Origin of the sequence: Winslowiella iniecta, from assembly GCF_001267535.1 — a bacterium.
In the GTDB taxonomy this organism is placed as follows: Bacteria; Pseudomonadota; Gammaproteobacteria; order Enterobacterales; family Enterobacteriaceae; genus Erwinia; species Erwinia iniecta.
The window spans coordinates 1-42,763 of the sequence record NZ_JRXE01000008.1 but is presented as its reverse complement, the minus strand read 5'-3'; the positions used below and the strand labels follow the sequence as shown (position 1 = coordinate 42,763).

The following is a 42,763-nucleotide window of genomic DNA, read 5'->3' as shown; positions in this document are numbered from 1 at the left end:
GTTGCGGCGGTATGACCACCATTCTGTTTGAACCGCTGATGCAGCAACAGCCGCAAATCGCGGTGTTTGGTGCCGGGCACGTCGGTCAGGCGCTGGTCAGGCTGCTGTCGACGTTACCCTGTCACGTAAGCTGGATAGATGAGCGCGAAGGGCAGTTTACCGACGTGCCGCCCGGCGTCACAGTTTGTCAGGCGGACGATCCGCTCGATCAGGTGCAGGCGATGCCAGCGGGAAGCTATTTTATTGTGATGACTCACCACCACCCACGCGATCTTCAATTATGCGCCGCGATTTTACGTCGTGGTGACTATCGCTATTTTGGCGTTATCGGCTCGGCCACCAAGCGTCAGCGCTTTGAGTACCGGCTGGAAGGTCAGGGCTTCAGCCGCCAGCAGCTGACCACGATGCGCTGCCCGATTGGTTTACCTGATGTAAAAGGAAAACTGCCTGCGGAGATTGCCGTAGCGGTGGCTGCTGAGATTATTGCGGTATATCAACGCTCGTCAGCGCCAGAGAGTGTGTGAGCTGCGCCAAAAACTGGGGAGGGCATCGCGCTTCACGGGTAATAAGAGGATGTGGGGGACAATTAATCTGACTGGATTGCGCGATACGCTATAGTAAAAGTGAGATTCAAATGTCCTTCCATGTTTTTTAAACAGGTGACCTGATGTCCGACACGAAACTTCCTGCTCAGGATGACAGTCTGATCCGCCAGCTATGGCTTTCTAATTTTTTGACGCCAGTGCTCTCGGTGGCCCTTGAACTGGGATTATTTGAAGCACTGGAGCAGGACCCATTGCCAATGGAAGAACTTTGTCAGCGTTTGAAGTTAGATCACGACGCGACAGAAGCCCTGACAGCAACCCTTGGCGGTGCGGGTCTGCTGGAAATCCACGATCGCTGTTTTACATTAACCCCGGTGAGCCGCAGTTATCTGCTGCGGGACAGCCCTTTTTATTGGGGTAATATGATCCGGCTGTTTCAGGAGGTGCGACCTTGCCATGACAGCCTGATGCAAACGCTCAAGCAGCGCGGTCCTGCCGCGATGGGCGACGGCGTGACCCTGACGACAGGCTGGGAGGAAAGTTCGTTAAGCGTGGAACGCGCCACGACCATCACATCCGCGATGCATAGCCACTCTTATGCCAGCGCACTGGCGATGGCGCAGCGGCTAAATCTGCCGCAGAATTGTCAGGTACTGGATGTGGGCGGCGGATCCGGCTGCTTTTCCATTGCGCTAGCCCAGAAAAACCCCTCCGTTTGTTTCACCATCGCCGACTTGCCCAGCGTCTGCCATGTCGCACAGCGCTATATCGAAGCCTTTAAAATGGATGAGCGCATCAGCACGCATCCGCTGGATATGTTTCACTCTCCGTGGCCATCAAACTACGACATCATTTTTACCGCCAATATTTTCCACGACTGGGATGCGTCCCAGCGTCAGTTCCTGCTACAGCGCGCGCGCCAGGCGCTAAAACCCGGCGGAGAAATAATGATTTATGAAATGTTGATCGATGAGGATCAGGCCGGACCGCTGATAGCGGGGCTTTTCTCGGTCAACATGCTTTACGTCACGAAAGGCAAGCAATTTCGCGCTTCGGAGCTGGCCACCATGCTGACCGATGCGGGCTTTTCGCATCCCCGGACAGAGACTGTCTACGCGGGTTATTCCCTGACGCGCGCGAAAGCGTGAAGTTCGCCGGTCTCAGCGGCGGACGTGTAATCGAGACTGACGTACACTATTTTCCGTTTTTCAGGTGGAGTCCTGCTTCACTGGCAATAAGAGGAAGGTAAGGATATGCGTTTATCTGGAGTTTTTCTGGCCACCAGTCTGGCATTGGGCAGTAGCCTGGTGACAGTGCAGGCGGCCGAAGAGAGTAACAAGGAGCAAACAGCCATGCCCGGCGAACAAAATCCATTTAGTCAGCCCAGCCGTTTAGCCTTTCAGGCCCCCGATTTTAGCCACATTAACGATCAGGATTATCTGCCGGCGATAGAAGCCGGCATCGCGCAAAAGCGCGAGGAGGTGCAACGCATCGCCGATAACCCGGCAGCGCCGACCTTTGAAAATACTTATGAAGCGCTGGAGAAAAGTGGCCTGATGTTAAGCCGCGCGATCAATGTGTTCAGCGCCATGACCGCCGCCAATACTAACGACCGGCTACAAAAAGTTGATGAAGAGACTGCGCCAAAACTGGCGGCACTTGATGATGAGATCAAGCTTAACAGCAAACTTTTTGCCCGCCTCGATCAGATTTATCAACAGCGCGACACACTCTCGCTGTCAGCCGAGGCGCGGCGACTGGTTGAGGTCCGCTGGCAAGCCTTTAAGCTGGCCGGTGCCACGCTTACTGACCCGCAAAAAACTCAGCTGAAAGCGCTGAATCAGGAAGCCGCGACACTCAGCACCCGCTTTACCCATCGTCTGCTGGCGGCGACAAAATCCGGCGCGTTAATTGTCTCCGACAAGGACCAGCTGGCAGGTCTCAGCGCTGGCGAACTGGCAGCGGCGTCAGAAGCAGCCAGCCAGCGCGGCCTGAAGGATCGCTGGCTGCTGGCGCTGCAAAATACCACGCAGCAGCCGGCTTTGCAGACCCTCAGCCAGCGCGCAACGCGTGAAGCGTTGTTTAACGCCTCATGGCAGCGGGCAGAAAAGGGCGATGATAACGATACCCGTCAGCTGATCGCCCGTCTGGCAAAAGTGCGCGCAGAGCAGGCACAACTGCTGGGCTTTAAAACCTATGCCGACTGGAAATTGCAGGATCAGATGGCGAAGACCCCTGACGCAGCTCTGCATTTTATGCGTGAAATTGTGCCCGCAGCCACTGAGCGCGCAAAGCGTGAAGCGGCGGATATCCAGACAGTAATCGATCAACAGCAGGGGGATTTTGAACTGGCGGCCTGGGACTGGACTTTCTACGCCGAACAGGTGCGGCGTGCAAAATACGACCTCGATGAGTCGCAGATCAAACCCTATTTCGAGCTGAATAATGTGCTGCAAAACGGGGTGTTCTATGCTGCCACCCAGCTGTATGGCATCACCTTTAAACAGCGCACCGATTTGCCGGTTTATCACCCGGATGTCAAAGTGTATGAAGTTTTCGACCACGATGGCAGCTCGATTGCGCTGTTCTACGCCGATTTCTTTAAGCGCGATAATAAAGGCGGCGGTGCCTGGATGGGCAATTTTGTCGAGCAGTCAAAACTGCTGGGCAGCAAGCCGGTAATTTATAACGTCTCCAATATCAACAAGCCGGTCGCGGGTCAGCCGGCGCTGTTATCGTGGGATGAAGTCATCACCCTGTTCCATGAGTTCGGCCACGCGCTGCACGGTATCTTTGCCGATCAGCAGTATCCGAGCATTTCCGGGACGGAAACCCCGCGTGATTTCGTTGAGTTTCCTTCTCAGTTTAATGAGCACTGGGCCAGCGATGAACAGGTATTTAAACACTTCGCCCGTCATTATCAGAGCAACGAGCCGATGCCGCAGGCGCTGCACGACAAAATCATTAAGGCCAATACGTTTAATAAAGGCTACGATATGACCGAGCTGCTCTCCGCCGCGTTGCTGGATATGCACTGGCACAGTCTGACGGCGAATGAGCCGCTACAGGATGTTGATAAGTTTGAGCAAAACGCGTTGAAGCAGGATAATATTGACCTGTCAGCAGTGCCGCCGCGCTATCGATCCAGTTACTTCCAGCATATCTGGGGTAACGGCTACGCGGCCGGTTATTACGCCTATTTATGGACCGAGATGCTGGCTGATGACGGCTTTGAAGGGTTCCGTGAGCACGGTGGACTGACGCGCGAAAATGGTCAGCGCTTCCGCGAGATGATTTTGTCACGCGGTAACAGCAGCGATTTGCGCCAACTGTATCACGACTGGCGTGGTCAGGAACCGCAAATCGAGCCGATGCTGATTAATCGCGGACTGAAACAACCGTAGTGATATAACAACCGGGCGGCTGACGTCGCCCTGACCAAAGGATGGTTGATTGACATGAATAGCATCTTTTCCCTGTCCCGCCGTAAATACTTACTGGCCGCCGCCGGACTGACCATCGCCGCGCTATTTCCGCCATCCGTGGTGCTGGCCGAACAACCAGCAACGCTGGCGGCTCAGCTCAGCGCACTGGAGGCATCGGCCAATGGCCGTCTCGGTGTGGCGCTGATTGACAGCGGATCTTCACGCCAGCTGAGTTATCGCGGGGAAGAGCGTTTCGCCATGGCCAGTACGTTTAAAGCGCTTGCCGCCGCCGCCGTGCTGCAACGCAGTGTTGAACAGCCCGCACTGCTGAATAAACGCATTGTTTATCAACAGAGCGAACTGATCACTTACTCGCCGGTAACCGAAAAGCATCTGCAACAGGGCATGACCGTCGCGGAACTCTGTGCTGCGGCAGTTGAACTCAGTGATAACACGGCGGGGAATATTCTGCTGCGGGAAATAGGGGGGCCGCAAGGGATTACCCAACTGGCACGCCGTTTAGGTGATAATCAGACGCGTCTTGACCGCCGGGAACCCGCGTTAAACAGCGCGATTCCGGGTGATGTACGTGATACTTCAACACCTCTGGCGATGGCCGGGAATTTAAATCAGCTGGCGCTGGGCAAGGCGTTACCCTCCGCTCAGCAACAGCTGCTGATTCAGTGGCTAAAGCAGAGCAAAACCGGGGCGCAGAGCATTCGTGCCGGGGTGCCGCAAGGCTGGCAAGTGGGTGATAAAACCGGGGCGGGAGGCTACGGCACGACTAACGATCTGGCAATCCTCTGGCCACCACAGGGTAAACCGCTGGTGCTGGCCGTCTATTTCACCCAGCATAATCCGCAGGCTGAGGCACGCCGCGATGTGCTGGCCAGCGCCACCAGGCTGGTACTGGCGGCGTGGGAAAAACAGTAAACTAACCGATGCTTTTCCTGTCGGTACGGCGTGCTCGCCGCCCGTGCCGAAGGTTAGCCCCGCACATGCCATCAGGACGGGAGCCGAAAACGACTCCGCTACGAAATTCCAGAAATCCCGGTCATTTTCCTTAAACCCCATGTATTCAGCTTACTCCAGTGGCCCACCCAAAATGGTTTCGCACATGCCGGAAAGAATGCGTTCGCCGGTCTCCTGTTTCAGCTCCTGATACCACTGTTCGGTAATCGCCATCTCTTTACCGTGGGTGACGTCACAGCGCTTGCGCGCTTTCAGCACCAGGTCTTTCACCCGCCATGCGCGTTTTTCCTGATAACGCAGCAGTGCATCTTCAATTCCCAGCGAGTTAGTCTGCAACGCCGTCGCCAGTACTATCGCATCTTCCATCGCTGCGCAGCCACCCTGACCAATATCCGGGGTGGTGCTGTGGCCCGCATCGCCAAGCAGCGCGACGCGGCCTTTCACTAACTGCATAAAAGGTTCGATATCATGAATCTCAATCCGGTTAGTGGTTTCCGGGTTAATGCTGGCAATCAGCTTTTGTACCGGTGCCGCCCAGCCCGCGAAGTAACGCTGCAAGTCGGCACGCAGCGTAGTGCGATCTTCCGGCAGCCCTTTTGGCAACGGCACATCAAAGAAAAAGTAGAAGCGATTGCCGCTGACCGGCATCAACGAGACCCGCTTGCCTTCACCGACAAAAGTGGTCCATTGATCGGCGGGTGCGATGGACGGGTCAATCTCAACCAGCCCGTTCCAGTTAACGTAACCGGCATAGCGGCGCTCGGTTTGATAACCCAGCACATGCTGACGAATCACTGAGTGGGTACCGTCGGCCGCAATCAGCAAATCGCCGCGAGCTTCAGTGCCATCATCAAACCAGGCGGTGACACCAGAGTCTGACTCTTCAATATGAGTGACTCGCTTACCAAACTGCACCGCATCGCGGCCATAGGTATCGAGCAGCATCGCCTGCAATTCAGCGCGCGCCACCGGGTAAGGGCGTTCGCCGACGCTTTCGACCAAGGGGCTGATACTGAAGCGCGTCATGATCTGGCCGTGCAGATAGTCGTGATAGGCCATGTAATGCATTGGCCCACCCAGCGCGCGCAAAGGCGCTTTCATTCCCAGCCAGTTAAGGCATTTTACGCCATTTGGCCAGATTGAAATCGCCGCGCCGACCGGTTTGATCTGTTTTACCGCTTCGTATACAGCAGTTTCAATTCCAAAGCGTTTCAGCGCTATTGCTGCACATATCCCGCCAATTCCGCCACCAATCACGATTGCTTTCATTACATCCTCCTTAAAGTCTGTAATTTGAAAAGCAATTTCTGTACCAGTTTTCCGCTGCCGCCCCCACGGCTTGTATACAATCTTAACCGCAGTGAGCTGCGCGATACTGGGGCGCAACGCTGGCGCAATGAACTAAATTAGTGCGGGCCATAATTTGAAGATGCGACTTTGGCCGACAGCGCCTTTGCTGCCAGCATTGACTGTCTGGCACTGGCACAGTCGTCAATGAGTGGTGCTGCCGAATTCATTCCTGCTGGCACTGAGTAACCAGCAGACTGGGGAAGATTTTTTGCGCCGTTGGATTATCAATGACAACTCGTAAATTCCCGGTGCTTAATTCATCGCGGATAGGTGAAGTAGTGATCTTTACCCCATTTATATACAGGGTCATGTTTTGATTGATGTATTCCTTTGTATGCTGCGCCAGTCGGGCGCTGGCTTCTGACTGCAATTTGATATCAAATTTGATATAGCCCGGATTATCTTCATGTTCGTCTCTGACATTTATCGTCAGCTGTTTAAAGTCACAGGATGAGTTGAAGTGAAACTCAGTGCCTGGCTGGATGGCTAAACTCTTAAAAGACAGCAACATACCGGCCAGAAGCATTAAACTACGCAATAGTAGCGACATGACAAACTCCCTTTATGCAAAAAAGATGTTTTACTTCCAATAGTAAGCAACGGCTATGCGCTCGATATTGCAAAGGTATGAAACTTATACCATCGGATGTGTTCATTATGCCAGAGCATCAGGTGCTATTGCCGTTATAACAATGACTTTATCTAATCATTAATAAAAGCTAAACCTGACAGTAAACGACATTGTCGATTGCTGTTTTTTTGTCATGTTGGAAGGGTGTTACATTTATTTTCACTTAACAGTATTGATCCTGGAGTCGACTCCAGAGTCTATACTATTGGCAGATTAAATCAGCGCGGGGGAAATACTAAAGTCTTATCTGACATCTATTTTTATTTATGGATTATCTACATCACCAAAAAGGAGTTGGTATGAATATCACTATTATTGGTTGTGGTCATGGTGGTCAGGCGCTTGCAGCTCATTTGTCATTTTCTCAGCATCAGGTAACATTGTATGCAGATGAAGCCCATCCTGGGTTTATCGATAAAATCAGTAATAACTTTATTTCCCTGGAGGGGAAAATAGTCGGTGAGACAACCGTTGCCTGTCTGACAAAAGATATTTCGGTCGCTTTAAAAGATGCCGAGGTTATTTACATCTCGTTACCAACCGATGCGCATCTTCCTCAGTTCAGGAAAATGCTCCCGTGGCTCCAGAAAGGTCAGATGGTTATCACCCTGGCCGGAAACTTCAGTTCGTTATATTTTTATCGGGAACTGGCGCTGGCGGGAAGGGAAAAGGATATTTACCTGGCTGATATCGCCTCCTTACCCTACGCATGTCGTGCTCACCAGGCTGGAAAGATCAGCATCATCGATATTAAACGCGTTATCGATATTGCCGCGATGCCTTCACAGCATACTGAGAAGGTGATTAACAAGATTCGCGGACATTTTCCCACTGAACTAACGGCAAGTGAAAATATCCTGGAGTTAGGTTTGAACATTACCAGCGCCATTAGCCATCCGGCGATTATGCTGATGAATGCCGGCAGGATAGGTAAGGGCGAAGAAGAGTTTTACTTCTACAAACAAGGAGTTAGCCGGGAAATAGCCAATATTATCGAACGATTAGATAATGAGCGGCAAAAAATCGGCAGGCTATTCGGTTTTTCGCTGCCGGGCTATCTGGATATTATGGAAAAATTTTACGCGGTTAAATACCCTTCGTATTATGATTTCTTTACCCGTTCTCTGGTGCATAACCAACAAAAGCTTTGCCCAACCTCAGTCAGCAACCGCTATCTTTCACAGGATGTGCCCTACGTGATGGTGCCATGGTACAATCTCGGCTTGTCTCTGGGCTGCGAATCGGCAGTGATGCGCTCAATTATCGATTTATCCTCTGTATTAAATAATACCTGTTACCACCGTAATGGCAGAACGCTGGCGGATGATTTTTTCTGCAAGATGAGCATCCCTGATATCAGTCAATATATGCTGACAGGCAGTGCTAACTGAATGAAACACCATCAAATCCAAATGCAGAGGGGCAAGATGGAAGACAGCTATCCAAAGGGTATTTTTCAGGAGTGTCATACAGCCATTTTATTTATGATAATCTCCTGTCTGAGCATCGCTGTTATGGGCGTATTTGTTAAAGTCGCCTCCGTCACCATCCCGCCGAGTGAAATTCTTTTTTTTCGGTTTTTTATTGGGCTGCTGTTTACCTTGCCACTGATATTCAGGGACAAGAGTTTCAGTTTTAGAGTGACGCAGCCAGCTTATTTCGCCTTAAGGAATATTGCCGGCCTGTTGAGTATGCTACTGATGTTTTATAGCCTGAAGTATCTGTCTGTCTCAACGTCAGTGATTTTAATGAACACGTCATCTTTTTTTGTGCCACTGTTTATTTTCCTGATCTTTCGAGAGAAAACAGATCCTGGCGTCATTTTCTTTACCCTTAGCGGATTTATAGGGGTATATATTGTCTCTTTATCGCCACAAAAAGAGATATCCGTATTCTATATGTTAGTGGGGCTGTCTGCCGCAGCTTTGGCTGCCCTGGCCTATATAGGAATAAATCAACTTAGCAAACATCACTCGCCATTGCAGATAGTATTCTGGTTCTATCTGATGTGCAGCATTATCCTGCCAGTCGTGAGTGGCTACCAATGGGTTGTACCTTCGTGGCAAGAATTAGGGCTGCTGGTTATGGTGGGTTTATCCGGACTTATCTTCCAGTTATTTATTGCCCGCGCATTGAAAAACAAAAATATCACCGTTGTGACCCCTTTTATCTTCACCGGTGTTATTTTTGCGACCGTACTCGACTGGTTAATTTGGTCTGATACCCCTGCGCCGCAATTCTGGCTTGGGGCGACAGTGATTATCGCGTCAGTCAGTATGCTGGCGCTGCGGAAAAGCAAACAGACCGCAGGAGGAAACTGACAGTACCGGGCGCAGGCTTTGCCGCCTGCGCCTGTTTTACAGATCGAACTACGTGAAATCTGCAAGGTCAGGGTAGGGGAAAGCCATCAGATTTCACGTAGCGCGATCAAAATAAACGCCGATTTTAACAGATTCTGCATTGCATAACCGGTCTGCGGCCAGTATGGTGAGCGCAATTTCTCAGATTCACCGGGCAGACCTTATGCATACCAACTCTTCAAAAGATCCCTTACATGGCATTACGCTGGAAGCGCTGCTGAACGCATTAGTGGCACGTTACGGTTGGGCAGAACTGGCACAGCGCATTAATATCAATTGTTTTAAAAGCGATCCCAGCATTAAATCCAGCCTGAAATTTCTTCGCCGTACGCCATGGGCACGTAAAGAAGTCGAAGAGTTATATATCGATTCACTGAGTGAACCTGAGGAAAAAGCTGACATTCCGGCTGATAACCCGTGGGCAAACTGGAAAGGTAAGTAAGCTGGTTGAAATTCGCCCACTCTGTTCAGTTGATATAAGATAAAGTTCAAATAAACAGAGAGGGCAGCTTATGACAGTCACCGTTTACAAACCTCATAAACGTAATGTCGAAAGGTCTTTGCTGTTTTCACTGAATCTACCTGAAACACTCCCGGAGGCGCATTAGCGCATCAGTGATGGCTTAAGCTCCGATTATCGCTGTTACATCTGAGTATCACCGATCTGAAACAGCATTATTCAATGCTTTCGCTGGCTACAGCATTATCACTGGCGAGTGGAACGCGCTTTTTACCCCTCAACATCCTGCCGCACTGGTTGCCATCAAAACGGTTCAGATTGAGCCATTTTCTTTGAGCCACGGTTTAAAAGGTAAAGTGGCGAAGGTTTAGCTGTATAGACCCAGGCCATGCATCGCAGATGCTTAAAACCCAGAATCCACGGATAGTTACCTCGGTGCGTATAATGTATATTATGTTAAATTTGATTTGGTGGATACTTAGTTCATAAATACTCCCTGGCTACCTGGAATCATGAAGTTACAGTTACCCTCACCTTTCTCTTACTTGATGTTATCTGTTACCACACGAAGTTGCGGCTTTGCACGCCATACATTGCGAGCCATAGCATACAATGTGGATCGTAGAAATTAGTCATGGCTAATTAATCGTCCTGCGTCAACATAGTACTTTATTCTTTGATTTGTAGGGACAGGGGAACTGCTAAAAAATGTCTGGGAGTTTCAGACTGAGTGGTGACAAGCGCCCGTTAGTAATTTCTGACCTCCCTCTCGTTTTCTGCGATAGGTGCAGAGTACATTACTTCGCCCCCTTACAAATTCAAAGGAAAGATACTTCATTCATTATATAAAGCCAGCAAATAAACCGCGCAAGAAATAATTAACCCACGTATGTAAGGTTTCCCAATGGTATTTTTTCCTGAAAAAGCATACCAATTATGTTGGTTATTTTCTTGTCTGGGTATTTCTGGTCGCATAAAATCAATGCTAATGTGTGCTAAAGTAGCATTGTTATTCATGGAGTTAACGGAAAGATAGGCCTTAAACGTCGGCTGACGGTGGGTAAATCAATCACCTGGCGCATTAATAAAGGCCTGACATATCATCAAATGCAAAGTATTGCTCTTGCCATGATGATGACAGTAGCCCGAAAATTCGAGGAGCTTCAGGACTCTTTCCCTTTCAGTTGGGCTACAGATAGCGGATTCAGCGGTGAAGACTTGGTCTCGGACTTGCTCGGCTTTTACCGGGTTATGTCGTGCATGAATAACGTGTTCAGCTACCTGAAACCGGTAAGCAAGGAAGAAGCTTTAAAACGCTGGGACCATTACGGAAAAATAGGCTCGTGGAAAAATGAAACTTTCAAACCGTTGCTATTCCCTGACCCGACCCAATTCCCCAACGGCAGACCACACTTTGGGCAATTACCAAACTTCATGATGACCGTCACGCCTTATAACAGATGGATATCTGAAGATGTCGCTATTGTTGACCCAAATCGGGACTTTATCCATTTTGGCAGAGGAGAACCACGGGCATGACAAAGTCATTAAAAATTATGCTGGCCGCTCTGGTGATATGCGTAATGGGTATTTTTTATGGCTTGCAATATCTCAGCATGGAATTCGCTGACGGTGCTGATTACACGGAACAAGATAAGTGGGAGTATGATTATTATACTCCGGCATTGCTAAAAAATTTGCCTCGCGTCAGTAACGTCTATAGCTTCCACTACCGCAATGTGTCCGGACCCAATCCCGCCCTGATTTATCAGGCGAGTTTTTCCGGCACAACGGATATTAGCAAAATTGACACCTACCTGGAAAAAAACGGGTATAAAAAAACCGGAATGTGCAACACAAACGGAGATTGCTGGATCGGCAAAGATCAAAATACCACAGTATCTGTGGTTATTGAGGAACACCCGAGCATCATTCGTATCGAGATGGTAGATAAGGCGGGATACAATTGATCAGATTTGGCAAGGTATAGCCCCAACTAAGTCACCTTCGCAAGCCCGTTTGTTGCCGGGTTTTTCAAAGCTGGCGTGGATGCACTGAATGTTTGCTGTCAATTATTGCCTCCGGAAAGTCATCTAAGCCAATGAAATTTAACACTATTTTACTACAGATCGCGCTACGTGAATTCTGTGGCACATGCAGTATCCCAGTGCGAAAGAATTCACGTACACGCAGCAAAAACACGATTACCCTGCCCTTAAATTAAACTTTTTTAACTTTTGTTTAGCCAAAACTGGCAGCATTTTCATCAACGTTCACTAAATCAACAACATATTGATTCTTATAAAAAAACGTAAACAGATCTAAACAAAATTAATGATTGAGTCGCGAAGTAAAAAGCCCTATATTGGCCGCGCTTTTCATACAGTAGATACTTTTAACTTAATTTTTCAACTACGGCGCAACAGAAAGCCCTGGTTGTAGGAGAGATATGATGACGGATAAAGTCCGTATTGATACTTTAGGTGCAGATTCATTTAACAGAAATAATGAAGCCTATTTAGCGCGCCAGGCTGAATTTGAATCAAATGTCAGAAGCTATCCTCGTAAGTTGCCGTTAGCGATTGCTAAGGCTCAGGGCGTCTGGATTACCGACGTTGAAAACAATCAATATCTTGATTGCCTGGCGGGTGCCGGAACGCTGGCGCTTGGACACAACCATCCTGACATGCTGCAAAGCATCCAAAACGTCATTACCAGCGGCTTGCCGTTACATACTCTCGATCTGACAACGCCATTAAAAGATGAGTTCTCAGCTTATCTGCTCTCTTTGCTGCCGGGACAAGGCCAGGAATACTGCCTGCAGTTCTGCGGCCCATCAGGTGCCGATGCGGTTGAAGCAGCACTGAAGCTGGCAAAAAAACATACCGGCCGTAGCGGTGTGATCAGTTTCTCCGGCGGCTATCATGGCATGACCCATGGTGCGCTGGCGGTGACCGGTAACCTGTCGCCGAAAGAACAGATCAATGGCATGATGCCAGAAGTCCAGTTTATGCCTTATCCACATCTGTACCGCTGCCCGCTGGGCATTGGCGGTGAGGCCGGCGTTAAAGCACTGACTTACTACTTCGAAAACCTGATCAATGACGTTGAAAGTGGCGTGCGCAAACCAGCGGCCGTCATTCTGGAAGCGGTTCAGGGTGAAGGTGGTGTTAATCCGGCTCCGGTCGAGTGGTTGCAGCGTATTCGTAAAGTGACGCAGGAACATGGCATTCTGCTGATTATCGACGAAGTTCAGGCCGGTTTTGCCCGTACCGGTAAATTCTTTGCCTTTGAGCATGCCGGAATTGAGCCAGATATTATCGTGATGTCAAAAGCCGTTGGTGGTGGTTTACCACTGGCCGTGCTGGGTATCAAAAAGCAGTTTGACGCCTGGGAACCGGGTCATCATACCGGTACTTTCCGTGGCAACCAGCTGGCGATGGCGACCGGTCTGACGACCCTGAAACATCTTAAAGATAACCAGATTGCTGATAAAGTGGCTGCGCAGGGTGAATGGCTGAAAGATCAGCTGGCCGAACTGCAAAAGCGTTATCCGGTGATGGGCAATATTCGCGGTCTGGGCCTGATGATTGGTATTGAGATCGTCAAACCCGATCAGGCTCCGGATCATATGGGTAGTTACCCGGCTGATGGTGAGTTATCTGCCCTGCTGCAGAAAAAATGCTTTGAAAACGGCCTGATTCTGGAGCGTGGTGGACGTCATGGTTGTGTGCTGCGTCTGCTGCCTTCACTGCTGATCACCAATGATGAACTGGCTATTTTCCTGGATAAATTTGAAAACGCCCTGCTTTCCGCTGGCGTCAAACCGGTCTGATTGGAGTAAATTCGATGTCCAGGCAAAACCCGATTCTGGCAGCCTCAGCGCAAAGCACTGAGGCTTACCAGCAAGCCATCGCCCAGAGTAGCCAGGCCGTGGTTGAGTGGCTGCAACAACCTGAGATGTATCAGGGGAAAACCGTTGCCGAACTGCGTGAGCGTATTACGCTGGATTTCAATCCTCAGGGTCTGGGCAACCAGGCGGCGATTGAACGTGCGATTGAATATTTTTTGAAAGACAGCCTGTCGGTGCATCACCCTCAGTGCGTCGCGCACTTACATTGCCCAAGCCTGGTGGTCAGCCAGGCTGCTGAAGTATTGATTAACGCCACGAACCAGAGTATGGATTCATGGGATCAAAGCCCATCTGCCACCATCATCGAAATGAAGTTGATCGAGTGGTTGCGTACTCAGGTGGGTTATCAGCCTGGCGATGCTGGCGTGTTCACCAGTGGTGGCACTCAGAGCAATCTGATGGGTCTGATGCTGGCTCGCGATGCATTCTTCGCACGCCAGGGGCACTCAATTCAGCAAGATGGCCTGATCGGTAACCTGCGTAAAATTAAAGTGTTATGTTCTGAAAACGCCCATTTCTCGGTGCAGAAGAATATGGCTTTATTGGGACTGGGTTATCAGTCTGTCACGCTGGTGAAAACCGATCGGTTTGCGCGTATGGATTTGAATGATTTAGCCGAGAAAGTGGCGCAGGCCAGGGCTAATGATGAGCAGATTCTGGCGATTGTCGCAACCGCAGGTACTACTGATGCCGGCGCTATCGATCCACTGCGTGCTATCGCGACGCTGGCAGCAGAATATAATATCTGGCTGCACGTGGATGCGGCATGGGGCGGCGCGCTGTTGCTGTCTGAGAAGTACCGCGACTATCTGGATGGTATTGAATTAGTGGATTCCATTACTCTGGACTTCCACAAGCAGTTCTTCCAGACCATCAGTTGCGGCGCTTTCCTGTTAAAAGAAGCCCGTCACTATGAGCTGATGCGCTATCAGGCAGCCTACCTGAACTCTGAGTTTGACGAAGCGCAGGGTGTGCCAAACCTGGTGTCTAAATCGTTGCAGACAACCCGCCGTTTTGATGCGTTAAAACTGTGGATGGGTCTGGAAGCGTTGGGGCAAAAGCAGTACGCCGGGATCATCGATCATGGTGTTACCCTCGCGCAGCAGGTTGCGCAGTATGTGACTGAGCAAGATGCGCTGGAACTGGTTATGCAGCCGCAGCTGGCCAGCGTACTGTTCCGTTATCGTCCGCCGCAGCTGGCGAATCAGGGCGATGCCGCCGTGGCGTTGCTGAACCAAAAAATTGGTGATGCACTGCTGGATTCCGGGCGCGCTAATGTCGGTGTGACTGAGTTTAATGGCATTACCTGCCTGAAACTGACGTTGTTAAACCCGACGGTCAGCCTGGATGATATTAAGTTGTTGCTGGATCTGGTTGAGCGCACCGCACAGCAGTTGCTGGCCGCTTAATTTGCCGGCACTGCTCCGCAACTGAATAATAAGCCGATAATATTATCGTTATCGGCTTTTTTTATGCAGTAGGCAGGCGGTGATTATTTAGTGGCCTGCTCGTAACCCATTCACTTCCCTGCCCTTTATCAGAGCAACTCCACAAACCTGCGCCTGAGACATGCAGACAACCCACTCAACGTGTAGTATGTCAGCCACAGGTAGAGTGCCGTTACGACGGTAGCTGAATATATTCAAAAGACATAATGAGAGATTTCGCGATGGATTTATCGACTGGACGTTCCATTAAGATCCTGTCAGTTTTTGACTTTGATGGAACACTGACTCATCACGACAGCTTTATTCCATTTCTGCGTTTCGCCTTTGGCCGGCGTTTTTTTGCCCGCCGCGTGGTGCGTCTTGCTCTGCCGACCTTGCGTTGTATGCGCAGAAAACTGACTCGTGATGAGCTGAAAGAAGTGCTGATCAAAACCTTCCTCACTGGCGTTGATGAGCAATGGGTTCGTCAGAAGGCCGAGGCATTTTGTTCAGCGTACTGGAATAAACTGATGCGTCCGGCGGGTTTGCTGGCGGTCTCTGCGGAAGTCAGTTCGGCTGCCGAAGTGACGATTTGCTCCGCTTCACCGGCGATGGTGTTACAACCTTTCGCCGATCGTCTGGGCATTAAACTGATTGGCACCGAGCTGGAAGTGAAAGACGGTGTGCTGACCGGTCGTATTACCGGCCATAATTGCCGCTGTGGGCAGAAGGTGAAACGGCTGGAAAGTGTTTACGGTGAGCTTAGTGATTATCATCTCCGCGCCTGGGGCGACACCCGGGGTGATTACGAATTGCTGGCCGCTGCACAAGATGCTCACTGGCGTCACTTTCATCCGGCCTGGTCGAAGCGACGTTCACCACTGGAAAAACTGCGGATGAGCGCTATTTCCTGATGGCACGGGCGGCGAGAACGACGCCCCTACGTCAATATATCGCCTTATCTGACAATCCGCTGCTGTCTGGCAATATCCAGCCAGTCGCGAAACTCGGTCAACAACATATCGTAGAGATGCTCATCGGAGACACTGTCGTAATTGTCGATGGGAAAAAAGTGGGTATTGTCGACCAGCCGATCGGTAAAGGCGTCCAGTTTTTCCAGGATGCCATAATTACTGCCGCCCAGCCCGACATATTTCCAGAAGATTGGCAGCCGCGCGGACTCGCGGATGGCTTCTTTAATCTGGCCGGTTTTGCTGATACCACCGTCGGTGATAAACACCACAAATACCGGTTCCTGCGAATTGCGAAATGTGTTGATGATATCCTGCATGACCGGTGGCTCATTATTGATGCCGCCCAGCCCCGGCAGAATTTCCCACTTGCCCTTTCTTCCACTGTCCTGCAGACGCTGAACATAGCCATTCAGATTATCCAGCGTGACGTCCGGGTACTTTTTAAATTCAGCGCCGAAACCCCATATATCCATCGAACCGTCGTCGTCAAACTGCACCGCTAATGCCGCGATGCGCTCGAGGACTTTCTGTACGTTGCCCTTTCTGAACTGACCGGTCATCGAACCTGATGCATCCAGCACAAAGGCCACTTTGGCTTTTACCTCGCTTAGTCGGTGTTTTTCCAGGCTGACGCGAATCGGTTTGGCAAGGCTGACCAGATGGGGAGCTTTTTCCAGTTTCTTTTCCAGGCTAACCGTCGGAGCCACAACCGGTGGCGCGGCTACCGCCGGAGCGACATCAACACCATAATTCACCGCCAGCGGCTCCAGTCCGCCGTTAAATCCCTGCCCCTGCGCCCGCAGTTTCCATTTCCCGGCATGACGATAAATTTCGGCCAGAATCAGCGCTTTCTCGCTGCGACCATCGGTTTCAACGGTGAACTCAGCAATATCCTGTGCGGTAAATTTCAGCTGTTTCAGCCCGGCAAGTGAACCCGCACCGTCGATAACCAGCGTAATGGCAATTTTGCTAATCGCGGCATCGATTTTGTTCAGGTCCAGCGTGATACTGCTGCTGTGCGCCGAGGTATTCAGTGCCACACTGCCGTTAGCGGTGGCTGGCTGATTAAAGAAAATAAAATCCGCATCGCCACGTACTTTACCTGATTCATTGAGCAGAAAAACTGAGGTGTCGGCTTCGCTGTTAAAGCCTGGCTTCGCGGGATACTGTAAAGTCAGAGTGAGCTGTGTTTTCTCAACGACCAGGTTCTGGCCCGATTGCAAAATCATTGTTAGTGCCTCCTGTTGCTCAATTATCTGTCCGGGATTTTTTATTTTGAGGATAGATTTTGACGGGAAACAGTATGTTATAAATTACGGCAATAAAAAACCCCGGTCAGGCCGGGGTTTGATATTTGCAGCGAGTATCAGACATTAACGCCATGCTGAGAAGCCAGCGCCGACAGACCACCGGCAAAGCCCTGACCAACGGCTTTGAATTTCCACTCAGAACCGTGGCGATACAGTTCACCGAATACCATCGCGGTTTCAGTGGAGGCATCTTCAGACAGGTCGAAGCGAGCGATTTCCGCACCGTTGTCATTGTTATAGATACGCATATAGCTGTTGCTGACCATGCCGAAGTTCTGCTTACGCGCTTCTGCATCATAAATGGTGACGGAGAAAACCAGTTTCTTCACTTCCGCCGGCACTTTGGTCAGGTCAATTTTAACCTGCTCATCATCGCCATCACCTTCACCGGTGCGGTTGTCGCCCTGGTGCTCAACAGAACCACAGCTGCTCAGTTTGTTATTGAAGAAGATAAAGCTGCTGTCGTTCAGCACTTTACCATCTTCACCCACCATAAAAACGGACGCGTCGAGATCGAACGCCTGACCGTCGGTGACACGTGCATCCCAGCCCAGACCCGCCATGGCGATATTCATGGTTGGTGCTTCTTTAGTGAGGGATACGTTACCGCCTTTAACCAGAGAAACTGCCATTTTAAAGCTCCTGCTTATATTGATGGGATTCGGGCAGTGCGACACTGCCCGTATTGCGATCTTGTGCTGCTGCTATCAGGATGCGTTGATGCCGTACTGCGCACAAACGGAACCCAGACCACCGGCATAACCCTGGCCTACCGCACGGAATTTCCATTCGGTGTTATGGCGATACAGTTCACCAAACAACATAGCGGTTTCGGTTGAAGCATCTTCGGTCAGGTCATAACGGGCAACTTCAGTTTTGTTGTCGTCATTAACCAGGCGGATAAACGCACCCGATACCTGGCCAAAGCTCTGACGGCGTGACTGTGCATCATGGATAGTGACCACGAAAACGATTTTGTCGACGTCAGCCGGAATCAGATCCAGTTTGATTTTCAGTGATTCGTCATCGCCATCGCCTTCACCGGTACGGTTATCGCCAGTGTGGGTAACAGAACCTTCAGCAGAGGTCAGGTTATTATAGAAAATGAAGTCTGCATCACCGCGAACTTTACCGCTTGCCGACAGCAGGAAAGCAGACGCGTCCAGGTCAAAATCCTGACCATCGGTAGAACGTGCATCCCAGCCGAGGCCAACCAGAACATTTTTCATGGTTGGAGCCGCTTTGCTCAGGGAAACATTACCGCCTTTGGATAGAGAAACGCTCATTGTGATTACCTCTTATTTAAAGATTGTTCAAATGCATTGTCAGAAAAGAGATTAGTTCTCTTTCTTCTCTTCGGCATCGGCTTTACCGGGGAACATCACACTTACGATAATCCCCACGGCCAGCACGCCGAGAACGACAAACAGACTCGCTGTTGCTGAAATGCTGTAGCCATGATGCCAGATATGATCGGTGGCATTAAGTCCCAGTTTCACCGCGATAAAGAACAGCAGCACGATAACCGCTTTCTCCAGGTGAACCAGGTACTGTTTCAGCGCTTCCAGCACGAAGTAAAGGGTTCGCAGACCGAGGATAGCGAACATCATCGCACTGTATACAATCAGGGGTTCACGGCTGACGGCGATAATTGCCGGAACCGAGTCAAAGGCGAACATCACATCGGATAATTCGACCACCGCCACACACAGCATCAGTGGCGTTGCATACAGCGCTGCTTTGGTACCACGACCTACGGCCACGTCTTTGTTTTCCGGTTTTGCCAGCTCTTCGTCCACTTCTTTCTGGTTTAACAGGAAGGCATTGCCTTTCAGTTTTGGCCAGATAGGGAAGAAACGTTTCACCATACGGTAAGCCAGATGCTGGGAGTAATCCTCGATTTCATCACTGTCGTCGCCGCTTTTCAGCATCATTACCGCAGTCCAGGCCACGATCAGCGCAAAGACGATCTCAACGTAAGGACCAAGGCTCAGCAGCCCGGTACCAATCGCGACAAAGATGCCCCTGAAGACGATGGCCCCGATAATTCCCCAGTAGAGCACGCGGTGACGATAGCGATCCGGCACGGCAAACCACGAGAAGATGGCCATCATAACGAACAGGTTATCGACCGACAGGACTTTTTCCAGCGCGTAACCGGTAACAAACAGGCTTGCCACCTCGGCACCGTGGTGAATATAGAGGAATCCGGCGAAAGCCATCGCCACGACCACCCAGAACAGTGACCACAATGCCGCACTTTTCAGTGAAATCGGCTTATCACCGCGGTGCATAAACAGATCGATAAAGATGGCTCCGACAGCCAAAGCAACGAAGACGATGACGGTTTCAGTCGGAAAGCCGATATGCGTGGATACCATAGTTAACCCTTAGGATATTACATCAAAGGCCGAATTCAGCCGGTTCAAAACCCAGAGCAATAGCGATTTCGCGCGCGGCTTTTTGTTCATCCGGGTCGAAGTTACCATCACTTTTCGCTACTGCGATACCTACCCTGACAGCAAGCTGTGCCGCTTCAGGTTGATCTTTAAGGGCAAGAATGTACTTCATGGTCTCGCCCTTACCGATTTCAATGTCAAAATCAAAGCTGGTGACAAGTTTGTTGAAGAATTCAATCACCTCGTTGGTTTCAAACACTTTTAACTCTTCAGATGAACGCAGAAAGCCGATCATTTTTTGCTTTTCTTCCGCGCTGACGCCATCACTGGAGACCGCAATACGCGCGCAAACCGCCACCGTACCCTGCATAAACTTTTTGTTTTTATAGCGGCTAACCTGGCGGGTCAGCTCTTCGCGGCTGGAGGTAAATGCCCCTTTAACCTTATTAAAAAAACTCATGGTGAAATCCTCTGTCAGTCATTACTTGGAACCCGCTTTCCAGCGGAATCCCCAGCCGAAGGCTTGATCCATCTCGGCATGGCCATTAAAGAACTGGTTGATACGTTCGACTTTAATATTGCCGTTTTCGTTAACCAGTCGGGCGATAGCACACAGATTGCGGCGGTCCTGTCCTTCGGTCATTCGCGTTTCAATCGGTGGCTGATCCGGCATATGGATAGTGACCACACCATCGGTCTTATCCCAGCTGGCGACACCTTCATAAATAAAGGCATAAACCAGCACTTCGCGAATGTGTTTCCACTCGCGACCATTAATATGTAACCACTCGCCACTGGTGACTTCACCGGTGCGGTCATCACCCTGCAATTCAACAAAAGGTTCACTGTTCAGGCGGCCAAAGTTATTGCCTAATGCCTGAATAACGCCTTTGGAACCGTCGTTCAGCTCAACAAAAGCACCAAGATCGAGATCAATCCCTTTATTGCTACCGAACAGCGAGCGCAGTCCGCCCTGCTGGGTATTACCCCGCTGCCAGTTAAGGTTGATGCGAATTTCGCCAAAGTTGTCGCGTTTGGTCAGGCTGATCGCCGGCTTTTCTTTGGTCAGTGAGACTTTACTCAGGTTGATTTTTTGCGCAGCGGGGGCTGGTGTCGGTGACGGCGCGGCGGATGGCGCGGGTGAGTCAGCGATATCAACACCAAAATGTTCGGCCAGCGGCTTAAGGCCACCGTTGAAACCCTGCGCCACAAAGCGGAACTTCCAGTCGTTATTGCGACGATAGAACTCACCGAGGATCAGCGCAGCTTCCTGGCGACCCGGTAGCTCAACGATGCCATTCAGCAGAACATCATTACCGGATTCAATCTGTATCGCCAGCCGTTGCAGACCTGCAACGGTCTGATTGCCGTCGCAGGTCACGGTGAACGCCACTTTTTGCACGTCCGGGCGCAGGCGGCTGAGATCCACGGCAAAGGCCGAGTTGTGGCCTTCCGTGGTGAGGCTGATGGTACGGTCATCGTTTGCCGGTTGACCATAAAACACCATATCCGCATCCCCGTTAACCTTACCGCTGGCAAACAGGCGGAAAGCGGAGGCATCAACCTGCGCACCCGACAGCACGCGTACGGTCAGCGGACCGGATGAAACGGGGGCATTGCCCCCCGGCGTCATATTCATTAGCGCACCACTGCGGCAACGATGTCGCTGTGCATATCGTCGATAGTACGACCGCTACAGGCTTTGCCAAGGGCAGTGAAATCCCACTGGCCGTTATTACGTTGTAAAGCTGCGATCACGATACCGGTATGGGCACCCTGCTCCGCCAGCTGATAACGCGCCAGCTCTTTACCGGATTGATCAACAACGCGGCAAAAGGCATTTTCAACGTCATTAAACGTCTGACCACGGAAACTGTTAACCGTGAAAGCCAGATACTCGACCTGCGGGGCCAGACGTGTCAGCTCGACGTTAATCACTTCGTCATCACCGTCGCCTTCACCGGTCAGGTTGTCGCCACTATGAATGACAGCACCGCAGGAGGACTTCAGCTTACGGAACCAGATGGTATCAATTTGATTGCCTGACTTGTCCAGCAATACGCAGCCAGCATCAAGATCAATTGAATCACTGCCGCCGCCGAACAGCTTACCCATAAACCCTTTCTTTTTGATCGGATCCCAGCCTAAGCCAAAGTGCAGTTTGTTGAGCGCAGAAGATTGTTTGCTGAGTGATACTGTCTGGTTCTTGGTTAATGAAACCATTGTCATATATCCTTCAAAGTGGTATTGAAAAAAGTATCGTTCTTTACACCATAATCCATGAGATGAAAATCATATCATGATGAAGTACATGAACAAGTCTATTTTTGATGAGGTTTGTATGCTTTGTGTATAGATGATTGAATTAATTGATTTTTATACCGGTTTATTTATGCTAAAAATAAAGAAAAATCGTGATATTTAATTATTATTATCATTAAATTTATTCAGGTAATCATAAATCATATTATGATTGACATGGTTATTTGCTCTACATACACTCGTCACTATTCGCTGCTTCACCAGGCCCACGACGGAAATAATCAGAAATGACAACCAGAATCTGGCTGATGGAAGGCTTGTCCTCCCAGCGTGATATTATTCAGGGCATTACCGCATTCAGTAAAAGTCATCAGGTCGATGTTGAGGTTTTTGCTTCGCATCGCCATCAACGTAATGAAATTCTCTCGCAGGCTGATTTTGCGCTGCTGGAGCCGGCAGATGAGCAGCAGCGCCTCAATTTTATTCTTACCACCGTTAACAAGTACGCGATTCAGGCGATCCATACCGGCCGCAATGCCCTGTGGTTTGAAACCCACCGCGCAGCAATCGAAGCCTGTGGTGTCCGGCTGGCAACGGGGGCAACCCGCCCTGACCTGCTGGAACTGGCCGATGACAAGGTGGCGTTTGCTCAGCTGATGGAAAAACATGGCTTGCCGGTGGTACCGTCGATTCGGGTCAACTCCGCCGCCGAACTGCGTCAGCTTATTGCCGCATCCCCTTTTTCCGAGCCACTGTGTATCAAACCGGTTACCGGTATTTATGGCATGGGATTCTGGCGTTTTGATGACAGCGTCTCGCCAATGGCGACGTTCACGCATCCGGAAAACCGTAAGGTTAATGCCGGTCTGTATCTGAATGCGCTGGAAGAGTCCGACAGCTTTGAACCGCTGGTGCTGATGCCGTACTTACCCGGCCCCGAATACTCAGTTGATATTCTGGCGGAACGCGGTACGGTGCTGGCGGCGGTGGCGCGCCGCAAAGAAGGTGCGTTGCAGTATCTGGAAAACAGCGGTGAAGCGTTTGAACTGGCGAAAGCCTGTGCGCAGGTTATGGGGGCCGACGGGCTGGTCAATGTCCAGACGCGTAACGACAGCAGCGGCAAACCGGTATTGCTGGAAATTAACATGCGGCCTTCCGGCGGTATTGGCTATACCCGTTTCAGCGGTGTCAACCTGCCCGGCCTGTTCGCGCTGCGTCAACTCGGGCTGATGGAGCCGCAGGCGATCATTGATGAGGCCAGCCGGGTGTTTTCACCGGCTACGGTGCGCTCCGTCACCGACGTTATCAACTACAGCACGGCGCTGCCTAATTTCATTCAGTAAGGATCACCATTTTGAATCCACTCCACGACCCGGTGCCTTATTGCCGGACGCTCTCCTGCGGCACGCTGAGCGTAATGCCGCGCGGCGGCATGGTTGCACTTGATAAGCTGTTCGATATTGCGGAAAGACGCAATCCCAAGCGCGCCTTTCTGTTTGTCAGTAAAGTGCTTGGCCGGCATATTCCGGTCAGCCCTGGCGTAATGCGCGCAGTGTATCGTCAGCTGGCCGAACAGTTCCCCGCAGTGCCGCAAGGGCCGGTGCTGTTTATCGGTATGGCGGAAACCGCCGTCGGCCTCGGTGCCGGGGTATTTGATGAAATGCGCCAGCAGGTTGCTGAGTCCGTCTATCTCACCTCGACCCGTCACCCGGTAGACGGTGAGTTGCTGTGCGAGTTTAAAGAAAATCACAGTCACGCCACCGATCACCTGCTTTATCTGCCTGCTGATGCCGAGTTGCGTCGCCGGGTACTGGAGGCGCGTACTCTGGTGCTGATTGATGATGAAGCCACCACCGGCAATACCTTCATCAATCTGCTCGATGCGCTGAGGAATGAGGGTGGATTGCAGCATATCACTCAGGTGATCACCGTCACCCTGACTGACTGGAGCGGTGATGCCGTTGCACAGCGCAGTCCGTTGCCCGTGCATAACGTATCGCTGGTGCAAGGGGACTGGCACTGGCAGCAAAATCCGCATGCTCCGGTACCTGTCATGCCCGATGTCAATGTGAGTTCCAGCGGCAGCGTGGCGATCACCGGTAAGCAGAGCTGGGGTCGACTGGGAATGGCCCAGCCAGCGGCGGATCTTGGCACAGATATTCAACCACAGGCGGGAGAAAAGATTCTGGTGCTCGGCAGCGGCGAGTTCGTCTTTGAACCGTTTATGCTGGCGGAACGGCTGGAGAAACTCGGTGCAGAAGTCAGATACAGTTCCACTACCCGCTCACCGATTGCGACGGGTTTCGCCATTCAGTCGGCGATTGCCTTTACCGATAACTATGGGCTGGGAATTGCGAATTTTGTCTATAACGTGGCTCATCAGCAGTTTGATCGCATTTTACTGTGTACCGAAACGCCGGCTGCCAGTGTCGATCCCCTTCTAATCAAAGCCCTGAGAAAAGTGGCTCCCCGCGTTGAGGTTATTTGCTATGAGTAAGCCGGTTATTTTTTCAGATCTGGACGATACTCTGTTTCAGACCCGCCGCAAGATGGTTGACGAACTTGACCTTGAACCTTTCCGTACCGGTGCCCTCGATCGCAGTCTGCAACCGCGCAGTTTTATGACTGAAGAGCAGGCAATGCTGGTCGACTGGATGCTGGAACATGGCGAGTTGATTCCGGTTACCGCCAGAGGCACGGAAGAGATCAGTCGGGTGCAGATTCCGTTTCACTCCTGGGCGGTGACCACTCACGGCGCGGTGATCATTGATTCGCAGGGGCAGCCTGACCCAGAGTGGCAAGCCATGATGCTGGCGGCGTTGAAACCCTATGCCGACAGGCTGCTGGCGATGCAACAGGCCATTACCGAGTTAATGGCGGCGCGTAACATTGATGGCTGGGCGCGGATTAATTACGAATATGGCGACACTCCGGTTTATCTGGTGATGAAGCATTGCGACAGCACCCGTCTCGATGAGCTGTATGCCATCGCTGATGAGATTGAAAAGCTGTTTCCCACCGCGGGCTTTTACAATCATCGCAACAGCAATAATGTTGCCTGGTTGCCGGTGGTGGTAGAGAAAGGGCTGGCGGTCAGTTTCCTGCTGGAAAAACTGCGAAATGAGCGCGGCGTATTCCCGGTTATTGGCCTCGGTGACAGCCTGAGCGATCACCGTTTTATGAAGCTCTGTACCTGGTATGGCCTACCGCGTCAGAGCCAGTTTGCTGAGAAGATAAGTCGTACCCTTTTCGGAGAACCTTGATATGCAGGACTTTATCCCTTTTTCTGGCTCTTATCAGCCGCAGGATGTGCACTTTCTGCTGCAACCGGTCGAGATTGAAATGACACCGGTTGAACAAAAAGAGCAGCTTATTCAGTCCGGTGCCCGTCATTATTCAGATATGCTCAGTCAGGAGCCGGAGCCGACTGCCTGGCATCTGGATCTGTTTTCTCAGGCACTGGACCAGGGCGCGGGTCGTCTGGCCAGAGAAGTCACCATGCTGGCGAAAGCGCTAATTGAACGCTTCCCGCACACGCCAGTGGTGCTGACCAGCCTGGTGCGCGCCGGTGTACCGCTGGGCGTCATGCTGCAACAAACGCTGCGTGCGATGGGGAAAGAGTCTTATCACTATGGCATCAGTGTTATCCGCGACCGCGGTATCGACAGCGTGGCACTGGCGTGGATTGAGGCGCGGCATGGCACGGAAGGGATTGTTTTTGTTGATGGCTGGACCGGCAAAGGCGCGATCACCGGTGAGCTGATGCGTTCGCTGAAGCATCGTGCTGGCTATCCTGCTCAGCCCCGACTGGTCGTGCTCGCCGATCCTTGTGGCCGTTCATGGCTGGCCGCCAGTGATGATGACTGGCTGATCCCCTTTGGTATTATGGGTGCCCCGGTTTCAGGCATGATCTCCCGGTCTATCTGGTCAGAAACCGGGCTGCATGGCTGTGTTAAATGCGATCACCTTGCGCAATTTGAGTGTAGCCGTCAACTGGTCGACACCGTTGCCGCATACCGCAATACCCTGACTATAAACACCATCCCGGCATGTGACTGGGATCCGGCGCAAAAAGCGCATCTGAAGCGCAAAAGTGAACAGGTGATCGGTGAACTGGCTGAGAAATTCACTATCTCCAGTATCAACCGAATTAAACCGGGAATTGCCGAAGCGACACGCGCGGTACTTCGGCGGGTGCCGGATCATGTCTTCGTCCGCTCGGTTGACGATCCTGACGTGGCATTACTGGTGTATCTGGCGCGGGAAAAAGGCTTAACCATCACCGAAGCCGGTGATGCACTGGGGCAATACCGCGCGGTCACTATTATCAAAAAGGTACTCTGATGGACCATCGGCTTTCTCCCTGGCGTCTGGGCGCAACGCTGTATATGCCAGCGGTGCGCAGTGATATTGCGGACGCGATTCTGAACAATAAGATTGCCGGACTGCGCTCATTGGTAATCTGTCTGGAAGATGCGGTGAGTGATGCAGATGTGCCGCTCGCGCTGAGTAATTTACAGCAGCTGCTGTCACAGCTTGCCGAGGCCAAAAACGCCACGGGTCACGACCATTGGCCACTGGTATTTATCCGTCCGCGTCATGCTGAAATGGGAGAGCAGTTGATTAGCGGAATGGATTTAAGCGCGGTTGATGGTCTGGTGCTGCCTAAGTTTACGCTACAGTCGTTGCCGGTATGGTGGCGCATTATACAGGAGACTCACCTGTGCATGATGCCGACGCTGGAAACCGAAGAGGTGTTTGACGTGCTGCAAATGCGCGAACTGGCGGTGACGTTGCAGAGTCACGCCTGCTATGAGCGCATTATCGCATTACGTATCGGTGGCAACGATCTGATGAATGTGGTGTCGCTGCGACGTTCGCGCAACTTTACCCTGTACGATAGCCCAATGGGTTACGTCATTAAAATGCTGGTCGCCGTATTTTCCTCACGTGACTTCTCGCTGACCGCACCGGTTTGTGAGCATATTGACGATCATCAGATTATGGATCAGGAGCTTGCGCTGGATATGGCGCATGGTCTGGTGGGAAAAACCGCCATCCATCCAAATCAGATCGGTAAAATTGAACAGGCATTAATGGTTACAGCCACCGATCACGCCGACGCTCTGCGGATTCTCAACTCCACGCAGGCGGTATTTAAGTCGCAGGGAGCAATGTGTGAACCGGCAACGCATCGCCGTTGGGCATCCGGCATTCTCGCCAGAGCTCAGGTCTACGGCATCGCAGCGGAGAAGTCTCAGGAAGGGATACGCCTGATGAAGGCAAACCCGAATAACTGAGGATACAAGACAGTTCGCTATATGTTTGCAGACTTATTATTATTTATTGATTTAGCTTAGGTTTATGATATTGCTGATAAGGTCGCTGCACTCACTGCCAAAAAGGCATTTTGTTGTGCAACCGTTTACCCATGATGGCGATCAATAATGTGGATCCGGACGATATCTGTCCCATTGAACCTTTGACTATGAATGCAGGCGCTAACGAATATGCAGCTCAATACGCGACAAGCCCGAATATATACCCTGGCGAATATTCTTAGTTCAGGCAAACCGATTTCTGCTGCACGAATTATCTCGTCACTGGATTGTTCCGAACCCACGCTAACACGTGCGCTGAAAGAGCTGCGTGAGTCGTGGGGAGCTGAAATTAAGTACAGCAAGGCCACCCACTCTTATCAGCTGACGAATCCGGGACAACTGGATAAAAAGACCTTGCGCTGGATGACCGAAGCGCTGGCGGTTAATGCCGAGCTGAAAACCACCGAAGCGGTCAGCCGGGTTTTCCTCGATAAGGAAAAGAAAAAGGCGGTTTCGCTGTCATTGAGAATGTCGATACTGCGCAAAATCGACAAATTGTCGCGGATAAGCGAAACCTCGCGCAGTGAAGCGGTCGAAATGCTGGTCGGAAGCTGTCTGGATGATCTTATCGTTAAAATTCAGGCGCAAAACAAAGCGCCCTGACCTTTCCTTACCTGCAATCAGGCTAACAGCGCGCAATATCAGGTTTTTTGTTGCTGCAACCGGTTGTGCTGCTCGAGTTCATAATCGATAAACGCGCCGATCATGGTTCGCCAGACTTTCTCGATGACCTCTTCAGGCAGCCCAGCTTCAGTGGCCTTATTGCGTACTTTATCAATCACCTGCTGAACGCGGTCTGGCGCGCGAACGGCCGCATGATCGGTTTTGAAAGCCGCTGCGGCTTTAACGCATTCGCCGCGCTGGGCGATCATTTTAACCAACTCACTATCGATTTGGTCGATACGATTTCTGATATCTTCGATTGAGGAAAATTCCATCCTCTTGACCCCTACAACTAGTACACAAGATCACCAGGTTACAGGAAGTCGGCGATAAATTCACTCTGGAATCGTTTCTTTCTCCCTTCTCACTCGCTGCCAACAAAATGATATATCGGTGTCTGTGGTAGTATCATCAACAGATTGCATGCTTAGAATACTTCTCACGGAACTGGAGTGATTGATGTCCACACTGCGTTTGCTGTTATCCGAATCGAACGATCCCTGGTTTAATCTGGCGGTTGAAGACTGTATTTTTCGGCAGATGCCAGCTACTGAGCGGGTACTGTTTTTATGGCGTAATGCAGACACGGTAGTTATTGGTCGCGCGCAGAATCCGTGGAAAGAGTGCAATACCCGGCGGATGGCTGAGGATGGCATCAAGCTGGCGCGCCGGAGTAGCGGTGGCGGTGCGGTATTTCACGATCTGGGAAACTGCTGCTTTACCTTTATGGCAGGCAAACCGGAGTACGATAAAAGTGTCTCCACCGGGATTATTTTGCGCGCACTTCAGACGCTCGGCATCCCGGCGGAAGCGTCCGGCCGCAACGATCTGGTGGTCAATACCCGCGACGGTAGCCGCAAGATTTCCGGTTCGGCTTACCGTGAAACTCCGGATCGCGGCTTCCATCACGGCACCATTCTGCTGAATGCCGATCTTTCTCGCCTCGCGGATTATCTTAATCCCGACGTCAAAAAATTGCAGGCCAAAGGCATTACCTCAGTACGATCGCGGGTAGCTAATCTTGAGGAACTGGTGGCAGGCGTCAGTTTTGACAAGCTGTGCGAAGCCGTCACTGAGTCGTTTTTCAGCCACTTCAATTCACGCTGTGAGCCGGAGCGCATCTCACCGACCGCCTTACCGGACTTACCCGGATTCGAACAGCAGTTTGCTAAACAGAGCAGCTGGGAGTGGAACTTCGGCCAGGCTCCTGACTTCTCGCATCTGCTGGATCAGCGCTTTAGCTGGGGCGGCGTCGAAATTCACTTTGATGTCGAACGCGGCATTATCACCCGCTGCCAGATTTTCACCGACAGTCTCAACCCGACCCCGCTGGAAGCGCTGGCGCAAAAACTGCAAGGCGCTGCATACCGACCAGAGGTTCTGGCGGCGCAGGTACAGTCCCTGCTGGCTGACTATCCTCAGCAGAGTGAAGAGCTGACCCAGTTACAGGCATGGCTGACGGCTGGCGTGAGTTAACCGGACGCTGAAACTGCGGCACCTTTATGGGGCCGCAGCACTTATTGGTAATACTGTGCCACCTTTCTGATTATCTTTGATCAGTAATTTCTTGCCCGGGAAGTCGATAACGACAGCAATAAGTCCAGCCCGAGCATCATCGACTCAGGAAGTCGGCGGTCAGAGGTAAAAGTCATTCCTCAAGGCGTAAAGCAAACCCCTTATTGCTGTTGAGGTCAAACACCCTGTCCGCCACTGCAATCATTGTTGGGCGGTGGGCGACAATGATTTAGCTTATTATAGATATAATTATTTTTCGCGCTATCTATCAATTGAATATATTTATTTTCTCATAATTCTTAATGCTAATCATTATTCTAAATAATTACCCTGCTCTTTCTGCAATCAGTATTATCACAGAATGAATTCGCATACCCATTTATATTTCTTCGTTGCAGGTCGCAGAATAATCACCCGTAATATTGAGAAATTAATTTTTCGTTTAAATCTCAATTTATTATTTTCTCAATACAAAAAATGGCGACCACTGGCCTGCATAACATATTAAAAATATGTTACCATTCTGTAAAACAAGTCATATCATGGAAACGATTAAATGGTAAACGATTACCCCCAGCCCCACACGGCTTACACCTCCAGTACCGGTAAACAGCGCTTTTTCAAAGCTTGTGCGGTAGCCGTAGCATTAGCCTTCACCTGCCCGACACTCTCTCTGGCCGAACCCGTTAGCCAGCAAACAGCGGCTGATAAACGCATCTCTGTCACTATTGAGGGTCAGGGACCGGATATTATCCTGATTCCTGGAGTGGCTTCATCGCGTGATGTCTGGTCCGGGCTGGCGAAACAGCTTAGCGAAACTCACCGGCTGCACCTGGTGCAGATTGCCGGTTTTGCCGGTCAACCGGCGATAACCGACCAGAACAATCTGGTGGCGGCTCCGGCCGCAGAGGCGATTAATGATTATATTCAGCGCCAGCAGTTAACCGCGCCGGTGATTATTGGCCATTCACTGGGTGGCGAAGTCGCGCTGATGATTGCCGCGCGTCATCCCGAACATGTCGGACGCGTTATGGTGGTCGACGCGCTGCCTTTTTACAGCCTGCTGTTTTCTCCTGATGCCACGGTTGAGGCGGTGAAACCGCGCGCCGATGCTTTTCACGCTGCGATGATGGCAGCACCGGACAATCAGGCTGAAGCCATGCAGAGTGCGGCCATTGCCCGGTTGGTCAAAGATGAAACCGCACGCCCGGCGCTTATCAGGGCGGGTTTACAGTCAGATAAACAGACCGTTGCCGATGCCACCAGAGAACTGATGACGACCGATTTACGTCCTGAACTTCATCAAATCACCGCGCCGGTTGCAGTCGTCTACGCCTGGGATAGCCTGTACGGCATACCGGCGGTTAATACCGATGCGACTTACCGTAATGCCTATGCCTTATTGCCCGGGGTAAAACTGCGTCGCATCGATAACAGTTTCCATTTTGTTATGCTCGATCAACCTGAACAGTTTGCACATGCCGTTAACGAATTTATCGGCCAGTAATGGCGCAGCTTCTGCATTTTTTTTGCTAAGTTAAGCGCTTTATCTTACTCGTCAGCCCGCTAAACCGATGGTAGCGTTGAAATAACAATAACTAACGGAGTCGGGCATGAGCACATCATCAGCATTACCTGTTGCGATAGTGACGGGGGGAACCAGCGGTATTGGTCTGGCAATCGTGCGCGAACTGGCGCGCGATCACCAGGTGTATGCTTTAGGCCGTGATAAAGAGCGTCTGATCGCGCTGCGATTGCTGGAAAACGTGGAAGCGGTGGAAATCGACCTGCTTGATTTTGCTGCACAACAACGCTTTATTGATTCTGTGCCGCGAATTAATGCGCTGGTGCATTCTGCTGCGATTTCCGAACGTGCGCGGGTGGACAGTGCCAGCGCGGCGCTTTGGCAACAACAGTTCTCAATCAATCTGTTTGCCCCTGCCGAGCTGACCCGCCTGGCGCTGCCGGCATTGCGTGAACAGCGGGGTCAGGTGGTGTTTATTAACTCCGGCTCAGGCACGCTGGCGTTAGCCGGTCATACCGTCTATTCCGCCACGAAGTTTGCGCTTAACGCGCTGGCACATGGCCTGCGTGGTGAAGAGAGTGACAATGGCGTGCGTGTCGCTACCGTTTCACCGGGGCCGACCGATACGCCGATGAACCGTTTAAGTCGTGAACGTGCCGGTGACTTTGCGGAGATTAATCCGCTCGAATACAGCGCGCCTGAATCTGTCGCCGCCGCGGTGCGGCTGGTGATCGATGCCAGTGAGGAGTCACAGATAACTGATATTAATGTCAGGCCGCGCCATGATAAGGCCAGGCGTTAATTGCTCTTCTGAGGGGCAGAATACCGGCAACATCCTGTTAAGCATCACACTTTTGGCTGTTGCCGGATAGCGCAGCGGCTAAAAGCTCAATATAATTCACTCACCTTTTCACCCATTTCTTATTAAGGAGGATTGCTATGCTGACCCGTGAATTGTTTCTCTATTCACTCGTTTTTAGCGATCGTTTCTGCTCAGGCGTTACCAGCTACGTGCTGCGATAACCTGTCTGAGCGAAGCTAACTGACTGACATTCTGAGAACTTCCCTCCGGCTTACCGGTTATCGTCAGCAATTTTGACGAGAGGCATCTTCATGCCTGTAAAACTGGATAAAGCAATGAGTACACTACTTTCTGCACAATCTGTCGGCTACGACAACACCTTCGGTCCACTGCTGACCGGGATTTCTTTCAGCCTGAAAAAAGGCGACCGTATCGGCCTGATTGGCGATAACGGTTGTGGCAAAAGTACCCTGCTGAAAATCCTCAGCGGCGATCTGTCAGCGACGCGCGGCACCGTCACCGTTGCCAACCAGTGCCTGATGGCGCGGGTTGAGCAATCTCTGCCCACTACTCTGCATCAGCGTACCCTGCTGGATGCGGTGCTGAACGATCTGCCAGCCAGCGTGCAGCCTGTCGAACGCTGGCTGGCGGAGGTGCTGTTGACCTCACTTGGCTTCGATGAAACGGTCTGGTCGTTAACTGCCGGTACGCTCAGCGGCGGTCAGCATACCCGCCTGCTGCTGGCGCGTGCGCTGATTCGTCAGCCCGACTTGTTGCTGCTGGATGAACCGAGTAACCATCTCGATTTGCCGACGCTGTTGTGGCTGGAGCAGTTTCTGCAAAACTGGAACGGCAGCTTTGTCCTGGTCTCTCATGACCGCAGCCTGCTGGATAATGTGACTAACTGCAGCTGGATCCTGCGCGATAAAACCCTGCAATTTTTTCGTCTGCCCTGTAGTGCGGCAAGAGCCACTCTGGTCGAAAAAGATCAGGCGGATGCACATCGTCGTCAGGCCGAGCAGACGGAAATCAACCGGGTGACGAAAAGTGCCAAACGACTGGCAATGTGGGGCAGCCAGTACGATAACGAAAAACTGGCGCGCAAAGCGAAACAGATGGAAAAGCAGGTCGAACGGCTAAAGGATGATCAGACTCAGCTGACGGCCGGTAATCAGTGGCAGCTGCGGCTTAGCGGTGAAGCGCTGGCGGCAGATCGGCTGCTGGCACTCTCCTCTGTGCAGGTACGGCCAGCTTCAGATGCGCCGGTGCTGTTCAGCCTCGATCCGCTACAGGTTAAAAGCGGTGATCGTATTGCGCTGGTTGGTCGTAACGGCTGCGGTAAATCGTCACTGTTGCACTGTTTATGGCAGGCATTCCACCAGCCAGCGGACGCGGAAAACGGCGTGGTGTTTCATCCGCGCGTGCGCGTAGGATATTACGATCAGAGCCAGCAGCAGCTGCGTGACAGCGACAGCCTGACGGATGCCCTGTCCCGCTTTGCCCCGCTGACGGAGGGTCAGCGTAAGATGGCGTTAATTGGTGCCGGATTCCCTTACCTGCGCCACCAGCAACAGGTCAGCGCCCTGAGCGGTGGTGAGCGTTCAAGGCTGCTGTTTATCGGCCTGACGCTGGCGCACTACTCGCTCTTACTGCTGGATGAACCGACCAACCATCTGGATATGGCAGGCAAGGAACAGCTGGCGGAAACACTGAAAAACTTTAGCGGCGCGGTGGTGCTGGTTTCCCATGACCGTACGCTGATTGAACAAAGCTGTAATCGGTTCTGGCTAATTGATAATCAGCGGCTACAGCAGTGGCACGATCCGCAACCCGTTTATGCCATTCTGGCGGGTCATCCACAGGCTGTCGCGGCAAAGATACCGCAACAGGCTGAACACGTTCACAGCGCGGAAGAGTGCGAGGAGGAGCGTTTGCTGAGCAACCTGCTGGCGCTGGAAAGTAAACTGGCAGAGGATCTGGCGCGTAAGCCTAAGCATCAGAAACCGGAACGGCAACATCAGTGGCAGCAACAGATTGCCCGGTTACACGCCCTGCTCAAGTTAGCCTGAAGACGTAAGCCGCAAGGATGCGGCCTGTTCGCCACACCTCTCAATAGCGCTAAGCCTGTTAAAGCCTGGCGCTATCTTTATGTCTCACATTAAAACCCATACCTTACCCATGCAAAAAGCACGTTACCGTTATTGTACGTTCCTGGAATATAGGTGAACTGCAAATTCACATTCTTATAACCCGCAGATAAAATCGGGAATACAAAAGGCAGCGGCACGTAATTCGCAAAGTCATCACGAGCCGTAATCCCCCCCGCGAGGCCCAGACCAACCCGCGCGTCCTTGTTTTGGGTTAAATACCAGCCCTTTTCCCAACCGTAGCCGACAGCCGGTTGCCATTCCCGGTGAGAATCCTGAAATACCATGGCAAAGAGACCGTGCCAGTTACCTTCTTCGGTATAGCGTGAATAGCCTATCCCTCCGCCCCATGGCATTTCATTGTAATGATCTGTTTTGTCCGAATCATACATAAAGCGGTTGTGCCAGCTGAGAAACGGGATATAGACATCGGTATATTGTGGGTTATGCCAGGTTTCAGAGACATTGTCTTTCACGTTTTGCCACCAACCCGATGCGTTGTTGCCATTGTGAGCCGTTACGTCAGTTTGCTCAGCGGACACCGTAAACGAGAGACAGAACAGAGCCATTAACAAACCAGAAGTCTTTTTTATCATCTTACTTTCGCCAGCGTTATTCAGTGGGGGTGATTCTTTACATAATGTAGTTCAGAATTATTCGGCAGGTACATCATTTTCCAGGCGCTGTCGACGACGCAAATGCGGGAATAGCTTCATCCAGACTGCCACCACCACCAGCGTACCCACACCGCCCAATACTGCGGCAGGTACGGCACCCATCAGCGCCGCCAGCAATCCGGATTCAAACTCACCCAGTTGGTTTGAGGTATTAATAAAGATCCCGTTCACTGCATTTACTCGCCCGCGCATATCATCAGGCGTATCGAGCTGCACCAGTGCACCACGAATCACCATACTGACCATATCAAACCCGCCCAGCGCCGCCAGTGCCAGCATCGATAGCCACAGCTGAGTGGAGAAGGCAAAGACCAGCGTAGCCACACCAAACCCGGCGACGGAACCAAACATAATCATACCGACATGCTTTTCCAGCTTATTACGACTCAGCCAGATCCCCACCAGCAAGGCACCCACTGAAGGTGCACCGCGCAGCAGGCCAAGTCCCCACGGCCCGGTATGCAGAATATCCTTAGCAAAAATCGGCAACAGTGCGGTGGCACCGCCCAGCAGTACCGCGAACAGATCCAGTGAGATCACGCCCAGTACATCTTTACGCGCACGGATAAAACCAATACCGGCAAACAGCGTTTTCAGACTGGCGGGTAAACGCGGCTGGGGCGGTCTGACATAGCGAAGACGGCTGACCAGAATAATCGACAGCAGATAAAACGCCGCCGCGACGCTATACACCACATCCGGCCCGGCAACATAGAGAAATCCGCCCAGCGTCGGGCCGACAATCACCGCCGCCTGCCCCCCCACCGCATTCGCCGCCGTCGCACGCGCCAGAATAGCGGGTGGCACCAGCGAAGGCAGCATCGATTGCATCGCCGGGCCTTCAATGGCTTTCGCCACCGCAATCAGAAATACCAGTCCCCAGAGCGCATTTTTATCCGACCACTGATACATCGTTAGCAGGATCAGCGCCAGCAGCGCGCCCCACTCCAGTATTTGCCCCAACAACACAATACGCCGACGATCGTACTGATCCGCCAGATGCCCGGCCGGTAGCGCCAGCAACACCGACGGCAGAAACTGCATCAGGCCAATCATACCCAGCGCCATGGCACTGTGAGTAATGGCGTATATCTGCCAGCTGACCGCGACGGAAAACATCTGAAAACCAAACGAAGAGCAGGTGCGTGCCAGCCAGAAGGCGACAAACGCACGATGTCGCAGCAACGAACTGTCCGTTGCTGTTGAGAGCAAACCCATATTTCATCCCTATATCTGACGGTCTGTCGACACTGTGGTCGATCAATTATTGATGGCCTGTGGCCATTATTTTTACCTTGCCGCCTACAGGTTGCGTGATTTTACCGGCTGAGACAACGGCAATGCGTGCGCTAGCACGGGCTCAGATATAAAAAAACCGGGAGAACACTCTCCCGGTTGCACAGATTAGTTATCAGTCATGCGGCCTGTCAGCCCTGACGATTTTTCCATACCGTCTGGATATTACAGAACTCATACAGACCAAACTGCGACAGCTCGCGACCATAGCCGCTCTTCTTAACTCCGCCAAATGCCACGCGTGGATCGCTGGCGCTGTAACCATTAATAAATACGCCACCGCATTCAAGACGCGCTGCCAGCTGTTGCGCCAGCTCTTCATCACCGCTGTAAATCGTCGCAGCAAGACCGAAGTCACTGTCATTCGCCAGTTCAATAGCGTGATCGACATCGTTCGCCACGGTAATTGCCGCGACCGGGCCAAACAGCTCCTGACGGAAGGCGGTCATCTGCGGCTGGACATCGGCCAGTACCGTTGGCGCATAGTAGTTACCCTCACCGGCAAGCTTATGACCTCCCGCCAGCAGCGTGGCACCTTCCGCCAGCGTGGCCTCAACCTGACCATGTAACTCATCGCGCAGATCGAAACGCGCCATCGGCCCGATATAGTTACCCTCTTCATCAGGTGCACCGGTTTTCAGCTGGTTAACCGCAGCGACAAATTTGGCGGTAAATTCTGCCGCGATCGGTTGTTCGACAATAAAACGTTTCGATGCGGCACAAACCTGCCCGGTGTTTTGATAACGGCCAGCAACAGCGGCTTTCACCGCCTGATCGAGATCAGCCCCTGCCAGCACGATAAAGGGATCGGACCCTCCCAGCTCCAGCACCGATTTTTTCAGTGCCGCACCGGCTTGCTCGCCAATCGCCTTACCGGCTCTGACACTACCGGTAAAGGTGACGGCAGCAATCAGCGGATGCTTAATTGCCTGGCTGACGCCCTCTGGCGTGGCATTGATAATCGAAAACTCACCCTGTGACACACCGGCGGCGATAAAGATGCGTTCGATCAGCTGCGCGCTGCCCATCACGTTTGGCGCATGTTTCAGTAAATAGCTGTTACCGGCCAGCATAATCGGTACCGCGCCGCGCAGCACCTGCCATAACGGGAAGTTCCACGGCATCACTGCCAGCACGGTGCCCAGCGGACGAAACTCCATCACCGCCTGGTTATTTTCCACCTGAGTAGGCAGCGTCGTCAGCATCGCCGGGCCATGTTCCGCATACCATTCACAAAGATTGGCGCTTTTGTTCACTTCGCCACGGGCCTGCAAAATCGGTTTGCCCATTTCAGCGCGGATCATTTGCGCCAGCTCTTCAGCGTGCTCACGCAGCGCCACCGCCAGGTCGCGCAGTTTAGCGCTACGTTGCGTTACGCTAAGTTGGCTCCACTGCTTACCGGCCTGATGGGTGCGCTCAATCACCCGATCGATTTGCTGTTCGCTGTCATACGGATAAGCATTCAGGGTTTCACCGTTAGCCGGATTTACGGAGATCGCATGTGTCTGGTAAGAAATAGTCATTTAATCCTCTGCTTGATAGTGGCAATGGAGATAGCCTAACCTTGCAGCAGTGATAAAAAAACTGAATAATTCAGCAGTTGGCTTTCACTAAATGAGAATGACATGAACCTCTCCCAGTTAGAAATGTTCACCGCCGTCGCCGAAACCGGCAGTATTTCCGCCGCGGCAAAGCAGGTACATCGTGTGCCCTCAAACGTCACCACCCGGATTCGCCAGCTGGAAACCGATTTGGGGGTGGAGCTGTTTATCCGTGAAAGCCATCGCCTGCGACTGTCGCCTGCCGGTCACAGCCTGCTGCAATACAGCAAGCAGATTCTGTCGCTGGTCAGTGAAGCCCGTCAGGCGGTGACGGGCGAAGCGCCGCAGGGAACCTTTACTCTCGGGGCGCTGGAAAGCACCGCAGCGGTGCGGATTCCCGGCCTGCTGGCGGAATACAACCGCAACTATCCACGTATTCTGCTGGATCTCAGCACCGGTCCGTCCGGCACCATGCTGGATGGCGTGCTGGAAGGTAAGTTGTCGGCGGCGTTTATTGATGGTCCGGTAACGCATCCGGCGATTGACGGCATGCCGGTATTTGACGAAGAGATGGTGATTATCGGTCCCGCCAAGCAGAAGCCCTTTACCCGCGCGCGCGAGGTCAGCGGCGTCAATATTTATGCCTTTCGCGCCAACTGCTCCTACCGGCGTCATTTTGAAAACTGGTTTCATGCCGATCAGGCCACGCCGGGCAAGATTTATGAAATGGAGTCCTATCACGGCATGCTGGCCTGCGTAATTGCCGGTGCCGGACTGGCGATGCTGCCGCGTAGCATGCTGAACAGCATGCCTGGCAATGAACAGGTGGTGGTCTGTGTACCGGAAGAGCCATGGCGCTGGTTATCCACCTGGTTAATCTGGCGGCGCGGCGTTAAAACGCCACAGCTGGAAGTGATGATTGAGCTGTTGCAGCCACGCACATAAAACAATGCCCGGTATTACCGGGCATGATTATTAACTGTGACTCGCCACCCAGACCGGGTAACGGCGACAACAGAGCGGATAAGCAATCGCCGTGACCACCATACTGATCACCCAGGAGATATTTGCGCCAGGCACCAGTCCGGACCACGGACCGGAGAAAAAGGCGTTTTCCACAAACGGAATCTGAACCACAATGCCCCCGGCATAAACCAGCAACGCCCGCGAGTTCAGTAAGCCATAACGCCCACCGTCGGCGCTGAAAATCGCATCAGTATCATACTGTTGCTTATTAATCAGATAGAAATCGATCAGGTTAATCATACACCAGGGCACCAAAACCGAGATCAGCGCGAAAATCAGATTGAGAAACACTTCCACAAAATTAGCCGAAGCTGCCAGCGCCACCGCCACCGATCCGGTCAGTACCGACAGCGAAAACAGCACCCGAACCCTGCTACCGGGCTGCCAGTTTGGCAGGAATGTCTGTACCGAAGTAATCAGCGCCAGTACCGCTCCATATAAATTCATCGAGTTATGACAGATGATATTGATCAAAAACAGCACCATCAGAACGGGGCCCAGCCAGCCGGTTGCCTGCCGCACTGCCACCATCGCATCATTAGTTCCGCTAACCATATTGACGGCGACCATACCAAATACAAACGCCAGAATGGTGCCACAGCAAGCGCCCAGCCAGGTATACAGAAACGGTCTGGCGATACCTTCGGATGCCGAAAGATAACGGGAATAGTCAGAAGTATACGGGGAAAAGCTCAGTTGCCAGACTGCGCCGATACAGAAAGTGGCAAACCAGCCTGCCAGGCTGAACGATCCGCGTTGCAGGAAGTCCGCCGGGAGCGGTTGCGACAGCATAATCCCCAGGCCGAGAATCATCGCCCCGCCCATAATCCAGGCACCGACTTTATTGATCTTATGGATAAAGTTATAACCCACCACGCCAATCAGGGTGGCGGCGATCGCGCCGGTAATGGTGGCCAGCGGAATGTTCAGCGCGGGAAGCACATTGTTAATCACTCTCCCCGACAGCGAAATATTGGAGATAAAGAAGCCGAGATAGATAACGGTGGCAAAGAAAATCACCAGCAACGAACCGTAACGGCCAAACTGCGCCCGGCTTTGCACCATCTGTGGAATACCGACCTGCGGCCCCTGCGCCGATGTCAGTGCCAGAAAAATGCCGCCAAACAGATGTCCGGCAATAATTGCACTGATCGCCGACAGGATATCCAGGTGGAAAGTGTGGGTGGCCACTGCGCCGGTGACGACTGCTAATGGCGCAATATTGGTACAGAACCACAGGGTAAACAGACTACGTGCATCCCCGTGGCGTTCATCCTCCGGCACGTAATCGATCGACTTATCTTCTATTATGGCCGTCTGGTCTTGCTGAGAATTCATAGTTGCTCCGACTGGAGTGAGTTTTTATTTTTGATAACTGTAGGGTGAGCGCGTAAAAACGCAGTCAGCCTGACAACGACACGGTGTCGTCACAGTTAACAGAGAGTTGGCTGATAATGGAGAGGCATAACGTCACATTACGTCGTTGCCGGGCGTGAGATAGCAGGCAGAAACTGCGCTGGTATCGTCAGCATTTATCGCATCGCAAAGGGATGTTAATAGGGGAATCACTGCCAGGCAGCCAGACCGTTTTTGGTAGTGGTGTAGCAACTGAGCCTCCACAACCCCTTCGCGGCCAAAGCCTGTATTTCCGTTGCCGTCAAAATGTGCCAAAGTGCACGCGTGAGGTTATACAAAACCCCGACGGCAAGAAGCTATTCTGAGTCACTGGCGAGTCGTAGCGCATCGGATTCATCCTGAAATGCCAGTACTGACATCACCGGACCAGATAGTTTCTGAGTGACGCATTCTGCCTGCGTCGATGCGCCAGAGTCAACCTTAGTCGGCCGTCAGGGGTATTCTGCGGGGTTAATCGCACAGTTTCCATTCACTGAACATGATATCGCATCATGCGGCCCATTGCCTGATCCCCGGCATTCCCTGTGACCTGACCGAGGGAATCGCTGATTAAAATATCGCCACCACCTGCATTTCACGCCCGACGCGCCTGCGCAGGCAGCGTCGGAATATGCGCCAGCAACTGACGGGTATAAGCTGCGGTCGGCGTGCTGAATATCGACTGCACCTCTCCCTGCTCGACCACTTTGCCCTGCTGCATAATCACCACATAATCGGAAATCTGTCGGACGACTGCCAGATCATGGGAGATAAACAGATAGCTGAGGCCTTTCTCCCGCTGTAAACGCTCCAGCAGTCGCAGAATTTGTGCCTGTACCGCCACATCCAGTGCCGAGACCGGTTCGTCGAGAATCAGCAGCTCCGGCGATATCGCTAACGCGCGGGCGATAGCCACTCGCTGGCGTTGACCGCCGGACAGCGCCGAGGGCCTGACGTTCAGCAGTGCGGTGGACAGTTCAACCGCCTCCAGCAGTTCAGCCACCCGCTGGCGCTGACTCTGTTTATTACCGATGTTAAACGCGCGCAGCGGTTCGGCAATAATCGCCTCCAGCGTCATTTTCGGATTCAGCGATGCCCAGGGGTTCTGATACACCACCTGCACCCGGCGGCGAAAGTCAGATTTCTGAAAGCTCGACGGCGTGGTGAAACTGACACCATCAAATCGCACCTCGCCATCATCAGGCCGCTCCAGACCCAGCAGCATTCGCACCGTGGTCGATTTGCCTGACCCCGACTCTCCCACCAGGCTGGTGGTGGCGCCGCGAAAAACCGGAAACGACACTGCATCCACCGCGCTGAAGATTTCGCCGCGTGGCAGAATAAAACGCTTTGAGAGCTTATCCGCCAGCATAAATGGCACGCTGTGCGGATGCGGTTGACGATAAGGTACGGTTAAAAATGCCGGAGACGCCTCCAGCAGCTGGCGGGTATAAGGATGACGTGTCTGGCGCAACAAAGATGCCGGGGTGCCGCTTTCAACCATCTGACCTTCATGCATTACCAGCACCCGATCTGCCCGCTCCAGCGCCATATTCAGATCGTGGGTGATCAGCAGTAACGCGACCCCCTGCTTATCCACCACCTCAGCCAGCGCATCCAGCACCTGTTTCTGTACGCTGACATCCAGCGCGCTGGTCGGTTCATCGGCAATAATCAGCTTAGGATGGTGGCACATTGCCATTGCCAGCAACACCCGTTGCCGCATGCCGCCTGAAAGCTGATGCGGATAGCTGGCCAGTACCCGCTGACTGTCGTTTAAACCTGTTGCTGCCAGCAGCGCCGTCAGGCGTCCGGCGGCCTGATTTTTCGGCACGCCATGCAGGGTCAGCGCTTCAAGCATCTGTTTTTCAATGGTCTGGATTGGATTAAACGCCTGGCCTGGATCCTGCGGAACAAAGCCGATTTCCAGCCCACGCAGTTGCTGCCACTGACGCTGGCTGGCAGTTTCCAGTGACTGTCCGTTAAAGCGGATGGAACCGCCACGTCGCAACGCCTGCTGATTCAGCAAACCCACCAGCGCCGAGGCAGTAGTCGATTTACCCGATCCGGAGCCACCGACTATCGCCACCACTTCGCCCGGGTTCAGGTTAAAACTAAGGGATTTCACCGCCTGCAGATAACCGCCCTGCTGGCGATGATAATCAATGCTCAGTTGTTCAACTGCTAACAGAGGTTCGGTCATACATTCTCCGCAGAATCCTGAATAAATCCGGCTATCCGGTTGGTTGCCAGTACCGACAACACGATAATCATCCCCGGCAGCGTGGTGTACCACCAGGCTGCCGCAATGTAATTACGTCCCTCGGCGATTAACAGTCCCCATTCGGGTTGTGGCGGCGGCGCGCCAAAGCCAAGAAAACTGAGTGCCGACACCGACAACAGGGCAAATCCCAGCTCCAGCGCCGCCAGCGAGAGCACCGGTGCCAGCGCATGCGGCAGAATATGACGCTGAATAATCGCCAGATGCCCGACGCCACTGGCTCTGGCCGCCTCAACAAACAGGTTGGCGCGACTGCGTAACACTTCTCCGCGCGACAGACGCGCAAAAGTCGCTACCGAGGACAAGCCAACCGCCACCGCGATATTCAGTGTGCCGAACCCAAGGACGGTGATAATCGCCATTGCCAGCAATAAATTCGGTATCGCCAGCAAAATATCGATAACGCGCATAAACAGGCTGTCGGTGCGCCCGCCAGCATACCCGGCCAGTACGCCGATCAGCGTGCCAACAAACAACGCAATTGCC

Annotated in this window: 38 protein-coding genes and 1 pseudogene; 23 read left to right on the top strand and 16 right to left on the bottom strand. The window is 52.2% G+C overall.

The window, feature by feature from the left end; genetic code table 11:
- From xdhC to bla, 4 genes are all read left to right on the top strand, one after another.
- On the top strand, positions 1-524 hold a 524-nt coding region (gene xdhC / locus NG42_RS07075), incomplete at its 5' end, for a xanthine dehydrogenase accessory protein XdhC (protein ID WP_052898713.1).
- 143 nt (positions 525-667) lie between these two features.
- Entirely contained in the window at positions 668-1,693 is a 1,026-nt protein-coding gene (locus NG42_RS07070) for a methyltransferase (RefSeq protein ID WP_052898580.1), read from the top strand.
- Positions 1,694-1,798: 105 nt separating this feature from the next.
- Positions 1,799-3,949: a peptidyl-dipeptidase Dcp gene (dcp, locus tag NG42_RS07065; RefSeq protein WP_052898579.1), complete on the top strand. Its 2,151-nt coding sequence runs from the start codon at positions 1,799-1,801 to the stop codon at positions 3,947-3,949.
- Positions 3,950-4,003: 54 nt separating this feature from the next.
- A complete protein-coding gene (gene bla, locus NG42_RS07060) occupies positions 4,004-4,903 on the top strand; it encodes a class A beta-lactamase (RefSeq protein WP_052898578.1) in 900 nt (299 codons plus the stop codon).
- Positions 4,904-5,053: 150 nt separating this feature from the next.
- Here bla and hpxO read toward each other — a convergent pair whose 3' ends face one another.
- Positions 5,054-6,211 carry an FAD-dependent urate hydroxylase HpxO gene (hpxO, locus tag NG42_RS07055; RefSeq protein WP_052898577.1) on the bottom strand — a complete coding sequence of 386 codons (1,158 nt, stop codon included), beginning with the start codon at positions 6,209-6,211 and terminating at the stop codon, positions 5,054-5,056.
- Between the two features lie 244 nt (positions 6,212-6,455).
- Complete coding sequence (locus NG42_RS07050; RefSeq protein WP_156322043.1) at positions 6,456-6,842, bottom strand: hypothetical protein; 387 nt, start codon at positions 6,840-6,842, stop codon at positions 6,456-6,458.
- Between the two features lie 380 nt (positions 6,843-7,222).
- Here NG42_RS07050 and NG42_RS07045 point away from each other — a divergent pair, with 380 nt between their 5' ends.
- The 8 genes and pseudogenes from NG42_RS07045 to NG42_RS07010 all read left to right on the top strand — a co-directional run bounded on the left by NG42_RS07045 (position 7,223) and on the right by NG42_RS07010 (position 15,997).
- Positions 7,223-8,314: an NAD/NADP-dependent octopine/nopaline dehydrogenase family protein gene (locus tag NG42_RS07045; RefSeq protein ID WP_053115717.1), complete on the top strand. Its 1,092-nt coding sequence runs from the start codon at positions 7,223-7,225 to the stop codon at positions 8,312-8,314.
- Positions 8,315-8,350: 36 nt separating this feature from the next.
- A complete protein-coding gene (locus NG42_RS07040) occupies positions 8,351-9,244 on the top strand; it encodes a DMT family transporter (RefSeq protein ID WP_052898690.1) in 894 nt (297 codons plus the stop codon).
- Positions 9,245-9,446: 202 nt separating this feature from the next.
- Complete coding sequence (locus NG42_RS07035) at positions 9,447-9,725, top strand: VF530 family protein (protein ID WP_052898575.1); 279 nt, start codon at positions 9,447-9,449, stop codon at positions 9,723-9,725.
- Between the two features lie 1,050 nt (positions 9,726-10,775).
- A pseudogene (locus NG42_RS07030) lies at positions 10,776-11,282 on the top strand (hypothetical protein); the annotation flags it as partial.
- The gene (locus NG42_RS07025) at positions 11,279-11,713 is read left to right on the top strand and encodes a hypothetical protein (RefSeq protein WP_052898574.1); all 435 of its coding nucleotides are present in this window, start codon (positions 11,279-11,281) and stop codon (positions 11,711-11,713) included. The pseudogene NG42_RS07030 and the gene NG42_RS07025, both read left to right, overlap by 4 nt.
- 482 nt (positions 11,714-12,195) lie before the next feature.
- The gene (locus tag NG42_RS07020; protein ID WP_052898686.1) at positions 12,196-13,578 is read left to right on the top strand and encodes a diaminobutyrate--2-oxoglutarate transaminase; all 1,383 of its coding nucleotides are present in this window, start codon (positions 12,196-12,198) and stop codon (positions 13,576-13,578) included.
- Positions 13,579-13,592: 14 nt separating this feature from the next.
- The gene (locus tag NG42_RS07015; protein WP_052898573.1) at positions 13,593-15,065 is read left to right on the top strand and encodes a pyridoxal phosphate-dependent decarboxylase family protein; all 1,473 of its coding nucleotides are present in this window, start codon (positions 13,593-13,595) and stop codon (positions 15,063-15,065) included.
- 260 nt (positions 15,066-15,325) lie between these two features.
- Positions 15,326-15,997, top strand: coding sequence for an HAD family hydrolase (locus NG42_RS07010; protein ID WP_052898571.1), 672 nt, complete (start codon positions 15,326-15,328; stop codon positions 15,995-15,997).
- A 44-nt stretch (positions 15,998-16,041) separates the two neighbouring features.
- Here the strand turns inward: NG42_RS07010 and NG42_RS07005 are convergent, their stop codons facing one another.
- The 7 genes from NG42_RS07005 to NG42_RS06975 all read right to left on the bottom strand — a co-directional run bounded on the left by NG42_RS07005 (position 16,042) and on the right by NG42_RS06975 (position 21,989).
- A complete protein-coding gene (locus NG42_RS07005) occupies positions 16,042-17,286 on the bottom strand; it encodes a vWA domain-containing protein (protein WP_052898569.1) in 1,245 nt (414 codons plus the stop codon).
- Positions 17,287-17,423: 137 nt separating this feature from the next.
- Positions 17,424-17,999: a TerD family protein gene (locus tag NG42_RS07000; RefSeq protein WP_052898568.1), complete on the bottom strand. Its 576-nt coding sequence runs from the start codon at positions 17,997-17,999 to the stop codon at positions 17,424-17,426.
- 75 nt (positions 18,000-18,074) lie between these two features.
- Positions 18,075-18,653 carry a TerD family protein gene (locus NG42_RS06995; RefSeq protein WP_052898566.1) on the bottom strand — a complete coding sequence of 193 codons (579 nt, stop codon included), beginning with the start codon at positions 18,651-18,653 and terminating at the stop codon, positions 18,075-18,077.
- A gap of 51 nt (positions 18,654-18,704) precedes the next feature.
- Complete coding sequence (locus NG42_RS06990; protein ID WP_052898565.1) at positions 18,705-19,748, bottom strand: TerC/Alx family metal homeostasis membrane protein; 1,044 nt, start codon at positions 19,746-19,748, stop codon at positions 18,705-18,707.
- 22 nt (positions 19,749-19,770) lie between these two features.
- Positions 19,771-20,226 (bottom strand): tellurite resistance TerB family protein, encoded by a 456-nt coding sequence (locus NG42_RS06985; protein WP_052898560.1) that lies wholly within the window; start codon positions 20,224-20,226, stop codon positions 19,771-19,773.
- Between the two features lie 21 nt (positions 20,227-20,247).
- The gene (locus NG42_RS06980) at positions 20,248-21,405 is read right to left on the bottom strand and encodes a TerD family protein (RefSeq protein WP_052898558.1); all 1,158 of its coding nucleotides are present in this window, start codon (positions 21,403-21,405) and stop codon (positions 20,248-20,250) included.
- Positions 21,405-21,989: a TerD family protein gene (locus NG42_RS06975; RefSeq protein WP_052898556.1), complete on the bottom strand. Its 585-nt coding sequence runs from the start codon at positions 21,987-21,989 to the stop codon at positions 21,405-21,407. The genes NG42_RS06980 and NG42_RS06975 overlap by 1 nt, the downstream gene beginning before the upstream one ends.
- Before the next feature lie 326 nt (positions 21,990-22,315).
- Between NG42_RS06975 and NG42_RS06970 the strand changes: the two genes are divergently transcribed.
- The 6 genes from NG42_RS06970 (at position 22,316) to NG42_RS06945 (ending at position 28,012) form a co-directional block, all read left to right on the top strand.
- Positions 22,316-23,371: an ATP-grasp domain-containing protein gene (locus NG42_RS06970; protein ID WP_052898555.1), complete on the top strand. Its 1,056-nt coding sequence runs from the start codon at positions 22,316-22,318 to the stop codon at positions 23,369-23,371.
- A 74-nt stretch (positions 23,372-23,445) separates the two neighbouring features.
- The gene (locus tag NG42_RS06965) at positions 23,446-24,525 is read left to right on the top strand and encodes a phosphoribosyltransferase domain-containing protein (RefSeq protein ID WP_082203842.1); all 1,080 of its coding nucleotides are present in this window, start codon (positions 23,446-23,448) and stop codon (positions 24,523-24,525) included.
- Positions 24,518-25,291, top strand: a complete 774-nt coding sequence (locus NG42_RS06960) for an HAD family hydrolase (RefSeq protein ID WP_052898553.1) — start codon at positions 24,518-24,520, stop codon at positions 25,289-25,291. Before NG42_RS06965 ends, NG42_RS06960 begins: the two co-directional genes overlap by 8 nt.
- A gap of 1 nt (position 25,292) precedes the next feature.
- Positions 25,293-26,372 (top strand): cysteine protease StiP family protein, encoded by a 1,080-nt coding sequence (locus tag NG42_RS06955; protein WP_052898552.1) that lies wholly within the window; start codon positions 25,293-25,295, stop codon positions 26,370-26,372.
- Positions 26,372-27,328, top strand: coding sequence for an HpcH/HpaI aldolase/citrate lyase family protein (locus NG42_RS06950; protein ID WP_052898551.1), 957 nt, complete (start codon positions 26,372-26,374; stop codon positions 27,326-27,328). Before NG42_RS06955 ends, NG42_RS06950 begins: the two co-directional genes overlap by 1 nt.
- A gap of 210 nt (positions 27,329-27,538) precedes the next feature.
- Positions 27,539-28,012, top strand: a complete 474-nt coding sequence (locus NG42_RS06945) for a hypothetical protein (protein ID WP_052898550.1) — start codon at positions 27,539-27,541, stop codon at positions 28,010-28,012.
- Positions 28,013-28,050: 38 nt separating this feature from the next.
- Here the strand turns inward: NG42_RS06945 and NG42_RS06940 are convergent, their stop codons facing one another.
- Positions 28,051-28,347 carry a chorismate mutase gene (locus NG42_RS06940; protein ID WP_052898549.1) on the bottom strand — a complete coding sequence of 99 codons (297 nt, stop codon included), beginning with the start codon at positions 28,345-28,347 and terminating at the stop codon, positions 28,051-28,053.
- A gap of 184 nt (positions 28,348-28,531) precedes the next feature.
- Between NG42_RS06940 and NG42_RS06935 the strand changes: the two genes are divergently transcribed.
- The 4 genes from NG42_RS06935 to NG42_RS06920 all read left to right on the top strand — a co-directional run bounded on the left by NG42_RS06935 (position 28,532) and on the right by NG42_RS06920 (position 33,983).
- On the top strand, positions 28,532-29,548 hold the full coding sequence (locus tag NG42_RS06935; protein ID WP_052898548.1) for a lipoate--protein ligase: 1,017 nt from the start codon (positions 28,532-28,534) through the stop codon (positions 29,546-29,548).
- 595 nt (positions 29,549-30,143) lie between these two features.
- Positions 30,144-31,094: an alpha/beta fold hydrolase gene (locus tag NG42_RS06930; RefSeq protein WP_082203841.1), complete on the top strand. Its 951-nt coding sequence runs from the start codon at positions 30,144-30,146 to the stop codon at positions 31,092-31,094.
- Positions 31,095-31,200: 106 nt separating this feature from the next.
- Entirely contained in the window at positions 31,201-31,914 is a 714-nt protein-coding gene (locus tag NG42_RS06925; RefSeq protein WP_052898547.1) for an SDR family oxidoreductase, read from the top strand.
- A gap of 335 nt (positions 31,915-32,249) precedes the next feature.
- Positions 32,250-33,983 (top strand): ABC-F family ATP-binding cassette domain-containing protein, encoded by a 1,734-nt coding sequence (locus NG42_RS06920; protein ID WP_052898684.1) that lies wholly within the window; start codon positions 32,250-32,252, stop codon positions 33,981-33,983.
- Between the two features lie 89 nt (positions 33,984-34,072).
- Here the strand turns inward: NG42_RS06920 and pagP are convergent, their stop codons facing one another.
- From pagP to NG42_RS06905, 3 genes are all read right to left on the bottom strand, one after another.
- On the bottom strand, positions 34,073-34,657 hold the full coding sequence (gene pagP / locus NG42_RS06915) for a lipid IV(A) palmitoyltransferase PagP (RefSeq protein WP_052898546.1): 585 nt from the start codon (positions 34,655-34,657) through the stop codon (positions 34,073-34,075).
- Between the two features lie 57 nt (positions 34,658-34,714).
- Positions 34,715-35,956 (bottom strand): MFS transporter, encoded by a 1,242-nt coding sequence (locus NG42_RS06910; RefSeq protein ID WP_052898545.1) that lies wholly within the window; start codon positions 35,954-35,956, stop codon positions 34,715-34,717.
- A 209-nt stretch (positions 35,957-36,165) separates the two neighbouring features.
- Positions 36,166-37,557: an aldehyde dehydrogenase family protein gene (locus tag NG42_RS06905; RefSeq protein WP_052898544.1), complete on the bottom strand. Its 1,392-nt coding sequence runs from the start codon at positions 37,555-37,557 to the stop codon at positions 36,166-36,168.
- Between the two features lie 102 nt (positions 37,558-37,659).
- Here NG42_RS06905 and ptrR point away from each other — a divergent pair, with 102 nt between their 5' ends.
- On the top strand, positions 37,660-38,520 hold the full coding sequence (gene ptrR / locus NG42_RS06900; RefSeq protein ID WP_052898543.1) for a putrescine utilization regulator PtrR: 861 nt from the start codon (positions 37,660-37,662) through the stop codon (positions 38,518-38,520).
- 30 nt (positions 38,521-38,550) lie between these two features.
- On the opposite strand, the gene NG42_RS06895 is transcribed toward ptrR, so the two are convergent.
- From NG42_RS06895 to NG42_RS06885, 3 genes are all read right to left on the bottom strand, one after another.
- Positions 38,551-39,939 carry a purine-cytosine permease family protein gene (locus NG42_RS06895; RefSeq protein ID WP_052898542.1) on the bottom strand — a complete coding sequence of 463 codons (1,389 nt, stop codon included), beginning with the start codon at positions 39,937-39,939 and terminating at the stop codon, positions 38,551-38,553.
- A gap of 652 nt (positions 39,940-40,591) precedes the next feature.
- Positions 40,592-42,199, bottom strand: a complete 1,608-nt coding sequence (locus NG42_RS06890) for a dipeptide ABC transporter ATP-binding protein (protein WP_052898541.1) — start codon at positions 42,197-42,199, stop codon at positions 40,592-40,594.
- Positions 42,196-42,763, bottom strand: a 568-nt coding sequence (locus NG42_RS06885; RefSeq protein ID WP_052898540.1) for an ABC transporter permease, incomplete at its 5' end; no start/stop codon positions are given. The genes NG42_RS06890 and NG42_RS06885, both read right to left, overlap by 4 nt.

Coding starts and splice junctions, on each gene's coding strand:
- NG42_RS07070 (WP_052898580.1), top strand. CDS start 668: ATGTCCGACACGAAACTTCCTGCTCAGGATGACAGTCTGATCCGCCAG.
- dcp (WP_052898579.1), top strand. CDS start 1,799: ATGCGTTTATCTGGAGTTTTTCTGGCCACCAGTCTGGCATTGGGCAGT.
- bla (WP_052898578.1), top strand. CDS start 4,004: ATGAATAGCATCTTTTCCCTGTCCCGCCGTAAATACTTACTGGCCGCC.
- hpxO (WP_052898577.1), bottom strand. CDS start 6,211: ATGAAAGCAATCGTGATTGGTGGCGGAATTGGCGGGATATGTGCAGCA.
- NG42_RS07050 (WP_156322043.1), bottom strand. CDS start 6,842: ATGTCGCTACTATTGCGTAGTTTAATGCTTCTGGCCGGTATGTTGCTG.
- NG42_RS07045 (WP_053115717.1), top strand. CDS start 7,223: ATGAATATCACTATTATTGGTTGTGGTCATGGTGGTCAGGCGCTTGCA.
- NG42_RS07040 (WP_052898690.1), top strand. CDS start 8,351: ATGGAAGACAGCTATCCAAAGGGTATTTTTCAGGAGTGTCATACAGCC.
- NG42_RS07035 (WP_052898575.1), top strand. CDS start 9,447: ATGCATACCAACTCTTCAAAAGATCCCTTACATGGCATTACGCTGGAA.
- NG42_RS07025 (WP_052898574.1), top strand. CDS start 11,279: ATGACAAAGTCATTAAAAATTATGCTGGCCGCTCTGGTGATATGCGTA.
- NG42_RS07020 (WP_052898686.1), top strand. CDS start 12,196: ATGACGGATAAAGTCCGTATTGATACTTTAGGTGCAGATTCATTTAAC.
- NG42_RS07015 (WP_052898573.1), top strand. CDS start 13,593: ATGTCCAGGCAAAACCCGATTCTGGCAGCCTCAGCGCAAAGCACTGAG.
- NG42_RS07010 (WP_052898571.1), top strand. CDS start 15,326: ATGGATTTATCGACTGGACGTTCCATTAAGATCCTGTCAGTTTTTGAC.
- NG42_RS07005 (WP_052898569.1), bottom strand. CDS start 17,286: ATGATTTTGCAATCGGGCCAGAACCTGGTCGTTGAGAAAACACAGCTC.
- NG42_RS07000 (WP_052898568.1), bottom strand. CDS start 17,999: ATGGCAGTTTCTCTGGTTAAAGGCGGTAACGTATCCCTCACTAAAGAA.
- NG42_RS06995 (WP_052898566.1), bottom strand. CDS start 18,653: ATGAGCGTTTCTCTATCCAAAGGCGGTAATGTTTCCCTGAGCAAAGCG.
- NG42_RS06990 (WP_052898565.1), bottom strand. CDS start 19,748: ATGGTATCCACGCATATCGGCTTTCCGACTGAAACCGTCATCGTCTTC.
- NG42_RS06985 (WP_052898560.1), bottom strand. CDS start 20,226: ATGAGTTTTTTTAATAAGGTTAAAGGGGCATTTACCTCCAGCCGCGAA.
- NG42_RS06980 (WP_052898558.1), bottom strand. CDS start 21,405: ATGAATATGACGCCGGGGGGCAATGCCCCCGTTTCATCCGGTCCGCTG.
- NG42_RS06975 (WP_052898556.1), bottom strand. CDS start 21,989: ATGGTTTCATTAACCAAGAACCAGACAGTATCACTCAGCAAACAATCT.
- NG42_RS06970 (WP_052898555.1), top strand. CDS start 22,316: ATGACAACCAGAATCTGGCTGATGGAAGGCTTGTCCTCCCAGCGTGAT.
- NG42_RS06965 (WP_082203842.1), top strand. CDS start 23,446: ATGCCGCGCGGCGGCATGGTTGCACTTGATAAGCTGTTCGATATTGCG.
- NG42_RS06960 (WP_052898553.1), top strand. CDS start 24,518: ATGAGTAAGCCGGTTATTTTTTCAGATCTGGACGATACTCTGTTTCAG.
- NG42_RS06955 (WP_052898552.1), top strand. CDS start 25,293: ATGCAGGACTTTATCCCTTTTTCTGGCTCTTATCAGCCGCAGGATGTG.
- NG42_RS06950 (WP_052898551.1), top strand. CDS start 26,372: ATGGACCATCGGCTTTCTCCCTGGCGTCTGGGCGCAACGCTGTATATG.
- NG42_RS06945 (WP_052898550.1), top strand. CDS start 27,539: ATGCAGCTCAATACGCGACAAGCCCGAATATATACCCTGGCGAATATT.
- NG42_RS06940 (WP_052898549.1), bottom strand. CDS start 28,347: ATGGAATTTTCCTCAATCGAAGATATCAGAAATCGTATCGACCAAATC.
- NG42_RS06935 (WP_052898548.1), top strand. CDS start 28,532: ATGTCCACACTGCGTTTGCTGTTATCCGAATCGAACGATCCCTGGTTT.
- NG42_RS06930 (WP_082203841.1), top strand. CDS start 30,144: ATGGTAAACGATTACCCCCAGCCCCACACGGCTTACACCTCCAGTACC.
- NG42_RS06925 (WP_052898547.1), top strand. CDS start 31,201: ATGAGCACATCATCAGCATTACCTGTTGCGATAGTGACGGGGGGAACC.
- NG42_RS06920 (WP_052898684.1), top strand. CDS start 32,250: ATGAGTACACTACTTTCTGCACAATCTGTCGGCTACGACAACACCTTC.
- pagP (WP_052898546.1), bottom strand. CDS start 34,657: ATGATAAAAAAGACTTCTGGTTTGTTAATGGCTCTGTTCTGTCTCTCG.
- NG42_RS06910 (WP_052898545.1), bottom strand. CDS start 35,956: ATGGGTTTGCTCTCAACAGCAACGGACAGTTCGTTGCTGCGACATCGT.
- NG42_RS06905 (WP_052898544.1), bottom strand. CDS start 37,557: ATGACTATTTCTTACCAGACACATGCGATCTCCGTAAATCCGGCTAAC.
- ptrR (WP_052898543.1), top strand. CDS start 37,660: ATGAACCTCTCCCAGTTAGAAATGTTCACCGCCGTCGCCGAAACCGGC.
- NG42_RS06895 (WP_052898542.1), bottom strand. CDS start 39,939: ATGAATTCTCAGCAAGACCAGACGGCCATAATAGAAGATAAGTCGATC.
- NG42_RS06890 (WP_052898541.1), bottom strand. CDS start 42,199: ATGACCGAACCTCTGTTAGCAGTTGAACAACTGAGCATTGATTATCAT.